At 47.0% G+C, this 47,652-nt stretch carries 43 protein-coding genes and 1 pseudogene; 24 read left to right on the plus strand and 20 right to left on the minus strand.

The window, feature by feature from the left end:
• From HA050_RS21995 to HA050_RS20740, 5 genes are all read right to left on the minus strand, one after another.
• On the minus strand, window positions 1-181 hold a 181-nt coding region (locus tag HA050_RS21995; protein WP_205836536.1), incomplete at its 3' end, for a DUF3304 domain-containing protein.
• A gap of 115 nt (window positions 182-296) precedes the next feature.
• Complete coding sequence (locus tag HA050_RS22605; RefSeq protein WP_166830296.1) at window positions 297-503, minus strand: DUF3304 domain-containing protein; 207 nt, start codon at window positions 501-503, stop codon at window positions 297-299.
• Between the two features lie 186 nt (window positions 504-689).
• Window positions 690-1,565, minus strand: coding sequence for a DUF4123 domain-containing protein (locus HA050_RS20730; RefSeq protein ID WP_166830298.1), 876 nt, complete (start codon window positions 1,563-1,565; stop codon window positions 690-692).
• Between the two features lie 11 nt (window positions 1,566-1,576).
• Window positions 1,577-4,216: a type VI secretion system Vgr family protein gene (locus tag HA050_RS20735; RefSeq protein WP_166830348.1), complete on the minus strand. Its 2,640-nt coding sequence runs from the start codon at window positions 4,214-4,216 to the stop codon at window positions 1,577-1,579.
• Window positions 4,217-4,273: 57 nt separating this feature from the next.
• On the minus strand, window positions 4,274-4,528 hold the full coding sequence (locus HA050_RS20740) for an OmpA family protein (RefSeq protein ID WP_166830299.1): 255 nt from the start codon (window positions 4,526-4,528) through the stop codon (window positions 4,274-4,276).
• On the opposite strand from HA050_RS20740, the gene HA050_RS20745 reads away from it, so the two are divergent.
• The gene (locus HA050_RS20745) at window positions 4,518-4,799 is read left to right on the plus strand and encodes a hypothetical protein (RefSeq protein WP_166830301.1); all 282 of its coding nucleotides are present in this window, start codon (window positions 4,518-4,520) and stop codon (window positions 4,797-4,799) included. The genes HA050_RS20740 and HA050_RS20745 overlap by 11 nt on opposite strands.
• A gap of 79 nt (window positions 4,800-4,878) precedes the next feature.
• Here HA050_RS20745 and HA050_RS20750 read toward each other — a convergent pair whose 3' ends face one another.
• Genes HA050_RS20750 through HA050_RS20775 form a run of 6 tightly spaced genes read right to left on the minus strand, consistent with a single transcriptional unit; the run spans window position 4,879 to window position 12,938 of the window.
• The gene (locus HA050_RS20750; RefSeq protein WP_115226293.1) at window positions 4,879-5,376 is read right to left on the minus strand and encodes an Hcp family type VI secretion system effector; all 498 of its coding nucleotides are present in this window, start codon (window positions 5,374-5,376) and stop codon (window positions 4,879-4,881) included.
• A 48-nt stretch (window positions 5,377-5,424) separates the two neighbouring features.
• Window positions 5,425-6,906 carry a type VI secretion system contractile sheath large subunit gene (gene tssC / locus HA050_RS20755; protein ID WP_115226292.1) on the minus strand — a complete coding sequence of 494 codons (1,482 nt, stop codon included), beginning with the start codon at window positions 6,904-6,906 and terminating at the stop codon, window positions 5,425-5,427.
• A gap of 5 nt (window positions 6,907-6,911) precedes the next feature.
• Window positions 6,912-7,415 (minus strand): type VI secretion system contractile sheath small subunit, encoded by a 504-nt coding sequence (tssB, locus tag HA050_RS20760; protein WP_115226291.1) that lies wholly within the window; start codon window positions 7,413-7,415, stop codon window positions 6,912-6,914.
• Between the two features lie 43 nt (window positions 7,416-7,458).
• A complete protein-coding gene (gene tagF, locus HA050_RS20765; RefSeq protein WP_166830303.1) occupies window positions 7,459-8,478 on the minus strand; it encodes a type VI secretion system-associated protein TagF in 1,020 nt (339 codons plus the stop codon).
• A 9-nt stretch (window positions 8,479-8,487) separates the two neighbouring features.
• A complete protein-coding gene (gene tssM, locus HA050_RS20770) occupies window positions 8,488-12,291 on the minus strand; it encodes a type VI secretion system membrane subunit TssM (protein ID WP_240929209.1) in 3,804 nt (1,267 codons plus the stop codon).
• Between the two features lie 35 nt (window positions 12,292-12,326).
• Window positions 12,327-12,938, minus strand: coding sequence for a M15 family metallopeptidase (locus HA050_RS20775; RefSeq protein WP_240929210.1), 612 nt, complete (start codon window positions 12,936-12,938; stop codon window positions 12,327-12,329).
• A 460-nt stretch (window positions 12,939-13,398) separates the two neighbouring features.
• Between HA050_RS20775 and tssJ the strand changes: the two genes are divergently transcribed.
• From tssJ to HA050_RS20830, 11 genes are all read left to right on the plus strand, one after another.
• On the plus strand, window positions 13,399-13,962 hold the full coding sequence (gene tssJ, locus HA050_RS20780; RefSeq protein WP_166830309.1) for a type VI secretion system lipoprotein TssJ: 564 nt from the start codon (window positions 13,399-13,401) through the stop codon (window positions 13,960-13,962).
• Window positions 13,963-14,011: 49 nt separating this feature from the next.
• Window positions 14,012-15,361, plus strand: coding sequence for a type VI secretion system baseplate subunit TssK (gene tssK / locus HA050_RS20785; RefSeq protein WP_166830311.1), 1,350 nt, complete (start codon window positions 14,012-14,014; stop codon window positions 15,359-15,361).
• Between the two features lie 9 nt (window positions 15,362-15,370).
• A complete protein-coding gene (gene icmH / locus HA050_RS20790) occupies window positions 15,371-16,066 on the plus strand; it encodes a type IVB secretion system protein IcmH/DotU (protein ID WP_166830313.1) in 696 nt (231 codons plus the stop codon).
• Between the two features lie 172 nt (window positions 16,067-16,238).
• Window positions 16,239-16,724 (plus strand): type VI secretion system baseplate subunit TssE, encoded by a 486-nt coding sequence (gene tssE, locus HA050_RS20795; RefSeq protein WP_115226285.1) that lies wholly within the window; start codon window positions 16,239-16,241, stop codon window positions 16,722-16,724.
• A 205-nt stretch (window positions 16,725-16,929) separates the two neighbouring features.
• Window positions 16,930-20,265 carry a type VI secretion system Vgr family protein gene (locus HA050_RS20800; protein ID WP_166830315.1) on the plus strand — a complete coding sequence of 1,112 codons (3,336 nt, stop codon included), beginning with the start codon at window positions 16,930-16,932 and terminating at the stop codon, window positions 20,263-20,265.
• Between the two features lie 72 nt (window positions 20,266-20,337).
• Window positions 20,338-24,804 carry an RHS repeat-associated core domain-containing protein gene (locus HA050_RS20805; protein WP_166830317.1) on the plus strand — a complete coding sequence of 1,489 codons (4,467 nt, stop codon included), beginning with the start codon at window positions 20,338-20,340 and terminating at the stop codon, window positions 24,802-24,804.
• Window positions 24,805-24,823: 19 nt separating this feature from the next.
• The gene (locus HA050_RS20810; protein WP_166830319.1) at window positions 24,824-25,510 is read left to right on the plus strand and encodes an Imm26 family immunity protein; all 687 of its coding nucleotides are present in this window, start codon (window positions 24,824-24,826) and stop codon (window positions 25,508-25,510) included.
• 695 nt (window positions 25,511-26,205) lie between these two features.
• Complete coding sequence (locus HA050_RS20815) at window positions 26,206-26,892, plus strand: Imm26 family immunity protein (RefSeq protein ID WP_166830321.1); 687 nt, start codon at window positions 26,206-26,208, stop codon at window positions 26,890-26,892.
• A 73-nt stretch (window positions 26,893-26,965) separates the two neighbouring features.
• On the plus strand, window positions 26,966-27,751 hold the full coding sequence (locus HA050_RS20820) for an RHS repeat domain-containing protein (RefSeq protein WP_205836537.1): 786 nt from the start codon (window positions 26,966-26,968) through the stop codon (window positions 27,749-27,751).
• Complete coding sequence (locus tag HA050_RS20825) at window positions 27,752-28,090, plus strand: hypothetical protein (RefSeq protein WP_166830323.1); 339 nt, start codon at window positions 27,752-27,754, stop codon at window positions 28,088-28,090. It abuts the gene before it with no gap.
• Between the two features lie 346 nt (window positions 28,091-28,436).
• Window positions 28,437-29,159, plus strand: a complete 723-nt coding sequence (locus HA050_RS20830; protein ID WP_166830325.1) for a hypothetical protein — start codon at window positions 28,437-28,439, stop codon at window positions 29,157-29,159.
• A gap of 95 nt (window positions 29,160-29,254) precedes the next feature.
• Here the strand turns inward: HA050_RS20830 and HA050_RS22685 are convergent, their stop codons facing one another.
• Window positions 29,255-29,776 (minus strand): hypothetical protein, encoded by a 522-nt coding sequence (locus HA050_RS22685; protein ID WP_240929211.1) that lies wholly within the window; start codon window positions 29,774-29,776, stop codon window positions 29,255-29,257.
• On the opposite strand from HA050_RS22685, the gene HA050_RS22690 reads away from it, so the two are divergent.
• From HA050_RS22690 to HA050_RS20875, 11 genes and pseudogenes are all read left to right on the plus strand, one after another.
• Window positions 29,768-29,836, plus strand: coding sequence for an RHS domain-containing protein (locus tag HA050_RS22690; protein WP_439898223.1), 69 nt, complete (start codon window positions 29,768-29,770; stop codon window positions 29,834-29,836). The two genes, HA050_RS22685 and HA050_RS22690, sit on opposite strands and share 9 nt — an antisense overlap.
• A gap of 15 nt (window positions 29,837-29,851) precedes the next feature.
• Window positions 29,852-30,067: pseudogene (locus HA050_RS22495) on the plus strand (RHS repeat-associated core domain-containing protein); the annotation flags it as partial.
• Entirely contained in the window at window positions 30,062-30,490 is a 429-nt protein-coding gene (locus tag HA050_RS22235) for a DNA/RNA non-specific endonuclease (RefSeq protein ID WP_308418922.1), read from the plus strand. The pseudogene HA050_RS22495 and the gene HA050_RS22235, both read left to right, overlap by 6 nt.
• A gap of 9 nt (window positions 30,491-30,499) precedes the next feature.
• Window positions 30,500-30,916 carry an NTF2 fold immunity protein gene (locus HA050_RS20845; protein ID WP_166830327.1) on the plus strand — a complete coding sequence of 139 codons (417 nt, stop codon included), beginning with the start codon at window positions 30,500-30,502 and terminating at the stop codon, window positions 30,914-30,916.
• 138 nt (window positions 30,917-31,054) lie between these two features.
• Window positions 31,055-33,766 (plus strand): RHS repeat-associated core domain-containing protein, encoded by a 2,712-nt coding sequence (locus HA050_RS20850; protein ID WP_166830329.1) that lies wholly within the window; start codon window positions 31,055-31,057, stop codon window positions 33,764-33,766.
• Window positions 33,767-33,780: 14 nt separating this feature from the next.
• Window positions 33,781-34,167: a hypothetical protein gene (locus tag HA050_RS20855; RefSeq protein ID WP_166830331.1), complete on the plus strand. Its 387-nt coding sequence runs from the start codon at window positions 33,781-33,783 to the stop codon at window positions 34,165-34,167.
• Between the two features lie 78 nt (window positions 34,168-34,245).
• Window positions 34,246-34,932, plus strand: a complete 687-nt coding sequence (locus HA050_RS20860) for an Imm26 family immunity protein (RefSeq protein ID WP_166830332.1) — start codon at window positions 34,246-34,248, stop codon at window positions 34,930-34,932.
• Between the two features lie 123 nt (window positions 34,933-35,055).
• Complete coding sequence (locus tag HA050_RS20865; RefSeq protein WP_166830334.1) at window positions 35,056-35,565, plus strand: SMI1/KNR4 family protein; 510 nt, start codon at window positions 35,056-35,058, stop codon at window positions 35,563-35,565.
• A 57-nt stretch (window positions 35,566-35,622) separates the two neighbouring features.
• Window positions 35,623-35,745, plus strand: a complete 123-nt coding sequence (locus tag HA050_RS22405; protein ID WP_277344437.1) for a hypothetical protein — start codon at window positions 35,623-35,625, stop codon at window positions 35,743-35,745.
• Window positions 35,746-37,543: 1,798 nt separating this feature from the next.
• Window positions 37,544-38,335 carry a transporter substrate-binding domain-containing protein gene (locus HA050_RS20870; protein WP_166830335.1) on the plus strand — a complete coding sequence of 264 codons (792 nt, stop codon included), beginning with the start codon at window positions 37,544-37,546 and terminating at the stop codon, window positions 38,333-38,335.
• Between the two features lie 340 nt (window positions 38,336-38,675).
• Window positions 38,676-39,221, plus strand: coding sequence for a hypothetical protein (locus HA050_RS20875; protein ID WP_166830337.1), 546 nt, complete (start codon window positions 38,676-38,678; stop codon window positions 39,219-39,221).
• Between the two features lie 164 nt (window positions 39,222-39,385).
• On the opposite strand, the gene HA050_RS20880 is transcribed toward HA050_RS20875, so the two are convergent.
• The 3 genes from HA050_RS20880 to HA050_RS20890 form a co-directional block, all read right to left on the minus strand.
• Window positions 39,386-40,192 carry a hypothetical protein gene (locus HA050_RS20880; protein WP_166830338.1) on the minus strand — a complete coding sequence of 269 codons (807 nt, stop codon included), beginning with the start codon at window positions 40,190-40,192 and terminating at the stop codon, window positions 39,386-39,388.
• Between the two features lie 272 nt (window positions 40,193-40,464).
• Window positions 40,465-41,445, minus strand: a complete 981-nt coding sequence (gene rlmF / locus HA050_RS20885; RefSeq protein WP_166830340.1) for a 23S rRNA (adenine(1618)-N(6))-methyltransferase RlmF — start codon at window positions 41,443-41,445, stop codon at window positions 40,465-40,467.
• A gap of 188 nt (window positions 41,446-41,633) precedes the next feature.
• Complete coding sequence (locus tag HA050_RS20890; RefSeq protein WP_115226259.1) at window positions 41,634-42,089, minus strand: hypothetical protein; 456 nt, start codon at window positions 42,087-42,089, stop codon at window positions 41,634-41,636.
• 515 nt (window positions 42,090-42,604) lie between these two features.
• On the opposite strand from HA050_RS20890, the gene HA050_RS20895 reads away from it, so the two are divergent.
• Window positions 42,605-43,105: a DUF3016 domain-containing protein gene (locus tag HA050_RS20895; protein ID WP_166830342.1), complete on the plus strand. Its 501-nt coding sequence runs from the start codon at window positions 42,605-42,607 to the stop codon at window positions 43,103-43,105.
• Window positions 43,106-43,277: 172 nt separating this feature from the next.
• Here HA050_RS20895 and HA050_RS20900 read toward each other — a convergent pair whose 3' ends face one another.
• The 5 genes from HA050_RS20900 to HA050_RS20920 form a co-directional block, all read right to left on the minus strand.
• Entirely contained in the window at window positions 43,278-43,541 is a 264-nt protein-coding gene (locus tag HA050_RS20900) for a DUF5710 domain-containing protein (protein ID WP_166830294.1), read from the minus strand.
• Window positions 43,542-43,599: 58 nt separating this feature from the next.
• Window positions 43,600-44,154 (minus strand): PqiC family protein, encoded by a 555-nt coding sequence (locus tag HA050_RS20905; RefSeq protein WP_166830344.1) that lies wholly within the window; start codon window positions 44,152-44,154, stop codon window positions 43,600-43,602.
• Window positions 44,151-45,830: an intermembrane transport protein PqiB gene (gene pqiB, locus HA050_RS20910; RefSeq protein ID WP_166830346.1), complete on the minus strand. Its 1,680-nt coding sequence runs from the start codon at window positions 45,828-45,830 to the stop codon at window positions 44,151-44,153. The genes HA050_RS20905 and pqiB overlap by 4 nt, the downstream gene beginning before the upstream one ends.
• Window positions 45,831-45,897: 67 nt before the next feature.
• On the minus strand, window positions 45,898-47,118 hold the full coding sequence (locus tag HA050_RS20915; RefSeq protein WP_240929212.1) for a paraquat-inducible protein A: 1,221 nt from the start codon (window positions 47,116-47,118) through the stop codon (window positions 45,898-45,900).
• Between the two features lie 197 nt (window positions 47,119-47,315).
• The coding region (locus tag HA050_RS20920) for a YSC84-related protein (RefSeq protein ID WP_205836538.1) at window positions 47,316-47,652 on the minus strand (337 nt) is incomplete at its 5' end.

Genomic DNA, 47,652 nt, shown 5'->3' on the forward strand with positions numbered 1-47,652 from the left:
CCATTGCATCAATATCCCCTCCCCACTTACCATTAACATAAAAAGCAGGAATACCTACTTTGGTATGATTTAAGCCAGTTAATCCACCTGGAACACTCGTATCTTCTGGCTGTTTTTCTTGGCATGAGACCAAGGAAAAAAACATCGCAAAACAAAAAAACACTTTGAATATAAGTTTCATTTTTAAAGGCGACTTTATGTTTATCATTTATTTTTTCTCTTCTCCAGAAATTCCTGGGCCAGGATAACCTGGATTTTCAGGATAAAGATTGCTCACAATTACTTTGATTTGCTGTTCAGGTAAAAAATGTACGTAAACACCCCCTCCTCCCGTAGGATACGGGGTCCACTAAAACTTCTTTTTCAAACCAATGCTCTTCCAATGTATCTATCGCATTCCAACGCACTTTTACTTTAAGGCCTTCCTTGGGATACTCTCGCGGCATAGAAACACAACACACTGTTTTTCCCCCACCACCCATTGCACGAAGATTCCCCCCCATTCACCATCAACATAAAAAGCAATAATCGCTACTTTGGTATGATTTAAGCCCGTTAATCCACCCGGAATACTCGTATCTTCCGGCTACGTTACATTGCATGAAGTCAATAAAAAAACCATTAATAAAAAAAACAATCCTTTTAATCTATTTTCCATTGCCTTCTCTGCGGATCAAAAGAACACTTAATTAATTTTTCATATCCATTTCTTCAAAAAATGCAGCAGGTATTTCAGCTATTGCATCCTGTAATAAAACACCTTGTTTAATGCTTTTTTTCATATCTAAATATTCACAGCGTAAATCCAGCCCCTCCCCATACATAAACCAAAGCACTGCTAATACCAGCACATCATTTTGCTGGCTTTCCAACTGCATTTCCCGCGCTTCTTTTACACTTATGCACGCTAATTGATAAGATACTGCGTTGGAATATTTATTCAATAAATCAGGAAAATTTACCTGCAACTGGCTCAATAGCGTATCTGGCTCTGATTGCTCAAGCAAGGCGGCAAACTGCTGATCTGTAAACGCCAGCATTTCTTTAGGCGCGTCTACCCACAGCGGCCCCAAACCCTTGCCCAATTGAGCCTGCCAAGTATCTTGGCGGTTTAAATAAAGCCAACAATTGATTGGATTAAATAAAATATCTTTTTGCTGGGGATTTAAAATCTGGAACAAAGACTCGGAAATTCTTGTGTCCGCAAATCTTAACATCCATGATTTTTCATCAGATACAACAAAATGCAAATATTCTAAATGCTGCTTTAATTCTTTAATATCTCTATTGCTATTTATAAAACCCAGCATAGGTTTGCCTTCACAAACACGCAGTAAAGATTGTAAAAAAGCAGAATCTCCATTTTTTTTAACTTCAATAATCAAAGGGGACAGCTCGTCGTATTCCTCCAGCTCAGTACCTGCATAGAGTTGACAGCCCCTAGCCCCAATCAATTTTTTTATCTTTTTTGGTTCAAACGCTGTATCAATTAAGGCAAACCACCCCCCCTCAATTTCTAGGTTATTTAAATATGCATCTAAAGTAATTAATTCACTCTCATTCATACGCCGAATTCCTATACCACAAATGGACTGCCTGATTTAAGCGCCAGCAATAAACATTCTTTGCATACACTATTCGGAAACTGTGGCAAAGGCAGATTCAATTGCGCAGGCCCACTCAACTCATGACTCGCCCCCTTAATACTCACTTCACCCGGGCAATGGATTTCTATATTGCCACCTTTTAAGCGGATATAGCCGCCGCCGGAGGTGAAGAGCACTTCGTCGCCTGCGGCGATTTCTACTTTTTCTTTGCAGGCAGTGATTTTTACGTTTTTATCTGCGGTGATTTCTACGTCGTCACTCTGCGCCTGCAGCTGGATTTTGCCTTTGGCGGCGATCAGTTTGAGCGCGACTTTGTCTTTTACCCCGGCCACAAACAGGCTGATGTGTAATCCGACGTTGTGGATCCAGCGGCGGCCGGAGGTTTGGTTGGAGTCTCTTTGGGCGACCAGATCAAGGTTTGTGCCTGCGGCAATGGTCTGGCTTTGCGGGCTGGTGATGGCTACACCGTCCTCCCCGTGCAGCAGGATGATTTTTTGTTGGCCGGCCTGGTCTTTGGATTTGCTTTTGCCGTCTTTATCGGTATTTGACCCAGCTTCCAGGCTTTTGCTGGCGTGTACATGGTGGTGCAGATGGCCGGTGGTGGCTTTTTCGCCTGCGCTGTTGTCAGGCTTGACGGTTTTATCACCGTCGCCGGTTTCTATGGTGTCGGCGAGTTGATTGGTGGCGGTTTCACCCAGGCTTTGGGCCAGTGCCAGAGCCGATTCCAGCTGGCTTTGCGCAGGGCGGTGGTCGAGTTGTTTGCCGGATGCGCCGCTTTTGGCTTCGGTGCTAATCAGCAGACCATTAGCGCGGATGGCGCCCTGATTGTCCGTGCGTAATTCAAAGCCTTCGCCGCGTGGCTCACCCTTGCCGTCGGTTCTCGGGTGGATCAGATAACCAAGATTGAGCTGGGTTTTGCCGTGCTCGCTGGATAATTTGGTGCGGACTTCACCTTTTGTGTCATCAAACAGCAGCTCGCCATACTGGCCGCCTTCATGCTCTTTGGTTTTGATACCTGATAATGTTTTGTTGGCGGGCAGTGCGCCTGCCCCGCTGAACGCGGGCACGGGATGGCTGCCGTTATAGACCACACCGGTGATGATGGGGCGGTCGATATCGCCTTCGATAAAGTCGACCAGCACTTCCTGGCCGATGCGCGGGATGAACTGATGCCCAAAGCCTGCACCTGCCGATGGGTAGGCGACGCGGATCCAGCAGGAGGATTTATCATCCAGATTTGCGCCAAACTCCGGGTGCTCGGCAGCGCGCTGCCAGTGAAATTGCACCTTGATCCGCCCCTGCTCGTCGGTGTGGACTTCTGCACCGGCAGGGCCGACCACGGTGGCGGTTTGTACGCCGCGGCTTTTGGGTTTGCTGTGTTCGATATGGGCAAAATCAGGCGTAATCGGCTGGCCGCGTCTTTGGGCGGTGAAGCGGGCTTCATACGGTTTAGCGGCATCGGAGGCCAAAAGGCTGGGCGCGACCACGCCCAGTTGCTGGCTTAAATCCACGGGCAAATTATTATTAGCGGTAAATGTCAGCCCGGTAACGGCAAATTCGCGTTGCTCGGCGCTATCCCATTCGTGGGCGGGGTGGTCTTCCAGCCGGAACCACTGCCCTGCCTGCAAGGCACGCAAGGTGCCGGAGCCGCTAAAGGATTTCTTTTGCGCGTCTGCAGCCTGCTGACGCAATTGGGCGTAGTGGCTTAGGCCTTCTGCATCGCTGGCGTAATAGAGGGCCTGCGGGTCGTAATCTTCGAAGCTGGCCTGCAGCTGCTGGCCGCCATCGCCCTGGTCAATGCGGCTTTCATCAAAGCTTTGGCTGGTGCTGGTGACTTTGTAATCAAAGCTGGCGAGTGACACCGAGCTGCTGCCTACCTGGCGCTGGCTGTTCCACTCGGTAAGCGCGTCAGATTCTTCCGTGGCATCGGCGCGGTGAAAGCGCACCTGCATTGCCTGGGCTTCGGGTAGCGCAAAGGCATCGTCAAAGATGACCAGCTGAACCTGTGGATTATCGCCTGGCAGATGTTCGAATCGCCACGCCAAGCCTTCCTCGGCTAATAATCGCGTCAGAAAATCGAAATCGGATTCACGGTATTGTAAGCAGTAAGAGCGCGGGCCATGCGTGCCGGAGAGTTTGAAATCCAGCGTTTGCACGGCGGCAAAAACGGGGTTTTTAGCCTGGTGCTCGGCTAAAACTTGTTTAACGATATCGGGTACGGATAAATCCTGGAATACGCGGGAAGTGCGGCGGTAGCGGAGTAAGGCAAACGGCGGTTCTGCCGTCAGCGCGTATTTGGCAAAGCCACCATCTGAACCCAGCAATTGCGCCTGCGAGATGACGCCACAGCGCTCAACTGCATCACCATTGGCATCAGCCACCGATAAAACAATAGGTAAACCGAGTAAGGATTTAAGCGCTAAAGCGCCATCAGGCGATAAGCAATCAATCTGATAGCGGTAAGCCTGGTTAATCCCTTCGCTGCCATCCACCCGCTGAGGTAAAAGCTGCTCACCCCATGCTGCGCCATCTCCTAACTGCAGGGAGATCAATCGCTGATCTTGATTAAATGCAGCCGCAAAGCTGCTCAGTAATTGTGATAAAGGCATGGGGGAAATCATTTGCAATCCAGGTGGAGCGGGTAAATGGCAAGGGAATGAACGGTATTATTTGCCGATCTCAACACGTACAGCGTGCTCTGCGTCTTCGGTATTAAAGCGACGGCTTAATTTCTTTTTAGAGATGCCTTGCTTAACCAGGAATTTCTCTACATTCACAGCGCGAGCCAAAGCGGCGGACTTCGCGTTACCAATGTCTTTCTTGTAGCAATAGCCACGCAGGGTAATTGCTTTGGCTTCTTTTAATTGTGGCAGCAGGCTCATCAGTTGCAGCTCGTGCTCTGGAGTCAGCTTGGCAGACATTTTGTCAAACTTAAGAAAGGATGGGTCAACAACGGCCTTCTGGGTAGCCGCTGCTGCTGTTTCTGCAGCTTTTGTAACTGTCGATGTTGTTTCTACTGGTGCATGCTTCCATGAAGTAGAAGGCGTCGCACTCGGTGTTGCTGGATTTTCTGCACATCCGGTCACACTGGCAGCAATCACAAGTAATGCTGCACAAACAAATCCTGAACGTTTCATTGTTAAATCCCTTTTTTTTGAAACAACTAATCTGCTTTGTAAGTTGCTGGACTGAGCATCAGTCCAGCAACTTGCCAACAGCAGATCAGTTTGCTGCTTATCGCTTATCACCCGAATGGTGATATAAAAACTATTTAAGCGATCGTTTTGTTAGCGGTCAGATCCCAACCAGAGCTAACATTACCGCCACCAGCGCCATCAGTACGTTTTTGCTGGGTGTAAGTCCACTTGATTTTGCCGTAGCTGAAGCTTACGGTTTCGCTAGGGAAACCTTCGTCATTAGCTGAACCATGTGGCTCTGCTTTAGAAATCAAAACTTGTTCCATTTTGATTTCCATGTACTTCACTTTGTCGCCACCGGAACGGCACAGCTCGATGGTTACATCTTTGATGTGCTTACCAGTGCAGCATGCTTCGTAGATCTTTGGGCTGGCTTTGTCCAAAAAGTGAGTGATAACGTATTGAGCGTGGTTTACACGTTCAGCAGTAGCACCACCGGCAGAGCTGGCAGTAGCCTGAGCTGGCTGCTCAATTTTGTGCGAGAAAGATTGGATTTCGATCCAGTCTTTATGCTTGTCATCAGTAGATTCACCAGGAATACCATCAATTTTCAAAAATGCATCAAAAGCCATTTGCAAACTCCTTACAGTTAATAAAAGTTACTTCTACGCTTCACTGCATCAACGGGTTGGTTTAGGCAACTCAGCCACAAGACGCAAGGAAATGGTTAGCTCATCGAGCTGAAAGTGAGGGCGCAAGAACGCTGCTGCGCGGTACACACCTGGCTTGCCAGGCACTTCAACCACGTCAACACGTGCTTCACGCAATGGGTATTTAGCTTTGGCTTCCTGGCTGGCCGAATCATCCAGCAGCACATATTGCGCCAGCCATGTGTTCAGGAAATCCTGCACATTCTGGCGTGAAGCAAAGCTGCCGATCTTGTCGCGCATGATCGATTTCATGTAATGCGCAATGCGCGAAACCGAGAAAATATAAGGCAGCTGAGTAGACAAACGCGCATTGGCATTGGCCGAATCAGTGTTATAAGTCTTGGCTTTTTGCGATGACTGGCCGCTGAAGAAAGCAGCGTAATCGGTGTTTTTACAATGCACTAAGGAGATAAAGCCCAGATCAGACAGCAGCTTTTCAGTGCGGTCGGTCACGGCGACTTCGGTAGGGCATTTCAGAGCCACTTCACCATCGTCGGTTTTAAAGGTGTGTGCTGGTAAACCTTCTACCAGGCCACCGCCTTCCACACCGCGAATCGCTGCCAGCCAGCCGTATTCGGCAAAAGCAGCAGTTAAGCGCGCGGCATAGGCATAAGAAGCATTGGTCCACAGGTATTTGCTGTGATCGGTGCCATCGACGTTTTCTTCGAAATCAAATTCTTCAACCGGCACAGTATCGCGGCCATAAGGCAGGCGGCCCAGTACGTGCGGCAGTACCATACCTACATAACGCGAATCATCTGATTCACGGAATGATTTCCACTTGGTGTATTCAACCGTATCAAAAATCTTGGCCAGATCGCGTGGCTTGCCGATATCGGTAAAGCTTTCCAGCCCAAACAGTCCTGCACCAGCTGAGGTAATCAGTGGCGCGTGCGAAGCTGCAGCCACATGAGATAATTCTTCCAGCAGGTAGAAGTCTTCAGGATGGCGGCCAAATTCAAAATCGCCCACCAGGCCCGCATATGGTGCGCCACCAAAGGTGCCGTATTCTTCTTCGTAAATCTTTTTAAACAAGGCGCTTTGGTCAAATTCAGACGAGGCTTTAAAGTCTTTCAGCAGGTCTTTTTTAGACGCGTTCAGCACCTTGATTTTCAGCATGGTGCTGGTTTCTGATTCTGCAGTCAGATACTTCAGGCCACGCCATGAGGATTCCAGCTTCTGGAAATCAGCGTGGTGCATGATTTCATTCAGCTGCTCTGAAATCAGCGCATCAATTTCTGCAATACGCACATCCATACTGGCGCTTAAATCGCGGGAAATCGTTACGGTGCCCGCCAAAACCTGATCAACCAATTCGCTGATCAAATCACGGGTACGGTCTTTTTCCTGCTCATTGCTGGCAATACGGCTGTTATCAATAATTGAATCAAGCAAGCTGCTGGCTTCGCTGTGCTCAACGGTGCCCGCTTCAAGCTTCTGTAGATCTGACATAGCGATTACTCCTCTGCAGAGGCTGGTCTAGCCTGGCTAATTTGATGTAATTTTTCGGTATCGCGAACCACTTCATCCAGCAGCTCTTCCAGCTTATCGTTACCGACTACCTTATTACGCAGATCTGAAAGTCTTCTGCGTGCATCCAGCAGTTTTTTTAATGGCTCAACCTGATTCACCACATTTTGTGGCTCGAAATCGGCGAGTGATTCAAATTGCAAAGAAACCGACATTTGTGAATCGTCGTCTTTCAATTTGTTATTTACTTTCATAGCAAGGCTGGGTGCCATGCCTTTTAAAACATCATCAAAATTATCGCGGTCAATTTGAATGAACTTGCGCTCTTTCAATTTGGCCTGTGGGGTATTACCGGTGTAATCGCCCACTACGCCCAATACAAAGGGCAGCTCTTTGTTTTCAATTGCGTCGCCAATTTCAACGTCGTAAGTAATCTGAACGCGAGGAGGACGAACGCGCGATAGTTTTTTCTGTGTGCTTTCCTTGGCCATTGCCATTCCTAAATAAAATAAGTTGCAGAATTAAAACACGAAACTAACTGATTCCGTAAGTAATTTTAACGACAATTTCACGCAATTTTAATAAAGACAACGTAGGGTCGCTAAGCTGTCTTCCTAAAATATACGAAGCCTCGGCATAGGATTGATGACTGCGCCACGGGGAGTTCAAATCGCATACATTCACTAATTGCAATGGATCAATTGTTTCCCCCCACAACATGCTCAACTGCTTATCAGTCAGAGGATTAAGCGCCAAAGCCATAAACCGGCTGCCAGCCTGCTCAATAAATGCAAAATTAATCTGACTGATACCCTGGGCATGAATCGCTGCACGGCAAAGTGATAACCAGACAGCGGCACCCAGAATTTCCTCACCCACACCTACAGGCAATGGCAACAAAAACACTTGCGAGGCCATGCTGCCGCCGTAGCGGCGTGATAATTGCAAATAAAACGCAAAAGCCAGCAGGGTTGATTCCAAATCCCCCCGCCCGGCCTTATTCAATGCCTGTTCGAGTAATGTAGCAGGCGTGTTGGCCATATGCCGTTCGAGCAATTGGGCGGCAAGGCCCAGATCTGCTGCGGCACGGCTGCCAAACGACATCTGATCTTCCATAAACTGCTTGCAGGCAATCATTTCTACCGAGTTATCCACCGCGCTTTTCAGCTGGTCTTTTAAACCAGAAAAAAACAGCTCGTTGGCCAGTAAAAACTCGGCTTCATTGCCCATCAGTACATCGCTGGGCACACAGACCCCGGCCACCAGCGGGTAGTAACGCAAAGCTTCATCATGGCTGGGCAGGGAAACGCCTAAAAAAGCGCCCCGCAAATCACGGCTGTGCATTAAAAATTCGCTGGCCGGCGCCTGCATATAGCGTGTTTGCCAATCTGGCTTTAAAGCCAGAACCTTCAGGCTGTCGGCCAGCGACTGATCCACATCCAGCGCAACCGGATGGCTGGCATTGATACGGATAAAATCAGCACGCCGGGGTAATTTGCCAAAAATTGCATATTGCATCGGCAAATCCTGAGCCCGTTTAAAATTATTTAGCATGGCAGCACCTTACATTGTCACGCGTTCTGGCAATGACAGCTTACGTAAACCAGAGAGTTGCAGAGGGTTTACACCACTCACTGCGCGGAAGTTAAAACGGACCACATCCGCATCCCCGGCATCTCCCCGACGAATCTTCCAGGTCAGCGTGGCCGAATCGGCATCGTGCTGCTCAACCTGAGCCTGCGCGAGTAAACGCATCCAGCCCATACGCCCCTGCTGATTACTTACAACGGCGCTTACACCGCTAAATGCAACGACCTGAATTCTGGCGCCTTGCGTATTGCCTGTGCCTGGCCAGCTGAAGGATTGCCATGGCTGAGGCCCGTTGCGGTAACGCATTTCCTGGCCATCTACCTCAAACATAATCTCGGACAAGCCCGATGTAGGAATCGCCTGCAGCTCAAACTTAGCACTGGATGAATCTGCCATCTGGCTGGAAGCCATACTGCTCAGGCGGCCCATTCCAGCCAGAAATGCCGGATTAAAACGAATGCCTAAATTTGCCCATGTGCGCGGCGTCAGGCTGTCGCCCTTTTGCGTCACCAGGCCATTCAGATACTTTTCAGTAAACTTATCGACCGTGCCTTCTTTCGGTTTTACAAACTTGGCGATATCCGACATAGGCGCTTCATTGGCTGAATCGCTGAATGGATATTTGGCAGAAAGCACTTTCCACTGGCCGTACACTTCTTTTTGCCAAGCCTGATTCAGATCTTTTTCTACCGGCCCAAGCAGCACGGCGTAAGTCTGGATCAGGGGGCGAACCAGCATTGGCCGCACAATATCGCGCGTTTCTTGTGAAAGTGGTGTAAGCAGTGCGTTATCCACCTGCTGCAGGGTATCGGCCAGCTCGGAGCCGCTGCCATTTAAAGTGGCCTGAACAAGTGGCCGCGCCTGTGCACCCGGCTCATCGCTGCTGGCAATCTGATTCATCTTGCCTTTAAGCTTGCCCAGCTGCTCCAGGTAGCTGTTAATCGGCGCAACACCGGCACTATCTGCCTGCACCAGACGGGTAATGCCCAGGAACTGCTTGCCCACTTCGCCCAGCTCGGCGGCATTAGTGGTGGCGGGCTGATTGCTGCCTTTTAATAAGGCAGTGGTTTTTTCCAGCACAGATTGCTTGGCGTTTTCCAGCTTGCGTGAAAGCTCGCTTGGGTTATCCCATGCCGTTTCAAATGCAGCGCGGGCCAGAATCAATTTAACCGGCGAATTCTGCATATCAGCCAGCTGGCCAATGGCATTACCCGCAAAAGGCAGATCGTTGAAATCACGAATCACCACGCCTTGCAAGAATTTCTTCCACTCGGCCGCGTATTCAAGACGGTAAAGTGCTTCCAGATCGGCCCGGTTTTTTTCGATATTGCCGTCTTTACCCAGGTTATCCTGCACCGAAGATGCCAGTACCCAGTCATCGCTCTTCACTTCGCCCTTGCTGGCTTCTTCAATCGAATTGCGAACAAAGTTATCCCATGCTTCGCGGGTAAACGCGCCTGCAACCATCTGGCTGCCGGCAATCACGTCGCCATTTTTATTGTTCAGAATGCGCGGCACGGTCAGCGGAGCAAAGCGTGTATTAGCACGCGCTTTGATCTCGTTATAAACACGCTCGGTTGCGCTTAAACGCTTAAGCGAAGCACGCAATACTTCACGTGCAGCAGCCACGGTTTTTTCATCATTAGCAATCAGAGGTAAATCAGGCTCTTTAATCTGGCTTACATAAAACGCCACCAGTCTTTCTGCCGCAGCCATCACTTCTTCGTTACTGCGGTTGCCTTTATTAGCCTCTAACCAGCTGCGCCAGTAACGCGGAATCTGATCAGTAAGATGCGCTTCATCCATACGGGAGCGATCATGCAGCATCAGGTAAGTTTTCAGCGCGTTATAGCCCTGATCCAGCTTAGGCTGAGCAGCAGGCGCTTCTGCAGTTTCTTTTGCTGTTAATGCCGTAGCACGCTGAGGAATATGCCATGCGCTCAGCTGGATATTGGGCAAACCCTTTTTATGCGGTGCAGGTGCACGTTTTTTAACCGGCTCTTTGACAGGCTCAGCCGCTTTAGGCTCAGGCGTTGGTGTTGGAGCGGGTGTTGGTGTGGGCGTTACAGCCGCAGGCTTTGGAGCCTCTGGCACGGGCGCAGGCTCGGCCACTTTATTAGAAGCCAGCTGCTCAAGAGACAGCTCCAGATTCTTTTTCACCGGAACCAGCATCGATTCCTTCAGGCCTGCAAAATATTCTTTGCGCAGCGCGATTTCCAGCTCTTTACCCTGATAAAGACCCAGACCCACCTGCCACGGATGGCCGTCTTTGCGATAAGACTGTAATTCTTCAATCCGTTTTTGCAAGATGCCCAGCGACATCAGCTTGTCGTACAGCTGGCCGGACGACGCCAGTTTTTGTGCGGCAACACGATCATTTGCCACGCTGGCCATCAGCTTTTGATTACCAATATACGACCATGTCCAAAGCCCGGCACACAGCGCCAGACCAGACAGACCCGCCAGCATACCGGCCAGACGCCAGCGGCTGCCAGCCGGGCGTGTCTGGCGTGACACCAAATGCTGATCCGGGAAAACAACTTCTCTGAATAAATCGCGCAGGAAATAGCTGTACGAAGCGGGCGCCTGGCGCGCATCAAAGCCCTGACGGCTTAAATCAAACTGATTGGATACATGAGTTGCGGCACCAATACGCGGCACCCCTTCCTGCAAAGCGCTGGAGAAATAAAAGCCGCGCAGCAATGGGCGTGCATGGTAAGGGTCTTCTTCCTGCAACAGCTTTACAAACTTGGCAACGGCTTCTTTAAGCGCATGAAACTCGATAGGGAAGGCAAAAAACGCGGGTTTATTCTGATTGCCGCGATGCGCAGCCAGTTTTTCTTCACCAATTTGCACGAGACCACGGTACATCGCATCAAACTGCATGCTGACCACATGGCTGGCATCAAAGCCAGAGCCCTGCTCGGCGCTCAGAGTGGCACCCCATACGCGGTGACGCTCTTCTTCTGGCATTTCTTCAAAAAACTGCGAAAAACCGCCCAATAAATCAAGCTTGGTAAAGATCAGATAAATCGGCACCTGCAAGCCAAAAGTGGCTTCAATTTCATGGATACGCTCACGAATCTGGCGGGCGTAAAGCGCAAAGCCTTCAGAATTGTGCTGCGCCAGCTCAGGCAGGCTGATGGTCACCAAAATACCGTTAACCGGTGCTTTTGAGCGGTGACGCTTTAATAATTTTAAAAACTCCAGCCACTCCACGCGATCTTCTGTCTGCGTGGCATAGCGCCCAGCTGTATCCAGCAACACGCCTTCGGTAGAAAAAAACCAATCGCAATTACGCGTACCGCCCACGCCCTGCACACCTGCTTTATCGCTAAACGGAAAAGTCAGGCCGGATTGCAAAATAGCCGAGCTTTTACCTGCAGCAGGATGGCCGATGATCATATACCAGGGCAATTCATACAGCGCCGCATTACCGCGCGATTTACCCAGCTGTGACGTTTTAAGCGTATCAATCGCACCCAGCATGCGCTGACGCAGAAGATTCACCTCAGCACGCTTATCTACGCTGGCCCCAATCACGGCATCATCTGCTTGCTTGAGCAGCATTTTTTCGATCAGGCCCCCCGCACGATTTGCAATTAATTTGCCAACCATGAGGGTAAAGACCCACAGCAGCATCACAGCGAAGATCCAGCCAAAGCGAACCTCTGCTGTTTTCAGACCAAACCATGGACCTAAAAACCAGATCAAAGCAATCAGAATTAAAAAACCGATTGCTGACGTGACTTTGGCGTTACGCAGCCAATGCTTCATGAACATGAATCTCCATACAAAATGAAATACAAAAATTACTTATTTCGCAACATGGCGGCCAGAGAGCCCGCCTTTTCGATATGCCCATAGTCTTTAAATGACCAAACTCCGCCCCACGTCAGCCCCGCAGCAACGGCTTCTTCCCCCAAAGCCTGATAGGCAGCAAATGCCCATGGATCACGCTCTGAAATAATAATTTTTCCATCTTTCATCGGCGCAAGATCAACCGCCAAACCGTATTGGTGCTTGCTCTGCCCGCCTTTTGCCTTAGTCACCACATTCGCCTGCGAGATCAGATCATCCTGGCGCTCCGGGCTTCGGTAGCCTTCAAGCAGCGCCAAGGGATAACCCCGCTCCGTCATTTTTTTCATAATCTGTAAAACCGTCTGCACAAACTGCGGATCAAGCTGGCTCCAGTCCCGGTTGGCTGTAGCTAAACCAGGACGCGCAGCTGCAGCTGCAGCACTGATAAATACTTCCGGAGGCAATGCGGGTGGCGGCTCAAGCCTGGCTTCTGTAAACGTGCCTTGTATATGAGCAACCTGGCTATATTCCTGGGGCAAGAATGGTGCAATAACATGCCGGGAATTGAAATGCAGCGTTATACCGACAACAGCTAAAACCAGAATCAGACTGGCTAATGGCAATAGCGTTAATTTCGCTTTTTTATGTAATGAAAATCTACTTAATAACGATACTTTCTGCTTTGGTTTATCGGGTAAAATACTTACAATATCTTTTCTCTTCTTTTTTGTTGCATCAGAGCCACCTGCGGGTTTTACCTTATTTTCAGTCTGAACAGTGCTTACGCTGGTCCCACGAACAAAAAATCGCCAGCCAACCCATGCCAAAGCCAAAAATATTACTATTAAAATCATGATGATAGCAAACAAAACCCGAACCCCAGATACTTACTAAGATGTTATTCTACATTTAAGCAGGGCAAAAGCATAACTCATGATCATATTTTACTAACATGCCTTATTCCCCATGCACACATCCTTTTCTCGTGATATATATCTCTACCTTGAGGGCATAATTCCTTTTTTTTATCCCTCCTTACCATGCCATTTTTAAACCATTTTTTATTTAGAAAACACAAAGACGATGCTCATTCATTCACTTAAAAAACACGCCAAAGTGGCATTGGTTGTTTCCAGCCTGCTTCTGCTTTCTGCCTGCGCCAGCAGCGGCCCGAAACCCTTCAAAATTCAGGGCGAAGCAGACCCTTCCCTCAACCGGGACAGCAGCGGCAGACCGCTTTCCCTGGTACTGAGGATGTACCAGCTGAAGGGACATGAAGAATTCAACCGCCTGACATTTGACTCACTGGTCAGCGGAAAATCAGATGCAGAATTACTGGGCAACTCGCTCATTTCACAAAATGAATTTGTGCTGCTGCCAGGAAAAACACTCACTCTGGACGACAAAATTACCCCTGAAACCAAGTTTCTGGGCGTCGTTGGCTTCTTTCGCAAGCCTGACTCCCAGCTCTGGCGTGTACTGGTGAATGCAGAAGATGTGCGGGACGAAAAAGAATTCAGCATCAAAGCGCAAGATTGCTATCTGCAGGTGATTCATCCCAAAGCCCAGCTTATTCCTGGCCAGCCAGCGAGTTTTAAGGCGGACTGCGGCTTTATCAGCAAAAAACCAGCCCTGAAAACTAAATAACTATTGTGGCCCGCTGCCGGAGCGGCGGCTTGCCGGAGTCTTAACACCTATGTTGAAAGCCAAACGTGTTTTATGGGGCGAAGGGATGTTCCTTCGCCCGCAGCATTTCCAGCAGCAGTCTTTATTGCAGGATTATCAACAGGCTGAAACGCGGCAGTTGCTCAGCCGCCACAGCTGGGGCTTGCAGAAGTTTCAGATTGACGAAGTTGCCCTGCGCGGCGGCCAGGTTCGCTTAGATTCACTCTCGCTTTTATTCAGGGATGGCAGCCTGTTTCAGGCCCCGCAATCCGAGCCGCTGCCCTTATCCCGTAATCTGAATGATTTGCCGCAAGTGGGTGTGAGCACCACACTTTATGCCTGCCTTGCCGAGCTGCAACCCTATGGCGGCAACACGCAAAGCAATGAAAATACCGCATCGCGCTCTACCCGCTACCGCAGCGCCCATCAGGGTGTGGCCGATTTGTACACGCAGGCGCTGGAAGCCGATCTCACCACGCTGGAGCTGGATGTCCGCCTGATGGTGGAAGAAGAAAACCGCGATGGTTATGAAGCAGTTCCACTCGGTAAATTAGTGAAGGACGCCACAGGCCAGTGGTCTTTGGGGGCCGGTTTTTACCCGCCCTCCACCACCGTCAGCGCCATTCCTGAGCTCAGCCAGAATCTGCGCCGCTTATTGGATATTTTGCTGGTTAAAAGCCAGGCACTGGCCGGTGCTCACCGCGAGCGCGCTAAAAATGTGATGGAATACGGCACCACCGACATCGCCTCCTTCTGGCTGCTGCACACGGTGAACCGCAACTTTGCCCGCATCAATCACTTGGTTAAGTGTGAGCCACTTCACCCTGAAGAGCTTTATCGGGCCCTTGCCGAATTCTGTGGCGAATTGCAGACATTCTCATCGGTTTACACCCTGGCCGATATTCCGCCTTACCGCCACGAAGCCCTGCACGACAGCCTGCTGGTGCTGGATGTACAGATCCGTGAATTGCTCGATACCGTGATTTCAGCGCGTTACGCTGTGATCCCGCTCACATCACCTAAGCCTTCATTCCATATTGGCCGCCTGGAAAGTGATCGCTTCCTTGAGAATGTTGACTTCTATCTGTCGATTCAAAGCGAGCAATCGTCATCCAGCATCATTGAAACTGTGCCGCTTAAATTTAAAATTGGCGCGCCGGACGATGTGGATAAGATTTTGAACTCGGCCATGCGCGGTGTCAGCATGTCCTATGCGGCGCAAACGCCTTCGGCTATTCCAATCCGCGTGGGCAATCATTATTTTGCCTTTGAGCCTAAGGGCGATATTTATCAACGCATGCTGCAATCGCGCAGTATTTGTATTTATGTTCCGCAATCGCTGTCGGATTTAAAACTAGAGCTGATTGCAGTCTTTCGCTGAGAGTAAAAAATGAGTTTAACCGCTAACACAGAAGCGCACCCACTGGCCGTTGCCAAACCATCCGCCCCCAGCCTGCGCGAATTGCTGGAAGACGGCATTTATCTGCTGTTTTTACTACGGGACGGCAATGCCCCAAGCAGCGCAGCCGAATTCAACCGCCGCGTGGATCATTTCCTCGCCCAGTTTGAAAAAAATGCCCGCAACTTTGGCAAAGAAGTCCCCAATATCAGCGAAGCCAAATACGCTTTTTGTGCGCTGATGGATGAAATTATTCTTTCATCCGAATTCAGCCTGCGCGAAGAATGGGAACGGATGCCTTTGCAATTACGCATTTTTGGTGAGCATCTGGCCGGTGAAGGTTTCTTTGATCGTCTGGAAGTCTTGCGCCGCGATCCAAACAATAATTTCGAGGCCATGGAAGTCTTCCATACCTGCCTGTTACTGGGCTTTCAGGGCAAATATCTGCTGGAAGGCCAGGAAAAACTGGGCTATTTAACCGCCCGCGTAGGCCAGGAAATCCAGCAAGTCAGAGGCGGCAAAGCAGAATTTGCCCCGAACTGGAAGCTGCCACAGCGCTTTCAGGCCTTTGTGCGCCACGAGCTGCCGCTCTGGCTGTACTTCGCCCTGCTGGCCCTGGTAGGTGCCGGGCTGTTTATTGCCTATCGCTTTTTACTGGCTCAGGAATTAAGCAAGGTGATTGCTTAAAAAGATGACAAGAGCGGGTTAAACCCAATCCTGTCTGCTTAATAAAATTTGCAGCCTGGGGCAGCCATCAATCAGCAAAAAAACGGCTGGCCCAAGCTGCAAAAGCATCATGCCCCGCAGATTTTGCTTAAGCACTACGACAAATCGCGTAAAAAATTAAACAGGCCATTGTATGAGCACGCCCCGCCGCCAAACCCTTACCCTGCCGTCTGTACTTGACCGGCTGCTGGATAACGAGCCGGATATCAGCCACGCATCCTCGGCCATGCTCTTTGAGCTGCCGCAGTTTCGCCGGGCGCTGGCGCGCGATTTAGAAGCGCTGCTCAATACGCGGATTATGGATTTACCCGAAACGTTTGAAGCCTATCCGCTGGCCACAGATTCGATGCTGCTGTTTGGTATTCCGGATTTATCCGGCATCAGCCTGCTGAACCCGGACGACAGAGAAATGCTGCGCGATCGCTTACGCCGCGCCATCGAGCGGCACGAGCCGCGCTTAAGCCGCGTAAAAATCAGCCTGGATGCCCCGCGCGAATTAGAGCGGCATTTGCGCTTCAGGGTGGATGCCGTGCTGAAAGTACATCCGCACCGCCCCCCGGTTAGTTTTGATGCCACTTTGCAACTCTCGTCCAATGTTTACCGTATTCAGGACAGATAACCGCCAAATGGCCGGGCGTAGCATTGCCTGTTTAAGCGTCATCCAATGTTTACCGTATTCAAGTTAGCTATGCAGAAACATATGCTGTGGGCCTTTCGTGGCAAATAAGCAGCGCAGCGCCTGCGCTGCAGCCTTATTTGCTGCCAGCTTGTGCCTGCCACCCCATATTTACCGTATTTAAGATCGATAACCGGAACCTTCTTCTATGGACATGAGCCAGCTTCTCGCCTCTTTTGCCGCAGCCTTTAATCAGGATAATCGCCTTATCAGCCTGCAACTTGGCGACGGGGCGGCGTGGGGTGAGCAGCTGTTGCCGCAGCAGGTCAGTGGCAGCGAGGGGATGAATCAGGCTTACCGCTATCAGATTGATTGCCTTTCCCCCGATGGCAGCTTAGAGCTTAAATCCTTACTGGGCCTGCCCATTGTTTTATCTGTGGCCGATGCCAATGGCAGCGAGATTGAGCGCTGTGGTGTGATATCCCAAGCGCAGTTGCTTGGCTCTGACGGGGGCTTTGCAAAGTACGCGCTAACGGCAGAGCCGCCGTTTGCTTTACTTCGCTACCGCCGCACTTCCCGCGTGTTCCAGGATTTATCCGTGCCGGATATCGTGAAGCAGGTACTGGCCGAGCATCAGGCTAAAAACCCCGTATTTGCAGCGGTGCAAACGCTGGATTTCAAATTATCCGGCACACACGGCCCGCGCTCTTATTGCCTGCAATACCGCGAGTCGGATTACGATTTCTTAGTGAGGCTGATGCAAGAGGAAGGCTTAGCGTGGCGCTTTGCTCATCTGCCGGGTGACAATCCCCAAGTGCAGCTCGTTGTCTTTGACGATGCCTTTGCCGTACCCGAGGCGCAAGACAGCCAGGTGCGCTTTCACCGCGCGGATGCCACGGAAGAATCTGATGCCCTTACCGAGTGGAACAGCCAGCGTCAGGTAGGCAGCAGCTCGGTATCGCTTGCCAGCTTTAATTACAAAGCCGCCAACACCAGCCACACCGCCGATCATAGCGCTGTGGATCAGGGTGATGGCGGGCAGCAAATTCAATCCAGCTTTGAAGATTACGACGCCCAGACGCACTATTACGCCAGCGATGCTGAAGGGCTAAGCCATTACGCTAACTTGCGTCAGCAGGCCTTGGATGGGCAAAAGAAAACGTTTACTGGCTCTGGCACTTTGCGCAGCCTGCAAGCGGGGCAATGGTTCAGATTAGAAGACCACCCCGCACACGAATGGGATGCGGCCGAGCAGCGCGAATTCGCCATTACCCGGCTTAAATTCACCGCGCAGAATAATCTGCCGGTGGATCTGACCCAGCAACTACTGCAAGTCTCCCCCAGCCTGCTGGCCGCAAGCGCAGCTGACACCAAGCCCTACCAGGCCGATTTCACCGCCCAAAGACGCGGCCAGCCGATCACCCCCGCCTTTGCCCATGAGCCGCTGAGTAAACCCAAAAGCTTTGGCGTACAAACCGCCACCGTGGTTGGCCCCGCCGGCTCAGAAGTGCATACCGACGAGCAAGGCCGGATTAAGGTGCAGTTCCACTGGCAGCGTGCCGCAGAGCACCCGGAGTTTGGCGCAAATCTGGATGACAAATCATCCTGCTGGATCCGCGTTTCTATGCCGAGTGCAGGCGCAGGCTTTGGCCACCAGTTTATTCCGCGCATCGGCCAGGAAGTTTTAGTCGACTTTATCGAAGGCGATATCGACCGCCCCATCGTTACCGCCGTGGTCTATAACGGCAGCCACCCGGTGCCGACATTCAGCGGCGCAGGCGCTTTACCCGCCAACAAAACATTATCCGGCATCAAGACCAAAGAGCATGAAGGTGGCCAATACGGCGAGCTGCTGTTTGACGATACCAAAGGCGAAGTTCGTACCAAATTATCCAGCGAGCATGGTAAAACTCAGCTCAATATGGGCTACCTGATCCACCCGCGCACGGATGGAAAAGGCGAACCACGCGGCGAAGGCTTTGAGCTGCGCACCGACAAACAAGGTGCCATTCGCGCCAGCGGCTTACTCATCAGCACCGAAGCCAAAGGCGGTGCATCCGGCAAACAGCTGGACCGCAGCCCAGCCCAAAGCCAGCTGGAATCCGCTTTAGACACCGCCAAAAACCTCGGCGAATACGCCACCAAACAACTCGCCGATAGCATAGAAACTGGCGAAGATGATCAAACCGTCAAACCCGACAACAGCCCCGGCGACAAAGCCAGCCACGGCCATCTTTACCACCACGTGCACGCCAGCAAAAGCTTTGAAGCGGGTAGCAACACGGATAAAGACGGCAAAACAAAATCTAAAGAGCAGGCTGGCCAGCAAAAAATCATCCTGCTGCACGGCGAGGACGGCGTAGCCATCACCACCCCGCAAAGCCAGACCCTCAGCGCAGGCAGCAACCTGGATCAGGTCGCCCAGCGCGACACCAACCAAAGCACCGGCCGCCGCTGGATTCACAATGTAGGCCAACACATCAGCCTGTTTACCGGCGGCATCAAAGACAAAATCACCATGAAGCTGATCGCCGCCAAAGGCCAGCTGCAAATGCAGGCGCAAAGCGACGACATCGAAATCACCGGTGACAAAAACGTCAAACTCACCGCAATCAAAGGCAAGGGCCTCTTCAACGCCAAACAAGAAATCCTGCTCACCGCCGGCGGTGCTTATATCCGCATCAAAGGCGGCAAGATCGAGCTGCATGCACCGGGGAAAGTGAGCATTAAGGGCGGGAGCCATGATTGGAGCGGGCCGAAGAGCCAAAGCGTGCCTATGCCAACATTTAAAGGTAAAGATGGCCTTGGACAGTTAGAACTATTCCATCATTACCAAAATGCTGAAGCCATTAAAGGTGGCCAATATATTGTGACCGACTTAAAAGGTCAGGTTCATAAGGGCATGCTGGATGATAAAGGCTATGCCGTGATTGCAGGCTTGCCGATGGGTGCAGTCAGCGCTCAGTTTTTGAGTGACCCACGGCAGACAAAAGCCCCCACAGGCACTTTTGAAACACCACTGCTAAAAGATGTTCCAAGCAAAATAGATACGGATGCCATTGCTAAACAAGCTTCTGCACAATTAAGCAGTTTGCTGCCTGATGTGGCCAAAGCGCAGGGAATGGCAAGCACGCTATCTTCGCTTGACCCTGCTCAGGCAATGGCTGCGGCAAAGCAGGCTGCAGCAGGCCAAATAATGAGTCACGTTCCCCAAGGCATAGGCTCAGCTATTGGCAGTGCTCAAATGGCTAATACATTTGCATCAATGAACCCTCAGCAGGCAATGGATGCTGCTAAACAAGCGGCAGCTGGCCAGGCGATGAACTACCTGCCTAAAGAGGCGAGTTCTGCGGTTGGCAGTGCTCAAGGGATAGCAGGTTCACTATCCAACCCTGGCCAGGCTATGGATGCGGCAAAACAAACCGCTTCAAGCCAGGTAATGAGCCACGTGCCAAAGGAAATCAGCGCCGCTGCCGGGCAAGCCAATGCTTCTGCTCAACAAGCCCAACAAGTTAAACAAATGCTCGCTTCGCTCAAGAAGTAATAGCCCTGCTTATACGGTACAGCCATGGTCTAAAACCATGCTGACTTTTAAATATTCGGAGACTTCGCCTCAATGAGCGAAACAAGACAAGTTGCACATGCGCCCTATGGTAAAGAAACAGTTGCGGATACCCAGTCTGCCATAGGCAGTTTTGATACCTGGCTAAAGAAAGTTTCTGACAACCATGTTTCGCTTGATGACTTACAAACAGTCGCCAGCGCCCTGCCTGTGGTCGGTAATCTCATTGCTGCAGGAGATATGCTCGTCAATCTTTACGATATTTCGCAAAAGAAAGAGGGGGGGGATTTTGGAGACTGGATGGGGGTGGGCATTAATGGCATAGGCTTGATCCCCGCTCCGGGTACGGCGGCACTGCGTATATCAATGCGCCCGGTACTTGGCAGCGTAAGACAAGCTTTAATTCGCGGCGGAAAAACAGTAGGTCCCGCCTTGGTCGACGTTATTGTCAGCCATATTCTGGCCAGCGAAGCATTAGCCCAAAAAGCGGAAGACGCCGTTACAAAGATGCTGAATGTGATTTCACCCATGATGAAAGAAGTCGCCGACTTCGTTTCTAAAGTGATAGAGCAATTCACAACATTTTTAAAACAACTCATCAACGGCACATTAGGTAAATACCGTGTTCCTGCGGGTAAAGCACCCAGCAAAGGGGAGTTTGTTCGCAATCCCGCAATTCGTTTAGGCAGCTTTTTTGGTGAAGCGTGCCAGTTTTATCGTAAGGCGGTAGCTACTGTTGCATCTAAAGCAGCTTCTGCCCTGCTAAGCGATAAAGTAAAACAAACACTGACTGATTTACTTAACCACCTGAATAATTCAATTAAGCCGCAAATAGTTGGCAAGATCACCGCCCTGGCCGATGCAAAGGCCAAACAAAGCCTGGTATCCTTACTGACTCTGCTACTTGCCGCAATTACAAAGGGCAAAAAGAAAGCAGCTGCTGGTGCTGTTGCCGTTGGCAAAACCACAAAAGTGGTAGCGAAACGTGCCCAGCAAGTGATTGAGCAAGTCAGCTCGCAAATCAAAGCCAAACTTAGCCCCAATGGCTGCAAAGAATGTAAAACCAAAGGCAAATCACGCAGTACAAAATCAATTGGCTATGCACTGGGTGATGAGGTTTTTAGCCACACCGATTTTAGCCTTAATGGTGTAATGCCCTTAGTTTGGCAACGTACTTATAACTCCAGGCTGGCCGCTTATGATCAGGGCGAGCTGGGCGCACGCTGGACATCCCCGCTATCTACCCGCTTTGATTTAATCAACGCAGAATCAGGCCCCATCTTGCGCCACTTTGATGCGGATGGCCGTAGCCTGGATTACCCAGCACTTGCAGTGGGCGAGCACCATCAAGACCGCACTGAAGGCCTGATGCTTAGCCGTTTGGATGAAAACCTGCTGACCATTACCCGTGGCCATGAATTGCTGGAGGTGTACGAGCGCTACGAATCCCGCTTTATGCTGCGCATGCTGAAAGACCGTGCGGGCAATACGCTGGCGCTGAGTTACGATGCAGCGGGTTTATTGCAGCAAATCGATTTAAGCAGTGGCAGCAGCGCAAAATTTGAGCGTAATGCAGCGGGAAAAATCAGCCGTATTAGCACCCCCCCCAGCAAAGAGCTTCCTGCTGGGCGCGTGCTTGCTGAATACAGCTATAACGAGCATGGTGATTTAATCAGCGCCAAAGATGAGCACGGCAATCAGCGCGATTATCAATATAAAAACCACCTGATTACCCGCTACACCGATCGCACTGGCCGCGGGGTTAATCTGGAATGGGATGGCAGCAGCGCTACATCCAAAGCTATTCGTGAGTTTGCAGATGATGGCAGTAATGAGATCCGCCTAAGCTGGCACGACGACATCCGCCTCACCACCGTTCGCAATGCCCATGGCGATGAAACACTCTATTACTTTGATGCGCTGGGCTACACCTATCGCATTATTTATCCCGATAACAGCGAAGAATGGCTGTTTCGCGATGATTATAAAAACCTAATCAAACACGTTTATCCCGATGGCAGCTCAGATCGTTATGAATACGATGCCAACGATAATCTGCTGCTGCATATTCGCCCCGACGATAGCACCGTGCAGATGGCTTACGATGATAAAGACCAGCTGATCCGCATTACTGATCCGCTGGGCAATATCTGGCTGCGTGAATACGACGACAAAGGCAATCTGCTTAAAGAAATCGATCCTAAGCAATACGCCACCAGCTATAGCTACAACCCGCAGGGCCTGCCTATCGCAATTAAAGACGCCAAAGGCGGCACAAAAAAACTGGCCTATTTACCCAACGGCCAGATTGCCAGCTTTACCGATTGCTCTGGCTCCTGCACCGAATGGCATTACGATGCCAATGGCCGCTTGTTAGAAACCCAGGATGCAGCAGGCAACCTCACCCAATATCGCTATGGCAGCGATGGGCGTCTGGAGGCTGCTAAACAGGCGGATGGCACCGAAGCCAAATTGCAATTTGATGCCGAAGGCCGTTTGCTGTCGCACACCGATGCGCTGGGCCGCAGCACCCGCTATGGCTACGATAAAGCAGGCCGGATTCATTCCCGAATCGATGCGATGGGCCAGGAGCTGGCCTACCGCTACGACAAACTGGGCAGACTGACCGCACTGCAAAATGAAAACAGCGCCCAATATCGCTTTAGCTACGATCCTGTTGGCCGCTTAATCGAAGAAAACAGCTTTGATGGCAAAGCCACCCGCTATCATTATGCCGAAGCCAGCGGCCAGCTCTTAGAAGTGAACGAAGCAGGCCAGCTTACCCAGCTTAACTACGATGCCGCAGGCCGCCTTGCACAGCGTAAAACGGGCAGCAGCAAAGAATCATTCCGCTACGATCCGGCTGGCCGCCTTGCCATCGCTAAAAACCGCTTTAGCCAGGTGGTGTTTAACTTTGATGAAGTGGGCGATTTAACGCGTGAAGAGCACCATTACCAGCTCTTTGGCCAAAGCCAAACCCATATCTGGCAACACGAATACGACGAGCTGGGTAACCGCATCGCCAGCATTCGCCCCGATGGCCAACGCACCGACTGGCTGGTTTACGGCAGTGGCCATGTGCACGGCATGCTGTGGAATAAGCAAGAAATCACCAGCTTTGAGCGCGATAAACTACACCGCGAAACCGGCCGCAAACTCGCCAACCAGCTGCAAGCCCAAACCCAATACGACCCAATGGGCCGCATGCTGCAGCAAACGCTCAGCGGAAAAACCAGCAGCAACCGCAGCTATCAATACGATCCGGTAGGGCAACTGCTGGGCATTAAAGACAGCCGTAAGGGCGAAACCCAATACCGCTACGATCCGGTAGGCAGGCTGCTTGCTGCCAACACACCAAAACATCAGGAAACCTTTGCCTTTGACCCCGCCAGCAATCTGCTCGACAGCGCAGGCAAAGCAGAAAACACCCTACCCAGCCAAACACCACGTATTCTGGATAACCTGCTGAAGCAATACGCAGGCACCCACTTTAAATACGACGCACGCGGCAACCTCACCGAAAAACAACGCGGTGAACAGATCACCAAACTAAGCTGGGACGGCTTTAACCGCCTGAGTGAAGTGCAAACAGCCCAAGGCGTAACGCAATACTATTACGACGCCTTTGGCCGCCGCATCGGCAAAGAAAACGCCCAAGGCCAAACCGCATTCATCTGGGACGGCGACGTGATCGCCCTGGAAAAAACCGCAAACCAAACCCGCCATTACCTGTTCGAGCCCAATAGCTTTATACCGCTGGCGCAGATCGTCTCCGCCAACGACAGCGAGCAAGAACACACCGCCTACTACCACGTAGACCACCTCGGCACACCGCAAACACTGAGCGATGAAAACGGCGAAATCGCTTGGAGTGCAGAGTACAAAGCGTGGGGTGAAGCGCAGGTCGTCATTAGTGAAGCCGCAAAAGAAGCCGGAATCAATAACCCAATACGCTTCCAAGGCCAATACGCCGACGAAGAAAGTGGATTGCATTACAATAGACACCGCTATTACGACCCGGAGATTGGGCGGTTTATTAGTAGTGATCCGATTAAATTAGCGGGCGGCAGAAATTTACACCAATATGCTCCGAATCCTATTGGGTGGATTGATCCGTTTGGATTGGTGCACGAAACAGCACCTGGATATCACGTCTATGGATTATATGAGCCGGGTAAAAGTCCTGACCGAGGTGACTCTCCTTATTACGTTGGCATAACGGATGATTTGGATAGGCGTAATATAGAACATGGTAAAAGTGGGCGCTTAGCAGGAGGAACCATGGAACCAATAATGAGAGATGTAGATTATGGTACTGCCCGTGGTGTTGAGCAGGCTAATATTGAGCATCATGGCACCAAGACAGGGACTATTGGACAAGATTTAAGCACAGCAACAACTTATGACGAAAGAGGAAACAAAGTTGCCTCATTTGACCATAAAAATTCAACGCGTTGCCCCAAAAGGCAGCAGCACTTTGAAAATGCATATAACAATGAAATAAAACGCTTAAACCGTTAAAATAAACAAGGAAAACAAAATGGGCTGGTGGAATATACCCGATCAAAAAGATGCCGTTATTGGTGATGCGGTGCTGGATTCAATACGACATTTTTTAAAAGAATTTAGCCATGAATACATCGAAGATTTAGGCAGAAAACCTACCCTGCTTGAGCTTGAATACGCCTTATCACTGGCATTTAAAGTAAATGTAGATGATGATATTGCCAGTGGTATGGAAGAGCTTGAAATTAAGCAAGTCGTATTAAAAACAGCCAAACGACCAAAGCGGTTTAAACCCGTACCGGGGGATTTATTTGCCTTCCGCTATGATGAACAACGTTATGGTTTTGGTAGGCTGATCTCAAAATTAAGCATGGGAATGGTCGCGGAAATCTATGATTATTTTTCTGCCCAGCCTATATTCGACCCAAATTATACAGATAAATGGCTGATTAGCCCCGTAGTACTTAACCCATATGGTTTATTTGAATGTCGAAACGAAGGTGAATGGCTAATTATAGGTAAAACGCCTAACTATGTTATCCCTAACAAATTCAATGATGTATTTTTTGTTACTGGTACCCCTGGCAAGCTCCAAGCAGTACGAGTGAACAACTCTGATTTTGATATTAGTTTAGAGGAGGCCACTGGCCATAGAAGATATACCTATAGCTCTGATATTCAGATTAAAGAGCTTATTGCCGAAGCATTAAAAAACAAGTAAACAAACAGGGGGCAATAATATTGCTCCCTTTTTTTATAGAATGGCTCGGGAGAATAAAATGGGCGGGTGAAGTATACCCGATAAAAAAGATGCCATTATTGGTAGTACGGCGCTGGATTCAATGAAAAATAATTTAATAAAAAAATTAAAAAACACGGTTGGATTTTTGAGCATACTGATAAAAATAGTAAAGAAAAGGATAATAAAGAAATTGAAATAATTAAAAAAACATGCATCAACCTCTACAAATGGTGCTCTTTTTTTGATGCGTTATATAGCAGTGCAGATGATGAATGGTTTTTATCTTTAAATGATTTTAGAAATAATTCCGACTCTTCTTTTTCATGGAATAAATTTGAGAAGATATGTATTGAATCTTGTTCTAGTCCAAAAGAAGAAATAGAGGTAAAAATTTTTTGGAGTGGTCATTTACCTATTTTTATGTCAACAAAAAGTGGATATCAATACTGGGCAATAAAAACAAGTGGTGAGAATATTGGGGCTATATATTACGGTAGAGAACCGGAGTTCGAAGAGGTAACCAAAATCGCAGAAAATTTCGACGATTTGATAAAAAAAATTAATTTATCTCTTGATACAAACAATAAGATACTTGGCATTGATTTTTAATGATTGTTTTTTTTATAAAATACAATCATTAAAATATAACATATGTGTTTTTTGAGGAGGCGGCAATGGGCTGGTGGAATATACCCGATCAAAAGGATGCCGTTATTGGTGATGCGGTACTGGATTCAATACGGCATTTTTTAAAAGAATTTAGCCATGAATATACCGAGGATTTAGGCAGAAAACCAACTCTGCTTGAACTTGAATATGCATTATCACTGGCATTTAAAGTAAATGTAGATGATGAAATTGCCAGTGGCATGGAAGAGCTTGAAATTAAGCAAGTCGTATTAAAAACGGCTAAACGACCAAAGCGGTTTAAACCTCTGCCGGGTGATTTATTTGCTTTTCGCTATGACGAAAAACATTATGGTTTTGGCCGGTTGATCTCAAATGTCAGTATGGGAATGGTTGCGGAAATTTATGATTATTTTTCTGGCTCCCCTATATTTGATCCAAATCGCTCAGAAAAATGGTTAGTTGATCCCGTATTACTTGATTCATTTGGCTTGTTTGAACGCAGGTCGGAAGGTGAATGGTTAATTATAGGAAAAACACCTGATTACGTTGCTCCTGAAAAATTCAATGACGTGTTTTTTGTTACTGGCACCCCTGGCAAGTTCCAAGCTGTGCGAGTTGATAATTCTAGATTTGATATTAGCCAAGAGGCAGCCATTGGCCATAGAAGATATTCAAGCTGCGGCGACACTCAAATAAAAGACCTTATTTCCGAAGCTTTAAAAAACAAATGAACGAACAGGGGGCAATATTATTGCTCCCTGTTCGTTTATAGAAGGATTTTGGAAATTCATCTGGGACGGCGACGTGATCGCCCTGGAAAAAACCGCCGAACACACCCACCACTACCTGTTCGAGCCCAACAGCTTTGTGCCGCTGGCGCAAATCGTCTCCGCCAACGACAGCGAACAAGAACACACCGCCTACTACCACGTAGACCACCTCGGCACGCCGCAAACACTCAGCGATGAAAACGGCGAAATTGCGTGGAGCGCTGAATATAAAGCGTGGGGAGAAGCAAAAACCATTATCAGCGAAGCGGCTAAAACAGCAGGTATCAACAACCAGCTACGTTTCCAAGGCCAATACACCGATGAAGAAAGCGGCTTGCATTACAATCGATACCGCTATTACGACCCGGAGATTGGGCGGTTTATTAGTAGTAATCCGATTAAATTAGCGGGCGGAAGTAATTTACACCAATTTGCGCCGAATCCGATAAGTTGGCTTGATCCACTGTGGCTGGCACGTATTAAAAATGCAGTAGAAGGTGATCGCCGCCATCAAGAATTTAATGAAATAATAAAGGCTGAAAATACACATGCAAAAATTCAAAGTGAATGCTATCTACGTGACAAAAATGGAAAGTCTGTTAAAGATCCCATTACAGGTGAACGCCGGCGTGTAGATACAGCTGTAATTGAAAATGGTAAGGCGAAAACTTATGAGGTGACAAGTACTAGTGCAGATAAACAAGAGCAGCTCGCTAAAGAAGGTCGAATTATGGGAAATGGTGGAAATTACATCCGTGACCGTAGTACTGGCGAGTTAATTCCAACAAGTGGTCTTTCTGAAATTGTTAGGTTGCCATAAATGAATGAAAATTATTTAGTTTTAATGTCAATCAATGAATTTGTATCTGCCTATAAAACAACCAATGCTAAAGGGGAGATAATTGATGACGTCGAATCTCAAGAGATGGTGCGAAGATCAATAACAGCATTGATTAATTTTTTTGCTGAAAACAACCTGCTTAATGACAAAAAAATTACAGAAACAAACAGAGAACTTAGGAGAGATGACTTTACTCCTGAAGGTCTTGAATTATTTATAAAAAAGGGTGGGGCTTGGTTAAAATCTAAAGCATCAAAAAAAGATCCGCCAAATATAAAACTATTGGAAAAAGCGCTTTTTTATATAAAGAAAAATTGAGTTAGTTAAAGCAAGAGAGTATGTTCATATTGATATACGAACATGCTAAATTATTATTTTTATATTTATCCTGTTTTTAATTTGTATGTTTGGCGAGCCATATATTGTCAATATTTCGGTGGATTATATAAAAACTTAAACACTTAATTACGTTTTGATCGTTTTTCTAATAAATCAGTAAAACCACTCCGTCGCAGCATATAAAACTTACGGGCCATTAAAAATTAACTCGCCCCCCAAAAAAACGATTGTACAGAAATCAAAATCTACTGAAGTACAATAAATGCATCATGACTTCACTATACACAAACTACTAATCCAACTTTTACACCTTAGGAGTAAAGGAATGATGGATTTAAAAAAATTAATAGCACAGCATTTTCCCGATGACATAGTAGAGGTTAAAGGAATTTTAAAATTCACTTTGCACATGCCGAACGAAAAAATAGTTCATTACCTAAATATTGGATGCACGGATAAAAATATTAATAATTTAGCTATTTGTGTTGATCATGATGATGATGAGTTTGCAATCGATTTATTAAAAAATGATGTTAAGCCATTGGAAGCACCAATTACTATAATTAATACTGAATTTGAAGACAAAAAATTTGACTCCATTTTAATGGCTAGTGGCTTATATCACCGTCAACTAAGAGGGATAGTTAACGAATATAGGAATAATTTTTTTCTTTGCTTACCTATTTTTAAATCAGAATTTTTTGGGAATGAGACGGAAAAAGATTTTTTAGATACATGTGCTAAATTCACACCCGTTTATAATTGGAATCGAGAGAAAAACCCAAAATCTGTTGTTGCATTTAGCAACCCTAAAACAGGGGGAGGCACCATAAAAAAAGGCATTGTATTAGCTTTTCCTACAATTAAGAGGGAAATAAATAATATGGACGGTGTTGAAGATGGAACAATGTTAATTACAAACTACAAAAATGAGAAGATTGATATACGATCAAGCACTAAAAATTTTAGTTTGAAAACAAACAAGACAGATTTAACACTAGGTAATGACGAGTTAGTCAACTATATTTGGGATTTTATATCTATATAATTTTAAAAAAATATACTACAGAAAGGGTATTTTATGCTACATAAAACGTGCTCTTGTTGTTGAGTTAACAAGAAAATCCGGCGGCAGATCTTGCATTAACATATCTGACGATTTTCATCTCGTTTTATGATTCGGCAAACCGTTGAGTAATGCACGCAAAAATACATCGCGATTTGCTGCATGCTGGGAATAACTGGGGTCAGAGTAAAATTAATTCTGCTTTCTTTTGCTCTAAGAGGATTTAATTCTTTTCCGACTCCTATTATTTTAAGCAATACGCCGAAACCCATTACAAATACGACGCCCGCAGCAATCTGATTGAAAAGCAACAAGGCGAGCAGATCACTAAATTCAGCTGGGATGGCTTCAACCGCCTGAGCAAAATCAGCAGCCAAGCGGGCGAAACCAAATACTTCTACGACGTATTCGGCCGCCGCATCGGCAAAGAAAACGCTCAGGGTAAGACAGAATTTATTTGGGACGGCGACGTCATCGCCCTGGAAAAAACCGCTGAACAAACACGTCATTACCTGTTTGAACCCAACAGCTTTATACCGCTGGCGCAAATCGTAGAAAAAGGCGAAAGCAGCCACGCCGCCTACTACCACGTGGATCAACTTGGTACGCCGCAAACGCTCAGTGACGAAAACGGCGAAATCGCATGGAGCGCGGAGTAGAAGGCTTGGGGCGAAGCGCAGGTCGTCATTAGTGAAGCGGCAAAGACAGCCGGTATCAATAACCCACTACGTTTCCAAGGCCAATACGCCGATGAAGAAAGTGGATTGCATTACAATCGATACCGCTATTACGACCCGGAGATTGGGCGGTTTATTAGTAGTGATCCGATTGGTCTATTGGGGGGATTTAATACCCATGCTTATGCGCCAAATCCGGTTGAGTGGGTGGATTCATTAGGCTTAGCTAAAGCTAATTATAGATATAAGCATGGCCCAAATGGTGAGCTACGTAGTGCTACAGCGAAAATAACTCAAGCAGATATCGGAAAAGGAACTTGTACTAATTGCTCTTCAAGAGCAAAAGCACGGGCTCTTGGTGAAGGATGCGACGATGCTGGGCATGCCATTGGTAAGCAACTTGGCGGAGATGGAGGCGTAAATGGTACTTTTCCTCAAAACCCTAATATCAATCGTGGTGTTTTCAGAGATTTTGAAAATGATACTGCACGCAGAGTTCAAGCTGGTGACAATGTAATTTTACGTGTCACACCAGTTTATAACGCAGGCTCTACAAGGCCACATGAAGTTATTTATCAACGTCGAGTCAATGGCGTAACTGAACGTCATGTTTTCAATAACCCAGGATGCCCTTAGGAGATTAAAGTGGACAAAGAATTTATGACTGCATTTTTATCAGAAATGCTCGATTGGGAAGATTGGTTTGATAACATCAGAAAATCAGAATCCTATAAAAATGATGTAAGCAATCAATCGTCATCAAAAGCTGAAGCAAAAGAAAAAGCCAAGGCCATTATTGATAAATACTTATCAATAAAAGCCATCTCCAAAAACGGAGAGGCATTTCTCGCGGTTCTGCCGACAGCAAGGCCCCGATATTTCTCCCAAGAAATAGTCACCATAGAAGAAGATGGTAAAAAAATAAAAGTAATCACCCGAAACACCAAAAGCCCAAAAGCAAGAATAATGTATGTGTTGCTTAAAGGTGAAAGTGGCCTAAAAATAAATGAAATATACTCATCTTATGCTGATCAAGAATGGGATAAAAAGAGCAGTTTATAAGCCAAAAATATAGATTTACCTTTGAAGAAACGACGTAAAAAGGATGCAGGACACCGATTTTAGCTTACTTGAGGTGCTGCCTATTGTCTAGACACGACAATATTGAGAACAAACTGGAAGCAGACCACGGTTAATTAAATGGAATGGGATGGCCAGCATGCCGATGCAAAGGCGATCCGCGAATACGCCGATGATGGCAGTATGGATATTCGTTTGGCGTGGGATAAAAACATTGACCTCACCTACGTCACCGATGCGCTGGGCCAAACCACCGAATATTACTTTGATGAAAAAGGCTACAACTACCGCATCATTTATCCAGACCATAATGAAGAATGGTTTAACTTTGATGCCAAAAAACAGCTCATCAGCCACATTTTTCCGGATGGCTCTACCGAGACATTTGAATACGACGATGAAGGCAATATGCTGCTGCACGAGCGGCAAGATGGCAGCGAAGTGCGGTTTAGTTACGATCAGCAGCAAAACCCGATCGAAATCCTTGATCCAACAGGGGAAAAATGGCTACGTGCTTACAACGCTAAAAACCAGCTGATCGAAGAAACCGATCCGCTAGGGCATAAAACGCAATACGCCTATAACGAGCAAGGCCTGCCCATCAGCATTACCGATGCCAAGGGCGGTAAAAAACAAATTAAATATCGCCCGGATGGCCTGCTGCAAAGCTATAGCGATTGCTCTGGCAAAACCAGCCAGTGGCAATACGATGCCCGTGGCCGCCTGATTGTTACGCAAGATGCCGCAGGTAATGCCAGCCAGTATCACTATGGCAGCGATGGCCAGCTGGCTAAAATCATCAACCCCGATGGCACGCAGAATGAGCTGCAATACGATGCCGAAGGCCGCTTGCTCAGCCATGCCGATGCCCTGCAGCGCAAAACGCAGTTTGAATACGACCGCGTAGGCCGGGTTAGCAGCCGCCTTGATGCGGCAGGCCAAACCCTCAGCTACCAATACGACAAACTGGGGCGGCTTATCCAGCTGACCAATGAAAATAACGAGCATTACCGCTTTAGTTACGATCTGGCCAGCCGTTTGCAAGAAGAAACAGACTTTAGCAACCGGCGCACCCGCTATCAATACGAAGCCAGCAGCGGCCGCCTGCTAAAAATTGAAGAAGCGGGCAAAACCACCGCCCTCGCCTACGACAATGCCGGCCGCTTAATCGAGCGCAGCAGCGGCCAAAGCCGTGAGCGCTTTAAATACGACGCGCTTGGCCGGATTTACGCCGCTAAAAACCAATACAGCGAATGCCATTTTGGCTTTGATGCCGTCGGCAACCTCATCACCGAGCGCCACGAATACAAGCTATTCGGCCAGCAGCAGCAATACAACTGGCAGCACGAATACGATGAACTCGGCAACCGCATCGCCAGCATCCGCCCCGATGGCCAGCGCACCGACTGGCTGATCTACGGCAGCGGCCATGTACACGGCATGCTGTGGAACAAACAAGAAATCGCCAGCTTTGAGCGCGACGATCTGCACCGCGAAACCCAGCGCACCTTGGGCAATCAGCTAACTGCCCACACCCATTTCGACAAAATGGGCCGCATTACCCAACAAACGCTAACGGGTAAAACCAGTAGCAACCGCAGCTACAAATACGATCCAGTCGGCCAGCTGCTGGGCATTAACGACAGCCGCAGCGGCCAGATCAGCTACCAATATGATCCTGTAGGCCGCCTTATCGCCGCCAACAGCCGCCTCGGCCATGAAAGCTTTGCCTTCGACCCCGCCAGTAACTTAGTCGGGGCAAACCAACAAACCGCGCCAGCCGCTGCAAACAGCCTCGCAGTACCTGCCGTGCTTGGCAACCTGCTCAAGCAATACGCTGGAACCCATTACAAATACGACGCCCGCAGCAATCTGATTGAAAAGCAACAAGGCGAGCAGATCACTAAATTCAGCTGGGATGGCTTCAACCGCCTGAGCAAAATCAGCAGCCAAGCGGGCGAAACCAAATACTTCTACGACGTATTCGGCCGCCGCATCGGCAAAGAAAACGCTCAGGGTAAGACAGAATTTATTTGGGACGGCGACGTCATCGCCTTGGAAAAAACCGCTGAACAAACACGTCATTACCTGTTTGAACCCAACAGCTTTATACCGCTGGCGCAAATCGTAGAAAAAGGCGAAAGCAGCCACGCCGCCTACTACCACGTGGATCAACTTGGTACGCCGCAAACGCTCAGTGACGAAAACGGCGAAATTGCTTGGAGCGCAGAATATAAAGCGTGGGGTGAAGCGCAGGTCGTCATCAGTGAAGCCGCAAAGACAGCAGGCATCAACAATCCGCTACGCTTCCAAGGCCAATACGCCGATGAAGAAAGTGGATTGCATTACAACCGCTATCGCTATTACGATCCGGAGATTGGGCGGTTTATATCAAGCGATCCGATTGGGTTGATGGGGGGGATTAACACGCATGCTTATGCGCCAAATCCGGTTCATTGGATTGATCCGCTGGGGTTGGCATGCCTTGAAAAAAATAAAAAAACGACATTTGAAGCACAAAGCAGAAGAGACGCTCTAAGGCAAGCAAAAAGAGATGCTGGGGGTCCAATGAGTCAGCAACCTACAATGGGAAGGGACGATCTACTTGATGGAAATCATCAAAGAATTATTGGGACTGATGGGAAACCAGTTACTTCAAGAACATATACCTATACAAATACGGATGGGAAACAAGTCATAATTCAAGAACACAGTCTTGGTCATGAAAAGGCAACACCTTTACATGGAAGTGATCCACATTTCAATGTGCGGCCACCAGAAAACCAGCAAACAGGTTCAGTGCCTAATACACATGGACACTACAATTTTTGAAGGGAAACACAGTTGTGAATATAATTGACACAATTAGCAATGATACATTTTTAAGAAAAGCATATCCGGAAGGGTTTGTTTCTTCAGTTTTATTAGGAGGTATTGAGTTAACTATTGACAATAGAGTCGCATTATCCCTACATATAAAAGACCAACCCAAAATTAATGTAGATAAATGGGGGGTATGGGGGAAAGACTATAATGTAGTGGCTGTACACTTGACTAGTAATACTTTACGAAGAGTAGATATAAAAAACTGGAATTCATTTATTTCATGTGTGCCAGAAGTAAAAATTGATGGCGATAATTTTTTGGTCCATTTCTCTAGCGACGATGCTAGTGTGGTGTGTTATGTTGGGGGGTTTATATTTCAAAAGTGTACAACATATATTAATGATTAATTGTCAATTTACTTTAAAAAACAAAGGAATTAAAATAAACCATCAAAACTGGCTCGAAAAATAGACAAGGAAAACAAAATGGGCTGGTGGAATATACCCGATCAAAAGGATGCCGTTATTGGTGATGCGGTACTGGATTCAATACGACACTTTTTAAAAGAATTTAGCCATGAATATATCGAGGATTTAGGCAGAAAGCCAACCCTGCTTGAGCTTGAATACGCCTTATCACTGGCATTTAAAGTAAATGTAGATGATGATATTGCCAGTGGTATGGAAGAGCTTGAAATTAAGCAAGTCGTATTAAAAACGGCTAAACGACCAAAGCGATTTAAACCCGTACCAGGGGATTTATTTGCCTTCCGTTATGATGAACAGCGTTATGGTTTTGGCAGACTTATCTCAAAAATAAATATGGGGATGGTTGCGGAAATTTATGACTATTTCTCCGCCCATCCTATATTTGATCCAAATTATGCAGATAAATGGCTGATTCGCCCCGTAATACTTAACCCATATGGTTTATTTGAATGTCGATCGGAAGGTGAATGGCTGATTATAGACAGAACGCCTAATTATGTTGTCTCTGAAAAATTCAATGACGTATTTTTTGTTACAGGCACTCCTGGCAAGCTCCAAGCCGTGCGAGTTGATAATTCTAGATTTGATATTAGCCAAGAGGAAGCCATCTGCCATAGAGTGTATACATACTATGATGATGCCCACATTAAAGAACTGATTACCGAAGCATTAAAAAACAAATAAACAAACAGGGGGCAATAATATTGCTCCCTGTTTGTTTATAGAATGGCTCGGGAGAATAAAATGGGCGGGTGAAGTATACCTGATCAAAAAGATGCCATTATTGGTAGTACGGCGCTGGATTCAATGAAAAATAATTTAATAAAGAAATTAAAAAAACACGGTTGGATTTTTGAGCATACTGATAAAAATAGAAAAGAAAAGGATAATAAAGAAATTGAAATAATTAAAAAAACAAGCATCAACCTCTACAAATGGTGCTCTTTTTTTGATGCGTTATATAGCAGTGCAGAGGATGAATGGTTTTTATCTTTAAATGATTTTAGAAATAATTCCGACTCTTCTTTTTCGTGGAATGAATTTGAGAAGATATGTATTGAATCTTGTTCTAGTCCAAAAGAAGAAATAGAGGTAAGAATTTTTTGGAGTGGTCATTTACCTATTTTTATGTCAACAAAAAGTGGATATCAATACTGGGCAATAAAAACAAGTGGTGAGAATATTGGGGCTATATATTACGGTAGAGAACCGGAGTTCGAAGAGGTAACCAAAATCGCAGAAAATTTCGACGATTTGATAAAAAAAATTAATTTATCTCTTGATACAAACAATAAGATACTTGGCATTGATTTTTAATGATTGTTTTTTTATAAAATACAATCATTAAAATATGTGTTTTTTGAGGAGGCGGCAATGGGCTGGTGGAATATACCCGATCAAAAAGATGCCGTTATTGGTGATGCGGTGCTGGATTCAATACGACATTTTTTAAAAGAATTTAGCCATGAATACATCGCGATTTGCTGCATGCTGTAGTCGCCAAAAGAAAATATTTTAATGATATCTTCTTGGTTTGTGGCGGATTCTTCAATGTAATTGTCAAATAATTTTGCTGATTGGCAGCGCTGAAAAATCAAGGCAAAGTCTTGCATTAGCACATAATGAAGTCAGTCTGAATTTGAAAATAAGTGAATGTAATACTTGCCCCCAAAGCCCCTGTGGTATTGGGCGGCATCACTCCGAAACAAAAACTGGCATTACATGCCAGACCTCTACTTTTAAGTGAACTAAAAAATGGGGGATTAGCGTCTGGGATACAATTGGCCATCATTTTGAGAAATTAGAAAGGCATCTTAAGACATTTTAAAATAATATTATCAAGTGAGAGTAATTATGAATTTAATGGAAATGATTTACATATCATTTGTTTTTTCTGGCTTGATATTTATGCCTTTTTTTTGTTTTTTATTGGCTTTTTATTGTAAGGAAAATTTATATAGAAATGACTAAAAAAAGGTATCTTGACAGCAATAGTGCTTTGATTAATTTTATTAATAATAAGCGATTTATTCTTGATATATTGATTAATGACGAGTATGAAAAACTGAAAGATAACGATATTAATAATCATTTTTGTAAATTAAAAAAAATAAAAAGTATAGCTATTGCTGTTTATTGTTTTTCTTTCATGGTTATTTTTATAATATTATATTATATGGATAAACAATAATATATTTAATTATACTTCTTACTCAAGGCCGCAAGTCGTAATATCTAAATAGGAAAGTTTAGCACGGTAGTTTGGGCTGAGCTTGCTAAGCCCAACGTTTCCCGAAATGGTAATCTCACCTGTCAAACTTTTGCTGGCTATATTCTGAATTGCACCTACGATACCGCAAGCCAAAAAGCTTAAGACCGTAAGCCGTAATGAATTCGCAGGGTTTAATAAATCTGGATGATTCTCAGGCGCATTACGCAATATGAGCAGATCAGCGCATAGACGTCTCATATCACCTCAGGTGCAATGCTTCTTGGCTGAGCGACATAATATTCCAGTAACTAACTCCAATTAACTTTCAACGATACTTTCTTATTTGTTCTTTGGCTTGTTGAACTGATTTTGTTTCGTTTTTTATAAGAAAAATAAAGTCCCTCAATTACAGCTCTCCACTATGCTGCCAAGGAAAGACAGGTACTTTATCTATACAGGATTTTGCTAGAAAACTGCCAAAGCTGTGGCTATGATTTAACACAAAAAACCATGGTTTTATAGTATCTCATTCGGCTAAAAAGCAGACGTTAATTATCCGCTATTTCTTAATAGTTAATATACTCTTGGCAGGTAACTTACTATGCAAAATAAAAAAATAAAAATTAGAGTCAGGTCTTGTGAAAATTGGAGTCAGGTTTTGCAATCAAAAAAATAGCTAGTCCAGATTATTGGATTGAAAAAATTGACCCTTATTTTGTTTTTACAAAAAATCACATACAATATATTTTATATTGATAAACAAAAATAAATAATGGCAAAGAAGTTAAATGTCATAAAAAAACGATATTACGCATTAGTCATTATTTATTTCGTGCGCATTTTATTCAATTATCATAAAAAAATATTTCAATACAATTACAACAAAGCCGGACATTGATTATGCCTTAATCATAAGAACCTATTCATCATAAACAGAGAACTGCACAGGGAGACATTAAATTTACAATAAAAAATTCAGTAAAAAAGTAAAAAATCAATATATTAAAAAATTTGTTTATAAATTTTAATTCATTCAACTTACGAAAAAATCACCTGTTCAATAACAAGTGATTAAGGTTATTTATGCTACACATATTTATCGCGATTTTATTAAGTGCTATTACTCTAACAGCTCATGCCGATTTGCTAGATACCGTCAAAGCACGGGGTGTTCTGATTGTAGGTATTGGCCCAGACAACCCGCCTTATGCAAGGCGGAATAAAAACCAAACATTTTCAGGCTATGACATTGATTTCGCATCGCTTATTGCAAAAAAAATAGGGGTCAACCTGCAAGTTGTTGACTTAAACCCAAACGAGCGTATTTCAAGTGTAAAGTCGGGGAAAATTGATGTTTTAGTGGCTGCATTTACTAAAACCCCAGAACGTGAGCGCGAAGTCAGTTGTAGCCTGGGATATTTTGTTGCCGCCCAAAAAGCATTAAGTCGTAAAGGTCGCTACCACAGCCCGGAATCACTGGCAAATGCCCGCCTTGGTACATCCAAAGGATCTACTGGTGAAAGTGTCTCACGTAAAATGTATCCCAATGCAAACATCTTAACTTTTACAGATACCCCTCATGCAATCGAGGCTTTAGAGCAGGGAAATATCGATGCAGTCATGCATGATGAGCCAGCGCTGGCTGCAGCACTGAACAAAATGAAAAACAAAGCTCAATATGAGATTTCCAACTTTGTTAATACCACTGAGATTCTCGCCATTGCCGTAAAACTGGGCGAAACACGCCTGATGAATCTGGTTAACGAATCACTGATTGATTCAGAAAAAAACGGCGAAGCCGCGCAAATTTTTAATCGCTGGTTTGGGCCTGACACCAATACAGCCTTCCCGCGCACGTTTCGTATCAATGGCTAATCTATTTTAAAGACATGCGCGGCAAAGTTTTTTGCCGCGCACTATCCGCTCATAAAAAAAACAGAAAAAGCGGTTGGATTTTTGAGCATACTGATAAAATCAGCAAAGCAAAAGATAATAAATAAATTGAATAAATTATGAATTTTCATTTTAATTTAATTAATTTTCGAAAAAATATATTGAGTCTTGCTTCAGTTCAATTAAAAAATCATATATTTTCATCATCAAAAAACGTAAATATATTCCTTCATTGTTTTTTATAATTTTCTTGAATAAAATGCCATAAAGACCCTATTAATATCAAATTTCATCGCAGCAGCACGTCAAAGGAGGATGTTTTATGAAGAATCGTATTTTGGTGGTGTTGGTGATGGGTGTACTGTTAAGTGCTTGTGGCAAGAGCCGTGAGGAAGAATTAAAAGAGCAGCATAGCAAGGGTGCAGAGCTGGTTGAAGATAAGGCTGCCATGGCCAAGGGGCTGGGGGATGCGCTGCAAAAAGATGGTAAAGATGCTGCGCGCAGTCTTACTCAGGGTATTGGCGGTGTGGTCAAAGGCATGGCTCAGGGCGTAGATTCTTTAGAAGCTGATTTTAGGATTCAATTAAGCGACAGCGCTAAAAGCCAGCAAATAAAAGCCGAGCGTGCCGTTTTGCAGGAGAAAAATGCAGAGGGGCAGAAGGGTTTAAAAGTCTATGTGCAGAGTACGCAGGCTTTTAAGGGTAAATTACAATTACGGGCTTCAGATGATAAAGGCTCAGAAATTGGGCGCAGCCAGAAAGTAGAGCAAAATCTTGCTGCTGATGATGCAGCCTATGTTGATTTCAGATTTGATGCAGCAACCCCGCTAAGCCGTGTCGCGCAGTTTACAATCTACGCCATTCAATAATAAAAAAGACGCTTATTTTCTAAGCGTCTTTTTTATTTGATCATAAAATTGCTTTTGTCGCTGTGAGCGGATAAATCTCAGGGTCTGTTGGCGTTTCCTTCACAATTGCGCTGCGCCGTAAAACAGAGCCAAATGCAGCGCAATGAATGAAACGTCAGTGCCCCCTAGTACCAGATACGGATATAATTTTTAGTACTATTTGGATAGGATACCAACTCCTGAATAACGTAACGTATGCCGTTTACATCTCTGAGCTGATAAAACTGCATATTGCGAAAACCCGTATTATCCAGTGTGGGCAGGCTTTGCCCCATGGCTAATTTATTCAGCTCTGTCACTGAAAAGATTTCTTCGATCTTATTGCCATTTTTAATGCTTGCCCCGCCACTTGCATCAAATACCATTGCCCTTCTGCTGCCTTCTTCTGAACAGCTGCCACGCTCATAACGCTTGCTCAGAAAGCTTTTGTCTGCAAACAGGCTGCTGTCGTACTGGCGGTTTGCAGCGGCATTAATCAAAAAATACTGCTGATCAGGCGAGCATAAAGAAATAAAATCCATTGCCGGATTAGCTATACCTTTTGCCCCATTACCTATATTTGCGCGTGATTTTTGATCTGCATAGAGCAAGAAATCAATACGATTGCCACTTATTTGTTCAGAGCCGCCGGTAAAGTTATCCCCATCCAGATTCCACGGACGGCCAGCAGTAAAGATAAAGCCCAAGCTGCCTTGCTTAGATTGAAAATGACGCTTTTGCCCATCCAGAAAGACCTCACCATTTGTACTTTTTACTGTAACAGGAATCGCATTACTTCCGGTTTCTGGCTTATAAGAGAGGTAGTTCTTCGGCCCATTCCAGGGATCAGGAGCAGGTGTGGTTGAATCGTCAAATATTCCCCCTCCTCCACAGGCTGAAAGTAAAACAGCGCATACCGCCACTGCTGCTGTGGAGATAGAAATTGGCCTCATGTTTATTACCTTTTATTATCAATTTATTGCGGCCCGATCACATTGACCAAAGCTGGTGATCCTTTGCATCTTTTATGCTGGCCACGGTGAATAAGCAAATTGATCAAGCCAATATGCCGAAAAAATACACTTCAGCATTAGATGCCAGTAAAAAAGTGAAGTTCAGCCTGTATGACTTTATACCGGAATAAATAGCCCCAAAAAAAGCCGCCAGGTTTTATCCTGGCGGCTTTTTAATTGGGGCTCTATTTGGGCAAAAAATAGATCTGCTGTTAACTGCGCCAGCGGCTTTTTGCCCAGAGTTTTTGCTCGGCTTCGGTCATAAAGCTCCACGCCACTACACGGCTGATTTTATTGCCCTGGGCCATATCCAGCGTTTTAACCTGAATCGCGCCAATTCTTTCCAGCGCCTGATATACCAGCGGCAAATTATCCTGCTTGGAAACCAGGGTAGAGAACCACAGGCACTGCTGCTTAAACGGGCGGCTTTGCGAGATCATGGTGCGTACAAAGCGCATTTCGCCGCCTTCGCACCACAGCTCATTACTCTGGCCGCCAAAATTGAGTACCGGAGGCGGCAGACCTTTGCCCTTGGCGTGGCCAGTACCTAAGCTGCGTAATTTGCGTCGTGTGCCACCCGCAGCATCTGCAGCAGAGGAATGAAATGGCGGGTTGCACATGGTGAATTCAAATAAATCTGCGGGCTTGATCAAGCCTTCAAAGATGTTTCCTGCATCGGCCTGGTAACGGCAAACAAGGCCGTCTTTTAAGACTTCATTGCGCTCAAAAATCTCATAAGCATTATCCAGTGCCAGGTCATCGGTATCGCTGCCGGTAAACTGCCAGCCATAAGCCACTTTGCCCAGCATAGGGTAGATGGCATTAGCGCCCACGCCAATATCCAGCACCTGCACGGCAGCGCCACGCGGCACCACGCCTTTATTGCTGGTGGCAAGAAGATCAGCCATGGTGTGGATATAGTCTGCGCGGCCAGGGATTGGCGGGCAGAGGTAGCCTTCTGGCAAGCCCCACTCTTTAATGCCATAAAAGTGGCTGAGCAAGGCACGATTCAGCGTTTTTACTGCCGCCGGATCAGCAAAATCAATCGATTCATCGCCATAGGCGTTCGGTGCCACAAAGGGAGCCAGATCGGGGCAGCTGGCAATCAGCGCGGGGAAATCATAGCGGCCGCGATGCGGGTTACGCGGGTGAAGATTATTTTTAATTGCGGGGAATTCTTTTTTTTCAGACATTGTAGCTGCTGCCGTACGGGGTAATCATTGGCCGAACCTTAACAGAAATGAAGGCTTGCCAATATGTAAACCGGCATTCAGATCTGTTGGGCGGGATAATCGGAAGCGTAAAACTCAAAAATGGCCACTGCATTTGTGCGGCAATGGCTTTTGCATATTCGCGGAGGCAAGCTCCGCGAATTTAATCTTTATTCAGTGGCCAAAAATGGTCGCGTTGCAAAATTCTGGGCTATTTTTTCCAGCTGGCGCAAGGTGTCGCCACGCAAGGCGTGAATGCCGTTATCACCTTGAAAATTAGCGCGTACTGCGGCAGAAAAATGCTCGCGCAGCCATTTACTGGTTGCCTCGACGGCTTCATCGCTGTCTGAGCCTTCAAACCACATGCTTTGTGCGTGTGCAGGATCGTAGAAGATGGTTGAGTGCACATCCACCAAGGGCACTTTCACTGCCGCTTTATCGCTCCAGCGAACACAGGCCAGTAATTGCACGCTGCCTTTTTTACCTGTTGGTGTTTTAACAACCCAGATGCGATCGGGGAAGCTTTCGCTCAGCTCGGCCAATTTGCCGCGGGATGAACGAAACCAGCCAATATGCCCGGCAGCCATGTCTGCTTTTACATCTTTCCAATAGTACAGAACATCCATATTGAAGACTTCCTTAGTTCGTTAAATACTTGCATCGTTTGCAGGCCGGATTGGCAAGATGAATCAAACCTGGCTTATTTAAATCCCTAAGCGCGGGTTTAATCCCTCTGTTTTTAATAAGGCAACTTAAAAAGCGTCAACCAATCCAATGACCGCCGGATTGTGTTGTTTAATCATCAGAAGCCTGTGCCCAGACCTTACAAATACGGTGTGATTTTGAAGCATTCAGTCATACAAACAGCGACTTGCTAAAGAAAATTTCAGATCAGTGTGGAGAATTTACTTGTTCAGCCACAAAAACAACATTAAGTTTATCCCATTATTGGCCCGATAAGCAGATCAATCAGTGCCTATAATCACGATAGCAGCTTATTGAGCCTGCTATTTACTGATATTTAAATCAGCCCATTCAGTCATCCGGCATAAAACTCTGGCAACACTTTGTTTTAAAAGTATTTATTTATAAATAAAATCCAGTCATCCCTCGATAGATATCGGTCATCGGAGATTCAAAAGTGAAGAAAATATTCCTGAGTTTAAGCCTGTTGGCACTGACAGTTAGTAATGCATGGGCCGGGGAGGCCAAAATCACATGGCAAAACCCTGAAAAATTCAGTGATATCCGCGCCTCGCATGAGCGTGAGGATCGTTTTCAGGAAAGGCTGTTTAAACATTTTGATAAAGTATTTACCGATCTGGCTGCGCAATTACCCAGCGATGCAAAGCTGGAAATCACAGTAACAGACTTTGATCTGGCCGGTGAAATTAACCCCCGCCCTGGCAGCCGGTATAATGACATTCGTATTATCAAAGATATCTACAGCCCCAAAATCACATTTAATTATGTTTTTAGCTATAAAGACCAGATTGTTTCCGGTGCAGAAAACTTGCGTGATTTAAATTTTATGTCGGGCCTTGGCCGGTCCGGCCAAAGAGCAGAATTTGAATACGAAGAAAAAATGATCAGAAAGTGGTTTGCCAAACTACAAAAGAATCAGACATTTCCTGCTCAGTAAATTTACCCGGGACTCTGCTGACAAGAAATTCTGCACTGGTTAATCTTTATTCCCAGCTTTATCAGTAACGGCAAAGGTTATCTGCCCAAAACAGCGGCAATAAAGCGTTAGCATATAAAAAATCAATACAGGCTAATTCGCCCCCCAAACGATCGAGGGGGGAATTGGCCATTTATTTTAGAATAATGTCGTGGTCTGTAACGTCCCAGGGCGGCTCACCGTAATCAACCCCTTCCTGTATGGGCAATGGCCTGGTGGCGGGTTTTACAGGCGCAGAAACGGCAGCAGGTGCTGCTTTATCATCTATCCATTGCAAAAACGGGCTAAGATCGGCCTTATCCACGATATACCACACTTTTTTGGCCGCATCCCAGCGTGCGCCCAAAGCCTTTGCGCTGTCTTTTTCAGCAAAAGGCACTTTCAAATTCACCCGCATTTTTAATCGCTCTTTAGTCTTTTATTTAATCTGATAAAACCGCTTAATTCAGTTTTAGCTAAAAAATTAATTCCTTGCTTATTTGCTGGCTCAATTGATTTAAGCCTTCAGCCAAAGCCAGTACAAGTGCCTCGTAGCCAGCGCCCTCCTGCGCAACTTCAAGCTGAAAAGACGATTGCATCAGTAACTTTTGCGCTGCATTTCGTAAATACCAGCGCCCTGCCAATACAGCTTTGCCATCATCGCGGCCATTAAACTGCGTTATTTCCATGCTTAGCGTATTCACTCTGGCATCAGGCGCCGATCCCAGCCAAAGCTGGCCGGGTTGTTGCTGCTGCATTCTGGCCACAAGGACGCGCTTTATACCTTCTTGCAGCCTTTCTGCCCACAAGTTTTGCTGGGCAAGCGTAATACCCACCTCGCCCTGCTGATAGGCAATGCCTCCCGCTGATAAAAAGTCGGCCAGCCGGATATCCAGCAGCACTACCGGCCGCTCTGGCCCGGCTGTCTGCTGCGGAAGGGCAACGTCGGGCAGGCGATAATAACGGGTAACGGGCACGCTGCTGCACGCGCTCAGTAAACACAGCCCGATCAGGGCGATACGCAGTTTCATGGCTTGGCCCCTTTCGGCTGAACATCTTCCTGCTTGCGATCAAACAGCAGCACATTTGGTTTTTCATTCAGCGTACGAATCACGGGCCTCGCCTCTTGTAATACTTGATTTAAGCTGCCCAGGGCACGGTTTAATTCGCCATAGGCGGGCGATTGCCCGGAGAAATCATCCATGGTGCTGCGCACGGTATTTAAAGTGTCCTGCACCTTGCTTAAAGTATGCTGCAACTCTTCAGGCAAGCCTTGTACCTGGGGCTGGCGGGCAAAATCATCCAGCGTTTTAACCAGAACACGGATATCACCAGCAAGCTTGCCGGTTTCATCCAGTGTTTTATTACCCTTTTCCAGCACGCCTTCCAGCTTCAGGCCATTGAGCTTATCAAGCAAGGCGATAACTTTGTTTTCAATTTGGGCAAGACCACCATCGCCGGTAGGCAGTATGGGCAGGCCAGCGTATTTATCCAGCACTTTTGCCTGCGGCTTGCCACTAAAATCAACGTCAACATATAAAGAACCCGTCAGCATATTGCCATTTTTAAGCTTTAAAACCATCCCGCTACCCACTTGGGTGGCAATGACTTTACGCCAGTAATCATCGCTCTCGTTTTCTGCCCCGGCAGCCAAACGCCCAAGCTCTAAATAAATCATCACAGGAATACCATGGTATTTGCGGGTTTTATTCTCCAGCTTAGGAATGGCATAAGGCACCGCACCAACCGTACCAATCCGCAGCCCCCTCAGCTCCACCGGAGCGCCGGGCTTTAAGCCGCGCACCGAGTCACTGAAGAGCGCGATATAAGGCAGGCGGCGCTCAAACTGGCGCTCCAGCGAGCTGGCTTCATCAGAAAACAAAGTAAACGCACTCTGATCTTTAACCTGCTCGCCCAGGGGCATATTTTCCGGCACACCAAAAGCAACGCCACCAGACAATACGGATTCCAGCGAGCCAGCATTGAGCTTAATACCATCTGCACTGAGCGCCAGCTGCACACCACTGGCCACCCAAAAGCGTGAATTCTCCGTAACCAGACGATCATAGGGGCGCTGAATAAACAGGCGATAATTCATTTGCCGCTGCTCAGGATCAAACTCGGCTTTCTCTACACGGCCCACTTCAAAGTTCTGATACAAAATCGGGTCGCCCACACTCAGCACCTTTACGCTGCGGCCAGACAGCTGCAAGCGCAGCCCCGGCACATCGGCAGCCGTCACCGGCGGATCATTCAGCACCGTAAAAGCGTTTTTCATATTGCTGGATTTGCCCGGATTAAGCTGAATAAATGAGCCGGACAATAGCGTGGATAAGCCACTGATCCCACTGCGATCCACCCTTGGCTTTACCATCCAGAACTGGCTGTCTTCGTTTAATAAACTGCCCGCTTCCACATCCAGCCTTGCTGTTACTCGCACCCGGTGGCCTAAAGAATCAAGCTGCACATCGGTCACCTTGCCCACATTCACCGAAAGCACTTTGACTGTGGTTTTACCCACTTCAATTCCCTCGGCATTAGGCATGTACAACACGATTTCCGGCCCCTGATGCAGCCATGTATCAAACACCATCCATGCCCCCAGCAAAAGCGCGGCAACCGGCACCAGCCACACTAAAGATATCCTGCGCAGCCAGCTTATTTTTGCCTTGGGTAATTCCACCTTATATTCTGCCTGCTCTTCCATACGCTTTATCCTGTCATGCCCGGGCCTTGCCCATAAACGTGCATCCTGCTGATTTAAATTTGCGGGCTTACGGGTCTGCCCTGCTCTGAGCATCCCAAACCAGCCGCACATCAAAACTCAATGCAGACAACATGGTAAACACCACGACGCCTGCAAAAGAAACCGCGGCCACGCCGGGAAATACCGACATCAATTTACCCATATGTATTAAAGCCACCAGAATCACCACCACAAACACGTCCACCATAGACCAGCGCCCAATCAGCTCGGTGATGCGATAAAGCCGGGTGTAGTGCAGCGCACTTCTTTTTGATTTGCCTTGCGCCGCAATACACAGCACCACGATGGAAATAAATTTCACCAGCGGTACCACCACACTGGCCACAAAAATAATCGTCGCCACAGGATAAGAGCCCATGCGCCACAGCAGCAGCACGCCTTCCAGAATGGTGGAAGGCGTACGCTCGCCAAAAGACTCTGTAATCATCATGGGGTACAGGTTGGCAGGCAGATAAAGCAGCATGGCGGTAATGAGTAAGGCCCATGTTATCGCTAAGCTGTGCGGGCGGCGATCATAAAGGCGGGCATGGCAGCGCCCGCACTTCCGGGCTTGCCGGGCATTAAAAAAGCCGCACACAGTGCAGGCTTTTGCCCCATTCATTCTGAGCTTTTGGGCAGGCAAGCCCGCTAAATGATCCAGCTGAAAACCAAACCAGTGCACATCAAACACGGTAACGGTTTTAATCAGCGATAGCGAAAACAGCAACATGGCCCAAAATGATAAGCCAAGGCCAATTTGCGCCAGTGCGGCCAGTTTAATCAGGCTGACCAGAATGCCAATCACAAAAACATCCGCCATCATCCATGGCTCCAGCCGTATGGCCAGCCGCAGCACACTGCGAAGCCCGGGCCAGTGCACAGAGCATTTCAGCGCCAGCGATAAATAAATCACTGCACATAAAAAAAGAGCGGGGGTCAGCAGCACACAGCTCAGCAACACATTGGCCACAATGCCAAAATCGGCCTCGACCAATGATCTGGCGCTGCTAAAAAAGGTCATCTGGCTTTCCACACCGGCAATATGCAAATTAAGCAGGGGAAAAGCACAGCTTAAGATCAGTAAAATAAGCGTAGTCAGCGCATAGGCCAGCGGAGTATCAAAGGGATGCGGCGGCACACTGCAAAGATGATGGCCACAGCGTACGCAGCTTGCACCTTGCCCGGCGCGCAATTCATCCATATTTTGTAGTAAATCGCACTGAGCGCAGTGTATTTCATGTGCAGGCAAACCCGGCTCCTGCTGATCCATAGATCGTGCAACAGCGTACTGCCTGGTAAAGCGCTTCAATAGAGATTGAAATTTTTCAGACAAATTGAATCAATACCCATAAAAATCAGCACGGATGCCTGCTGAAAGCCTGCCTAATCTGCCCTATACGCATAAAAGGCAGATGACAGGCTTGCAAAGTAAGCGCCGGTACTGGCTTATTTTTTATTCAGATCTCTATTCACCATATATTTAGCCCCATTCACAGTGGCTTCGGCGGTTAAGCCATTTTCGGTGAATTGATAAACATAGACATCCTTCCCTAAATGCTTAGCACCGGCAATCTGCCCTCCTGTTTTACCTGCCTTGGCAGCTGCACCGGCCTCACCGCTGGCGCTCCAGCCTGAGGTCACAAACTTGTTATAAGCTTTATTGCTGGTAAACACCCAAACCTCACGGGTTTCCTTAGCCCCAAGCCCTAAACCTACCTTGCCCTGCAGCATATCCATATAGGTACGTTTTCCGCTGGCAACGGCGACCCCGTCACCCCCGCCC

Origin of the sequence: Iodobacter violaceini, assembly GCF_011601265.1 — a bacterium.
Taxonomy (GTDB): Bacteria; Pseudomonadota; Gammaproteobacteria; order Burkholderiales; family Chitinibacteraceae; genus Iodobacter; species Iodobacter violaceini.

Excerpts from the sequence above, each read along its gene's own strand:
- HA050_RS22605 (WP_166830296.1), bottom strand. The coding sequence starts at position 503 with ATGGGGGGGAATCTTCGTGCAATGGGTGGTGGGGGAAAAACAGTGTGT.
- HA050_RS20730 (WP_166830298.1), bottom strand. The coding sequence starts at position 1,565 with ATGAATGAGAGTGAATTAATTACTTTAGATGCATATTTAAATAACCTA.
- HA050_RS20735 (WP_166830348.1), bottom strand. The coding sequence starts at position 4,216 with ATGCCTTTATCACAATTACTGAGCAGCTTTGCGGCTGCATTTAATCAA.
- HA050_RS20740 (WP_166830299.1), bottom strand. The coding sequence starts at position 4,528 with ATGTCTGCCAAGCTGACTCCAGAGCACGAGCTGCAACTGATGAGCCTG.
- HA050_RS20750 (WP_115226293.1), bottom strand. The coding sequence starts at position 5,376 with ATGGCTTTTGATGCATTTTTGAAAATTGATGGTATTCCTGGTGAATCT.
- tssC (WP_115226292.1), bottom strand. The coding sequence starts at position 6,906 with ATGTCAGATCTACAGAAGCTTGAAGCGGGCACCGTTGAGCACAGCGAA.
- tssB (WP_115226291.1), bottom strand. The coding sequence starts at position 7,415 with ATGGCCAAGGAAAGCACACAGAAAAAACTATCGCGCGTTCGTCCTCCT.
- tagF (WP_166830303.1), bottom strand. The coding sequence starts at position 8,478 with ATGCTAAATAATTTTAAACGGGCTCAGGATTTGCCGATGCAATATGCA.
- tssM (WP_240929209.1), bottom strand. The coding sequence starts at position 12,291 with ATGAAGCATTGGCTGCGTAACGCCAAAGTCACGTCAGCAATCGGTTTT.
- tssJ (WP_166830309.1), top strand. The coding sequence starts at position 13,399 with ATGCTCATTCATTCACTTAAAAAACACGCCAAAGTGGCATTGGTTGTT.
- tssK (WP_166830311.1), top strand. The coding sequence starts at position 14,012 with ATGTTGAAAGCCAAACGTGTTTTATGGGGCGAAGGGATGTTCCTTCGC.
- icmH (WP_166830313.1), top strand. The coding sequence starts at position 15,371 with ATGAGTTTAACCGCTAACACAGAAGCGCACCCACTGGCCGTTGCCAAA.
- tssE (WP_115226285.1), top strand. The coding sequence starts at position 16,239 with ATGAGCACGCCCCGCCGCCAAACCCTTACCCTGCCGTCTGTACTTGAC.
- HA050_RS20800 (WP_166830315.1), top strand. The coding sequence starts at position 16,930 with ATGGACATGAGCCAGCTTCTCGCCTCTTTTGCCGCAGCCTTTAATCAG.
- HA050_RS20805 (WP_166830317.1), top strand. The coding sequence starts at position 20,338 with ATGAGCGAAACAAGACAAGTTGCACATGCGCCCTATGGTAAAGAAACA.
- HA050_RS20810 (WP_166830319.1), top strand. The coding sequence starts at position 24,824 with ATGGGCTGGTGGAATATACCCGATCAAAAAGATGCCGTTATTGGTGAT.
- HA050_RS20815 (WP_166830321.1), top strand. The coding sequence starts at position 26,206 with ATGGGCTGGTGGAATATACCCGATCAAAAGGATGCCGTTATTGGTGAT.
- HA050_RS20825 (WP_166830323.1), top strand. The coding sequence starts at position 27,752 with ATGAATGAAAATTATTTAGTTTTAATGTCAATCAATGAATTTGTATCT.
- HA050_RS20830 (WP_166830325.1), top strand. The coding sequence starts at position 28,437 with ATGATGGATTTAAAAAAATTAATAGCACAGCATTTTCCCGATGACATA.
- HA050_RS20850 (WP_166830329.1), top strand. The coding sequence starts at position 31,055 with ATGGAATGGGATGGCCAGCATGCCGATGCAAAGGCGATCCGCGAATAC.
- HA050_RS20860 (WP_166830332.1), top strand. The coding sequence starts at position 34,246 with ATGGGCTGGTGGAATATACCCGATCAAAAGGATGCCGTTATTGGTGAT.
- HA050_RS20865 (WP_166830334.1), top strand. The coding sequence starts at position 35,056 with ATGAAAAATAATTTAATAAAGAAATTAAAAAAACACGGTTGGATTTTT.
- HA050_RS22405 (WP_277344437.1), top strand. The coding sequence starts at position 35,623 with ATGGGCTGGTGGAATATACCCGATCAAAAAGATGCCGTTATTGGTGAT.
- HA050_RS20870 (WP_166830335.1), top strand. The coding sequence starts at position 37,544 with ATGCTACACATATTTATCGCGATTTTATTAAGTGCTATTACTCTAACA.
- HA050_RS20875 (WP_166830337.1), top strand. The coding sequence starts at position 38,676 with ATGAAGAATCGTATTTTGGTGGTGTTGGTGATGGGTGTACTGTTAAGT.
- HA050_RS20880 (WP_166830338.1), bottom strand. The coding sequence starts at position 40,192 with ATGAGGCCAATTTCTATCTCCACAGCAGCAGTGGCGGTATGCGCTGTT.
- rlmF (WP_166830340.1), bottom strand. The coding sequence starts at position 41,445 with ATGTCTGAAAAAAAAGAATTCCCCGCAATTAAAAATAATCTTCACCCG.
- HA050_RS20890 (WP_115226259.1), bottom strand. The coding sequence starts at position 42,089 with ATGGATGTTCTGTACTATTGGAAAGATGTAAAAGCAGACATGGCTGCC.
- HA050_RS20900 (WP_166830294.1), bottom strand. The coding sequence starts at position 43,541 with ATGCGGGTGAATTTGAAAGTGCCTTTTGCTGAAAAAGACAGCGCAAAG.
- HA050_RS20905 (WP_166830344.1), bottom strand. The coding sequence starts at position 44,154 with ATGAAACTGCGTATCGCCCTGATCGGGCTGTGTTTACTGAGCGCGTGC.
- pqiB (WP_166830346.1), bottom strand. The coding sequence starts at position 45,830 with ATGGAAGAGCAGGCAGAATATAAGGTGGAATTACCCAAGGCAAAAATA.